Source organism: Amycolatopsis methanolica 239 (assembly GCF_000739085.1).
In the GTDB taxonomy this organism is placed as follows: domain Bacteria; phylum Actinomycetota; class Actinomycetes; order Mycobacteriales; family Pseudonocardiaceae; genus Amycolatopsis_E; species Amycolatopsis_E methanolica.
Genome location: NZ_CP009110.1, coordinates 5,671,963 through 5,726,560, shown reverse-complemented (window position 1 = coordinate 5,726,560; position 54,598 = coordinate 5,671,963). Strand labels below are relative to the sequence as shown.

The 54,598-nt window shown below is 71.9% G+C and carries 60 protein-coding genes and 4 pseudogenes (2 of these 64 running past the window's edge); 29 read left to right on the top strand and 35 right to left on the bottom strand.

The genetic code is table 11. The features are described 5' to 3' along the window. From AMETH_RS27850 to AMETH_RS27840, 3 genes are all read left to right on the top strand, one after another. Nucleotides 1-485, top strand: the 3' portion of a protein-coding gene (locus tag AMETH_RS27850; protein ID WP_026153436.1) for a DNA-3-methyladenine glycosylase family protein. Its footprint begins 460 nt before the window's first position; the window shows 485 of its 945 coding nt (coding positions 461-945); its start codon lies beyond the left edge, outside the window; the stop codon is at nt 483-485. Nucleotides 486-958: 473 nt separating this feature from the next. Then, nucleotides 959-1,687, top strand: a complete 729-nt coding sequence (locus AMETH_RS27845) for a M50 family metallopeptidase (RefSeq protein ID WP_017984487.1) — start codon at nt 959-961, stop codon at nt 1,685-1,687. A gap of 51 nt (nt 1,688-1,738) precedes the next feature. Beyond that, a complete protein-coding gene (locus AMETH_RS27840) occupies nt 1,739-2,977 on the top strand; it encodes an aldehyde dehydrogenase family protein (protein ID WP_017984486.1) in 1,239 nt (412 codons plus the stop codon). A 69-nt stretch (nt 2,978-3,046) separates the two neighbouring features. Here AMETH_RS27840 and AMETH_RS27835 read toward each other — a convergent pair whose 3' ends face one another. From AMETH_RS27835 to ccrA, 4 genes are all read right to left on the bottom strand, one after another. Further along, nucleotides 3,047-4,000, bottom strand: coding sequence for an adenylate/guanylate cyclase domain-containing protein (locus AMETH_RS27835; protein WP_017984485.1), 954 nt, complete (start codon nt 3,998-4,000; stop codon nt 3,047-3,049). 6 nt (nt 4,001-4,006) lie between these two features. After that, nucleotides 4,007-4,456 carry a universal stress protein gene (locus AMETH_RS27830; protein WP_017984484.1) on the bottom strand — a complete coding sequence of 150 codons (450 nt, stop codon included), beginning with the start codon at nt 4,454-4,456 and terminating at the stop codon, nt 4,007-4,009. A gap of 958 nt (nt 4,457-5,414) precedes the next feature. Next, nucleotides 5,415-6,476: a coiled-coil domain-containing protein gene (locus tag AMETH_RS27825; protein ID WP_017984483.1), complete on the bottom strand. Its 1,062-nt coding sequence runs from the start codon at nt 6,474-6,476 to the stop codon at nt 5,415-5,417. Nucleotides 6,477-6,490: 14 nt separating this feature from the next. Then, a complete protein-coding gene (ccrA, locus tag AMETH_RS27820; RefSeq protein ID WP_017984482.1) occupies nt 6,491-7,828 on the bottom strand; it encodes a crotonyl-CoA carboxylase/reductase in 1,338 nt (445 codons plus the stop codon). Nucleotides 7,829-8,039: 211 nt separating this feature from the next. Here ccrA and AMETH_RS27815 point away from each other — a divergent pair, with 211 nt between their 5' ends. Together AMETH_RS27815 and AMETH_RS27810 are read left to right on the top strand one after the other, a co-directional pair. Then, entirely contained in the window at nt 8,040-8,414 is a 375-nt protein-coding gene (locus AMETH_RS27815; protein ID WP_017984481.1) for an SPW repeat protein, read from the top strand. Between the two features lie 83 nt (nt 8,415-8,497). Next, complete coding sequence (locus AMETH_RS27810) at nt 8,498-9,088, top strand: TetR/AcrR family transcriptional regulator (protein ID WP_017984480.1); 591 nt, start codon at nt 8,498-8,500, stop codon at nt 9,086-9,088. Here AMETH_RS27810 and mce read toward each other — a convergent pair. Next, complete coding sequence (gene mce, locus AMETH_RS27805) at nt 9,085-9,528, bottom strand: methylmalonyl-CoA epimerase (RefSeq protein WP_017984479.1); 444 nt, start codon at nt 9,526-9,528, stop codon at nt 9,085-9,087. The genes AMETH_RS27810 and mce overlap by 4 nt on opposite strands. Before the next feature lie 118 nt (nt 9,529-9,646). Between mce and AMETH_RS27800 the strand changes: the two genes are divergently transcribed. Then, the gene (locus tag AMETH_RS27800) at nt 9,647-10,834 is read left to right on the top strand and encodes an acetyl-CoA C-acetyltransferase (protein WP_017984478.1); all 1,188 of its coding nucleotides are present in this window, start codon (nt 9,647-9,649) and stop codon (nt 10,832-10,834) included. Then, nucleotides 10,834-11,802 carry a methylmalonyl Co-A mutase-associated GTPase MeaB gene (meaB, locus tag AMETH_RS27795; RefSeq protein WP_020420201.1) on the top strand — a complete coding sequence of 323 codons (969 nt, stop codon included), beginning with the start codon at nt 10,834-10,836 and terminating at the stop codon, nt 11,800-11,802. The genes AMETH_RS27800 and meaB overlap by 1 nt, the downstream gene beginning before the upstream one ends. Before the next feature lies 1 nt (nt 11,803). On the opposite strand, the gene AMETH_RS42250 is transcribed toward meaB, so the two are convergent. From AMETH_RS42250 to AMETH_RS42235, 4 genes and pseudogenes are all read right to left on the bottom strand, one after another. After that, nucleotides 11,804-12,022, bottom strand: coding sequence for a hypothetical protein (locus tag AMETH_RS42250; protein WP_026153435.1), 219 nt, complete (start codon nt 12,020-12,022; stop codon nt 11,804-11,806). A 60-nt stretch (nt 12,023-12,082) separates the two neighbouring features. Then, nucleotides 12,083-12,445, bottom strand: a complete 363-nt coding sequence (locus AMETH_RS42245; RefSeq protein ID WP_026153434.1) for an aminotransferase-like domain-containing protein — start codon at nt 12,443-12,445, stop codon at nt 12,083-12,085. Then, complete coding sequence (locus AMETH_RS42240) at nt 12,442-12,753, bottom strand: aminotransferase class I/II-fold pyridoxal phosphate-dependent enzyme (protein WP_323806994.1); 312 nt, start codon at nt 12,751-12,753, stop codon at nt 12,442-12,444. The genes AMETH_RS42245 and AMETH_RS42240 overlap by 4 nt, the downstream gene beginning before the upstream one ends. Before the next feature lie 136 nt (nt 12,754-12,889). Then, a pseudogene (locus AMETH_RS42235) lies at nt 12,890-12,949 on the bottom strand (hypothetical protein); the annotation flags it as partial. A 125-nt stretch (nt 12,950-13,074) separates the two neighbouring features. Between AMETH_RS42235 and AMETH_RS27785 the strand changes: the two are divergent. Together AMETH_RS27785 and AMETH_RS27780 are read left to right on the top strand one after the other, a co-directional pair. Next, nucleotides 13,075-13,365 (top strand): carboxymuconolactone decarboxylase family protein, encoded by a 291-nt coding sequence (locus tag AMETH_RS27785; protein ID WP_038533514.1) that lies wholly within the window; start codon nt 13,075-13,077, stop codon nt 13,363-13,365. Next, a pseudogene (locus AMETH_RS27780) lies at nt 13,362-14,075 on the top strand (isocitrate lyase/PEP mutase family protein). Before AMETH_RS27785 ends, AMETH_RS27780 begins: the two are co-directional and overlap by 4 nt. Nucleotides 14,076-14,120: 45 nt before the next feature. On the opposite strand, the gene AMETH_RS27775 reads toward AMETH_RS27780, so the two are convergent. Genes AMETH_RS27775 through AMETH_RS27755 form a run of 5 tightly spaced genes read right to left on the bottom strand, consistent with a single transcriptional unit; the run spans nt 14,121 to nt 18,931 of the window. Then, nucleotides 14,121-15,095 (bottom strand): ABC transporter substrate-binding protein, encoded by a 975-nt coding sequence (locus AMETH_RS27775; RefSeq protein WP_017984473.1) that lies wholly within the window; start codon nt 15,093-15,095, stop codon nt 14,121-14,123. Nucleotides 15,096-15,127: 32 nt separating this feature from the next. Further along, the gene (locus AMETH_RS27770) at nt 15,128-16,162 is read right to left on the bottom strand and encodes an ABC transporter permease (protein ID WP_017984472.1); all 1,035 of its coding nucleotides are present in this window, start codon (nt 16,160-16,162) and stop codon (nt 15,128-15,130) included. Continuing rightward, nucleotides 16,159-16,926, bottom strand: coding sequence for an ATP-binding cassette domain-containing protein (locus tag AMETH_RS27765; protein ID WP_017984471.1), 768 nt, complete (start codon nt 16,924-16,926; stop codon nt 16,159-16,161). The genes AMETH_RS27770 and AMETH_RS27765 overlap by 4 nt, the downstream gene beginning before the upstream one ends. Next, on the bottom strand, nt 16,926-17,951 hold the full coding sequence (locus tag AMETH_RS27760; protein WP_017984470.1) for a class I mannose-6-phosphate isomerase: 1,026 nt from the start codon (nt 17,949-17,951) through the stop codon (nt 16,926-16,928). Before AMETH_RS27760 ends, AMETH_RS27765 begins: the two co-directional genes overlap by 1 nt. Next, nucleotides 17,948-18,931, bottom strand: coding sequence for a LacI family DNA-binding transcriptional regulator (locus AMETH_RS27755; RefSeq protein WP_017984469.1), 984 nt, complete (start codon nt 18,929-18,931; stop codon nt 17,948-17,950). Before AMETH_RS27755 ends, AMETH_RS27760 begins: the two co-directional genes overlap by 4 nt. A 284-nt stretch (nt 18,932-19,215) precedes the next feature. Here AMETH_RS27755 and AMETH_RS27750 point away from each other — a divergent pair, with 284 nt between their 5' ends. Continuing rightward, complete coding sequence (locus AMETH_RS27750; protein WP_017984468.1) at nt 19,216-19,578, top strand: DUF3817 domain-containing protein; 363 nt, start codon at nt 19,216-19,218, stop codon at nt 19,576-19,578. Between the two features lie 53 nt (nt 19,579-19,631). Here the strand turns inward: AMETH_RS27750 and AMETH_RS27745 are convergent, their stop codons facing one another. Next, a complete protein-coding gene (locus AMETH_RS27745) occupies nt 19,632-20,219 on the bottom strand; it encodes a LysR family transcriptional regulator (RefSeq protein ID WP_017984467.1) in 588 nt (195 codons plus the stop codon). A gap of 96 nt (nt 20,220-20,315) precedes the next feature. Between AMETH_RS27745 and AMETH_RS38245 the strand changes: the two genes are divergently transcribed. After that, nucleotides 20,316-20,750: an SDR family NAD(P)-dependent oxidoreductase gene (locus tag AMETH_RS38245; protein WP_410468218.1), complete on the top strand. Its 435-nt coding sequence runs from the start codon at nt 20,316-20,318 to the stop codon at nt 20,748-20,750. 45 nt (nt 20,751-20,795) lie between these two features. Here AMETH_RS38245 and AMETH_RS27735 read toward each other — a convergent pair whose 3' ends face one another. Further along, complete coding sequence (locus AMETH_RS27735; RefSeq protein WP_017984466.1) at nt 20,796-21,710, bottom strand: tetratricopeptide repeat protein; 915 nt, start codon at nt 21,708-21,710, stop codon at nt 20,796-20,798. A 70-nt stretch (nt 21,711-21,780) separates the two neighbouring features. Continuing rightward, nucleotides 21,781-22,080 (bottom strand): thiamine-binding protein, encoded by a 300-nt coding sequence (locus tag AMETH_RS27730; protein ID WP_017984465.1) that lies wholly within the window; start codon nt 22,078-22,080, stop codon nt 21,781-21,783. Between the two features lie 77 nt (nt 22,081-22,157). Here AMETH_RS27730 and AMETH_RS27725 point away from each other — a divergent pair, with 77 nt between their 5' ends. Then, on the top strand, nt 22,158-22,658 hold the full coding sequence (locus AMETH_RS27725; protein WP_017984464.1) for a MarR family winged helix-turn-helix transcriptional regulator: 501 nt from the start codon (nt 22,158-22,160) through the stop codon (nt 22,656-22,658). A 1-nt stretch (nt 22,659) separates the two neighbouring features. Here the strand turns inward: AMETH_RS27725 and AMETH_RS27720 are convergent, their stop codons facing one another. Next, on the bottom strand, nt 22,660-24,096 hold the full coding sequence (locus AMETH_RS27720; protein WP_017984463.1) for a neutral zinc metallopeptidase: 1,437 nt from the start codon (nt 24,094-24,096) through the stop codon (nt 22,660-22,662). A gap of 38 nt (nt 24,097-24,134) precedes the next feature. On the opposite strand from AMETH_RS27720, the gene glgP reads away from it, so the two are divergent. Then, on the top strand, nt 24,135-26,675 hold the full coding sequence (gene glgP, locus AMETH_RS27715) for an alpha-glucan family phosphorylase (protein WP_017984462.1): 2,541 nt from the start codon (nt 24,135-24,137) through the stop codon (nt 26,673-26,675). A 284-nt stretch (nt 26,676-26,959) separates the two neighbouring features. Here the strand turns inward: glgP and AMETH_RS39410 are convergent, their stop codons facing one another. The 3 genes and pseudogenes from AMETH_RS39410 to AMETH_RS40930 form a co-directional block, all read right to left on the bottom strand. Further along, the gene (locus AMETH_RS39410) at nt 26,960-27,121 is read right to left on the bottom strand and encodes a dihydrodipicolinate synthase family protein (RefSeq protein WP_017984461.1); all 162 of its coding nucleotides are present in this window, start codon (nt 27,119-27,121) and stop codon (nt 26,960-26,962) included. A gap of 29 nt (nt 27,122-27,150) precedes the next feature. Further along, nucleotides 27,151-27,564: an enolase C-terminal domain-like protein gene (locus AMETH_RS41745; protein WP_026153431.1), complete on the bottom strand. Its 414-nt coding sequence runs from the start codon at nt 27,562-27,564 to the stop codon at nt 27,151-27,153. 350 nt (nt 27,565-27,914) lie between these two features. Next, nucleotides 27,915-28,139, bottom strand: a pseudogene (locus AMETH_RS40930) (mandelate racemase/muconate lactonizing enzyme family protein); the annotation flags it as partial. A 145-nt stretch (nt 28,140-28,284) separates the two neighbouring features. Between AMETH_RS40930 and AMETH_RS27700 the strand changes: the two are divergent. The 5 genes and pseudogenes from AMETH_RS27700 (at nt 28,285) to AMETH_RS40920 (ending at nt 31,005) form a co-directional block, all read left to right on the top strand. Further along, nucleotides 28,285-28,866 carry an IclR family transcriptional regulator gene (locus AMETH_RS27700; protein WP_017984458.1) on the top strand — a complete coding sequence of 194 codons (582 nt, stop codon included), beginning with the start codon at nt 28,285-28,287 and terminating at the stop codon, nt 28,864-28,866. Between the two features lie 75 nt (nt 28,867-28,941). Further along, nucleotides 28,942-29,646 (top strand): NAD-dependent epimerase/dehydratase family protein, encoded by a 705-nt coding sequence (locus AMETH_RS27695; RefSeq protein WP_051079451.1) that lies wholly within the window; start codon nt 28,942-28,944, stop codon nt 29,644-29,646. Between the two features lie 54 nt (nt 29,647-29,700). Then, nucleotides 29,701-30,465, top strand: a complete 765-nt coding sequence (locus AMETH_RS39405; RefSeq protein WP_209436814.1) for an MFS transporter — start codon at nt 29,701-29,703, stop codon at nt 30,463-30,465. Beyond that, nucleotides 30,438-30,662: pseudogene (locus tag AMETH_RS42795) on the top strand (MFS transporter); the annotation flags it as partial. The gene AMETH_RS39405 and the pseudogene AMETH_RS42795, both read left to right, overlap by 28 nt. Before the next feature lie 67 nt (nt 30,663-30,729). Then, nucleotides 30,730-31,005, top strand: a complete 276-nt coding sequence (locus AMETH_RS40920; protein WP_223843300.1) for an MFS transporter — start codon at nt 30,730-30,732, stop codon at nt 31,003-31,005. Between the two features lie 311 nt (nt 31,006-31,316). Here AMETH_RS40920 and AMETH_RS27685 read toward each other — a convergent pair whose 3' ends face one another. Both AMETH_RS27685 and AMETH_RS27680 read right to left on the bottom strand, forming a co-directional pair. Beyond that, nucleotides 31,317-31,709: a rhodanese-like domain-containing protein gene (locus tag AMETH_RS27685; protein WP_017984456.1), complete on the bottom strand. Its 393-nt coding sequence runs from the start codon at nt 31,707-31,709 to the stop codon at nt 31,317-31,319. Further along, entirely contained in the window at nt 31,709-32,245 is a 537-nt protein-coding gene (locus tag AMETH_RS27680) for a cysteine dioxygenase (RefSeq protein WP_017984455.1), read from the bottom strand. Before AMETH_RS27680 ends, AMETH_RS27685 begins: the two co-directional genes overlap by 1 nt. A 299-nt stretch (nt 32,246-32,544) precedes the next feature. Between AMETH_RS27680 and AMETH_RS27675 the strand changes: the two genes are divergently transcribed. The 5 genes from AMETH_RS27675 to AMETH_RS27655 are packed head-to-tail and all read left to right on the top strand — an operon-like array spanning nt 32,545 to nt 37,030. Then, nucleotides 32,545-33,309: an ABC transporter ATP-binding protein gene (locus AMETH_RS27675; RefSeq protein ID WP_051079557.1), complete on the top strand. Its 765-nt coding sequence runs from the start codon at nt 32,545-32,547 to the stop codon at nt 33,307-33,309. A gap of 52 nt (nt 33,310-33,361) precedes the next feature. Further along, entirely contained in the window at nt 33,362-34,141 is a 780-nt protein-coding gene (locus AMETH_RS27670; protein ID WP_017984453.1) for an enoyl-CoA hydratase/isomerase family protein, read from the top strand. Nucleotide 34,142: 1 nt separating this feature from the next. After that, complete coding sequence (locus AMETH_RS27665) at nt 34,143-35,093, top strand: class I SAM-dependent methyltransferase (protein ID WP_017984452.1); 951 nt, start codon at nt 34,143-34,145, stop codon at nt 35,091-35,093. Then, complete coding sequence (locus tag AMETH_RS27660) at nt 35,094-36,239, top strand: THUMP-like domain-containing protein (RefSeq protein WP_017984451.1); 1,146 nt, start codon at nt 35,094-35,096, stop codon at nt 36,237-36,239. A 50-nt stretch (nt 36,240-36,289) separates the two neighbouring features. Beyond that, nucleotides 36,290-37,030, top strand: a complete 741-nt coding sequence (locus AMETH_RS27655) for an HAD family acid phosphatase (protein ID WP_017984450.1) — start codon at nt 36,290-36,292, stop codon at nt 37,028-37,030. Here the strand turns inward: AMETH_RS27655 and AMETH_RS27650 are convergent. Continuing rightward, a complete protein-coding gene (locus AMETH_RS27650; protein ID WP_017984449.1) occupies nt 37,018-38,238 on the bottom strand; it encodes a threonine synthase in 1,221 nt (406 codons plus the stop codon). The two genes, AMETH_RS27655 and AMETH_RS27650, sit on opposite strands and share 13 nt — an antisense overlap. A gap of 10 nt (nt 38,239-38,248) precedes the next feature. Continuing rightward, nucleotides 38,249-39,646, bottom strand: a complete 1,398-nt coding sequence (locus tag AMETH_RS27645) for a serine/threonine-protein kinase (RefSeq protein ID WP_017984448.1) — start codon at nt 39,644-39,646, stop codon at nt 38,249-38,251. 676 nt (nt 39,647-40,322) lie between these two features. Here AMETH_RS27645 and AMETH_RS36115 point away from each other — a divergent pair. Next, the gene (locus AMETH_RS36115) at nt 40,323-42,098 is read left to right on the top strand and encodes a DivIVA domain-containing protein (RefSeq protein WP_017984447.1); all 1,776 of its coding nucleotides are present in this window, start codon (nt 40,323-40,325) and stop codon (nt 42,096-42,098) included. Between the two features lie 690 nt (nt 42,099-42,788). Here the strand turns inward: AMETH_RS36115 and AMETH_RS27635 are convergent. Continuing rightward, nucleotides 42,789-43,397 (bottom strand): hypothetical protein, encoded by a 609-nt coding sequence (locus AMETH_RS27635; protein ID WP_017984446.1) that lies wholly within the window; start codon nt 43,395-43,397, stop codon nt 42,789-42,791. Between the two features lie 110 nt (nt 43,398-43,507). Between AMETH_RS27635 and AMETH_RS27630 the strand changes: the two genes are divergently transcribed. The 3 genes from AMETH_RS27630 (at nt 43,508) to AMETH_RS27620 (ending at nt 46,675) form a co-directional block, all read left to right on the top strand. Beyond that, nucleotides 43,508-43,945 (top strand): Hsp20/alpha crystallin family protein, encoded by a 438-nt coding sequence (locus tag AMETH_RS27630; protein ID WP_017984445.1) that lies wholly within the window; start codon nt 43,508-43,510, stop codon nt 43,943-43,945. A 97-nt stretch (nt 43,946-44,042) separates the two neighbouring features. Next, nucleotides 44,043-45,407, top strand: a complete 1,365-nt coding sequence (locus AMETH_RS27625; RefSeq protein ID WP_017984444.1) for an FAD-binding oxidoreductase — start codon at nt 44,043-44,045, stop codon at nt 45,405-45,407. Between the two features lie 5 nt (nt 45,408-45,412). Further along, nucleotides 45,413-46,675: an aminotransferase family protein gene (locus AMETH_RS27620; protein ID WP_017984443.1), complete on the top strand. Its 1,263-nt coding sequence runs from the start codon at nt 45,413-45,415 to the stop codon at nt 46,673-46,675. Nucleotides 46,676-47,098: 423 nt separating this feature from the next. Here the strand turns inward: AMETH_RS27620 and AMETH_RS27615 are convergent, their stop codons facing one another. From AMETH_RS27615 to AMETH_RS41735, 3 genes are all read right to left on the bottom strand, one after another. After that, complete coding sequence (locus AMETH_RS27615) at nt 47,099-47,665, bottom strand: NADPH-dependent FMN reductase (RefSeq protein ID WP_038532431.1); 567 nt, start codon at nt 47,663-47,665, stop codon at nt 47,099-47,101. A gap of 227 nt (nt 47,666-47,892) precedes the next feature. After that, on the bottom strand, nt 47,893-48,099 hold the full coding sequence (locus tag AMETH_RS41740) for an NAD(P)-dependent oxidoreductase (RefSeq protein ID WP_267283456.1): 207 nt from the start codon (nt 48,097-48,099) through the stop codon (nt 47,893-47,895). A 65-nt stretch (nt 48,100-48,164) separates the two neighbouring features. Continuing rightward, nucleotides 48,165-48,422 (bottom strand): NAD(P)-dependent oxidoreductase, encoded by a 258-nt coding sequence (locus tag AMETH_RS41735; RefSeq protein WP_267283455.1) that lies wholly within the window; start codon nt 48,420-48,422, stop codon nt 48,165-48,167. 56 nt (nt 48,423-48,478) lie between these two features. Between AMETH_RS41735 and AMETH_RS27605 the strand changes: the two genes are divergently transcribed. Then, nucleotides 48,479-48,859, top strand: coding sequence for a winged helix-turn-helix transcriptional regulator (locus AMETH_RS27605; RefSeq protein ID WP_017984441.1), 381 nt, complete (start codon nt 48,479-48,481; stop codon nt 48,857-48,859). A gap of 167 nt (nt 48,860-49,026) precedes the next feature. Here the strand turns inward: AMETH_RS27605 and AMETH_RS27600 are convergent, their stop codons facing one another. Further along, nucleotides 49,027-50,034, bottom strand: a complete 1,008-nt coding sequence (locus tag AMETH_RS27600; protein WP_038532428.1) for a Glu/Leu/Phe/Val dehydrogenase dimerization domain-containing protein — start codon at nt 50,032-50,034, stop codon at nt 49,027-49,029. A 79-nt stretch (nt 50,035-50,113) separates the two neighbouring features. On the opposite strand from AMETH_RS27600, the gene AMETH_RS27595 reads away from it, so the two are divergent. Next, nucleotides 50,114-50,575: an Lrp/AsnC family transcriptional regulator gene (locus tag AMETH_RS27595; RefSeq protein WP_017984439.1), complete on the top strand. Its 462-nt coding sequence runs from the start codon at nt 50,114-50,116 to the stop codon at nt 50,573-50,575. Here AMETH_RS27595 and AMETH_RS27590 read toward each other — a convergent pair. The 5 genes from AMETH_RS27590 to AMETH_RS27575 form a co-directional block, all read right to left on the bottom strand. Further along, on the bottom strand, nt 50,569-51,183 hold the full coding sequence (locus AMETH_RS27590) for an NAD(P)H-binding protein (protein WP_017984438.1): 615 nt from the start codon (nt 51,181-51,183) through the stop codon (nt 50,569-50,571). The two genes, AMETH_RS27595 and AMETH_RS27590, sit on opposite strands and share 7 nt — an antisense overlap. Continuing rightward, on the bottom strand, nt 51,180-51,617 hold the full coding sequence (locus AMETH_RS42960; protein ID WP_458645617.1) for a tetratricopeptide repeat protein: 438 nt from the start codon (nt 51,615-51,617) through the stop codon (nt 51,180-51,182). Before AMETH_RS42960 ends, AMETH_RS27590 begins: the two co-directional genes overlap by 4 nt. 236 nt (nt 51,618-51,853) lie before the next feature. After that, nucleotides 51,854-53,998, bottom strand: a complete 2,145-nt coding sequence (locus AMETH_RS27585; protein WP_435869766.1) for an AfsR/SARP family transcriptional regulator — start codon at nt 53,996-53,998, stop codon at nt 51,854-51,856. Nucleotides 53,999-54,085: 87 nt separating this feature from the next. Further along, nucleotides 54,086-54,529: a DUF6401 family natural product biosynthesis protein gene (locus AMETH_RS27580; protein ID WP_017984437.1), complete on the bottom strand. Its 444-nt coding sequence runs from the start codon at nt 54,527-54,529 to the stop codon at nt 54,086-54,088. A gap of 28 nt (nt 54,530-54,557) precedes the next feature. Continuing rightward, nucleotides 54,558-54,598 carry the 3' end of a Tex family protein gene (locus AMETH_RS27575; RefSeq protein ID WP_017984436.1) on the bottom strand. Its footprint extends 2,311 nt past the window's final position, so only the last 41 of its 2,352 coding nucleotides appear in the window; its start codon lies off the right edge, out of view; it ends in the stop codon at nt 54,558-54,560.

Sequence of the window (54,598 nt, the reverse complement as noted above, 5' to 3'; positions counted from 1 at the left end):
CCGAACTGCACGGCAGGCAGCTGGATGTCGACGGGCGTCGGTTGTGGTCGTTCCCGGCGCCGGCGGAGTTGCTGGAGATGCCCGCGCCGCCGTGGCTGCCGGAGATCAAAGTGGACCGTCTGCGTGTGGTCGCCGAGGCCGCGCTGACCGGCGTCCTCGACCCGGCCGCCCTGCGCGTCGCGGACCCCGAGGACGCCCTGGAGACGCTGCGCGCGCTGCCCGGCATCGGAGCGTTCTCGGCGCAGCTGATCCTGATCCGCGGCGCCGGTCACCCGGACGTGTTCCCCGCGAATGAGAGGTACCTGCTGGAGGAAATGCGCCACGCCTACAACCGCCCCGCCGCGACGCCCGCGGAACTCGCCTCGATCGCCGACGCGTGGGCCCCGTACCGCAGCTGGGCCGCCCTGCTGTTCCGCGTAGCCCGCGACCGCCGCCCGGGCCCCGCAGCGGCGGCGACGAAGGAGGCGCCGACGCAAGCCGCCTGAGCCCCGCAGCGGCGGCGACGAAGGAGGCACCAGCGCCAGCCGCCTGGGCCCCGCCGGCTCCCGGCGCCAGCCCACCCAGCCCGCCCAGCACCCGAACCCCGCTTGCGCGGCCCGGGGGGGCTGCCGCTGCCGCTGCCGCTGCCGCTGCCGCTGCCGCTGGCAGCATCGGTGCTGTCCTCCGGTGCGCTATCGGTGTGCTCCAACGCCCTGCGTCTGCCCGCCGTCCCGCCGGTCCGGCGACTGGGGCAGCCCGGCGCCCGCTTGCGAACCGCACATGCGAAACCGCCACGGTGGCGCGGCGGCATCCACTCGGCGGTCTTGCGGCTGGGCCACAGGGCCTCGCGACCACTCGACAGCCAGGCGCGGGAAGCCTGCACCGGCTCACCTCGCTCATCCCAACTACCAGTGGGGAGCTGTGAACGCGATGGGGGTGATAACAGGGAGCGCACTCGACATGTGGTGAGCTTCCGCGCGTGAACGAGGCGACGGCAGAGCTTGACGTGCTGGCGGGTCTCTTCGGGGCGCAGCCGGATCCGTCCATCCCGGTCCCGCTGGTGACCGGCGGTGTGGCGCTCCTGCTGGTGTTGTCCGGCGCGCCCTGGCGGATGGCCCGCAACGTGATCACCATCGTGCACGAGGCCGGCCACGCGTTGATCGCGGTGCTGGCCGGACGCCGGTTGCAGGGCATCAAACTGCACTCGGACACCTCGGGCGTCACGGTCTCGCGGGGCAAGCCCGAGGGGCCGGGCATGGTCCTGACCGCGCTCGCGGGCTACCCGGCCCCCGGGATCCTCGGCCTGGCCTTCGCGAGCCTGCTGGCCGCGGGACGCATCACTGTGCTGCTCGCGCTCGCCGCATTGCTGCTGCTCGGCGTGCTGGTCATGGTCCGCAACGCGTATGGCGTGCTGTCCGTGGTGCTCACGGCCGCCGGGCTGGCGGCGGTCGCGCTCGTCGCCGGTCCGCAGGTCCAGGCGTGGTTCATCTACCTGATCACCTGGTTCCTGCTGTTCGGCGGGCTCCGGCCGGTCATCGAGCTGCAGATCAAACGGCGACGCGGCGCGGCGCGGAACTCCGACGCGGACCAGCTCGCCCGGCTGACCGGTGTGCCGGCGGCGCTGTGGATGCTGATGCTCGGCGTGCTCGCGGTCACGTGTCTCTTCGTCGGCGGCGCGTGGCTGCTGGAACCCGCGCTACAGCCCTGACCTGCCCGTGCGGCACACTGGAGGCTCCCAGTTCCCAGCGTGGAGGTAGCGGTGTCCGACGAGGTGGCGAAGGCTGTTGAGGAGTGCGCGCGGGCGGCCAAGGCGGCGGCCCCGTCGTTGGCCACCGCGTCCGACCCGGCCGTCGACGCGGCCCTGACCGCCATGGCGAACCGGCTCCTCGACGCGCGTGAAACCGTGCTGGAGGCGAACCGGGCCGACGTGGCGCGGGCGCAGCAGGAAGGCATGAGCGCCGGACTGCTCGACCGCCTCACGATCACCGAGGAGCGGCTCACCGGCATGGCCGAGCAGCTGCGCCTGCTGGCCGGCTCGCCCCACGCGGAGCGGGAGATCCCGGTGAAGGCGCTGTCCGACGGCCTGCGGCTGGTCGAGCGGCGCCGTCCGGTCGGCGTGATCGGCGCGAACTACGAGGCCCGGCCCAACGTGACGGTCGACGTGGCGTCGCAGCTGGTCAAGTCCCGCAACGGCGGGGTGCTGCGCACCGGCTCGGCCGCGCTCGGCTCCGCGCAGCGGCTCCTGGAGGTCGTCATCGCCCCGGCCCTGTCCGACGCGGGCATCGATCCCGCCGTCGTGCAGCTGGTGCCGCGCGTCGAGCGGGAGGCCGCCGCCGCCCTGGTGCGGTTCCCTGATCTGGTGCCGCTCGTCATCCTGCGCGGCAGCGGCGAGAGCACCCGCGCGCTCGCGCTGGAGGCTGCCCAGCACGGCGTGCGCACGCTCGCCCACGCCGACGGTGGTGGCGTGCTGTACATCGACGAGGCCGCCGACGCCGGCAAGGTCCGCGACCTGGTGTTCAACAGCCTCGACCGGCTGGGTGTCTGCAACCGGCTCAACCTGCTGCTCATCCACTCCGCGGTGCACGACCGGCTGTGGCCGGTCATCTCCGAGGCGCTCGCCGAGCGGAAGGTGACGCCGTCGCTGCCGCCGCACGACCACGCCATCGGCTACGAGTGGGCGCTCGACTCCGACCACGAGGCCACGGTGACCGTCGCGCAGGTCGCCGACGTGACCGAGGCCGTGTCGATCGCGAACGAGCAGACCTCCGGCCTGGCGGCGGGCATCGCCACCGAGGACGCCGAAACCGCCTCGGCCTTCCTTGACGGCTACACCGGCACCGGCGTGTTCTGGAACGCGCCGACCCGCCTGCTGGACGGCTTCAAGCTGCTGGCCGTGCCGGAGACCGGCATCAACCTGGACAAGGTGCCGGGCCCCCGCGGGCCGGTCACCTACACGGACCTGTACGTGCGCCAGTACGCGGTCCTGCCCGCGAACTGAGCCTGGCTGACCGATGCGGTCGCCGGGTACCCGCCCCGGTGACCGCATCGATTTCCGCGCGGCAGCCTGCTAATCCCGTCTGAGCACGTATGGGTGCAAGCGCGCGTAGCCGCGGACCGTCGCCGGGCGGCGGGATCGCACGGTGAAACCCGGCAGCTCCGCCAGCTCACCCGCCAGTTCGCGGTCGATCAGCACCGTGCCGGGGCGCGCCACCGAGGTCAGGCGTGCGGCCATATTCACCACCGACCCGTACACGTCGCCGAAGCGGCTCAGGATCCGGCCCGCCGCCAGACCCGCCCGGACGTTCGGCAAATCCGCGTCCGCTGCTGTGCGTTCGGTCAGCGTCAGCGCTATCTCGGCCGCGTCGGCGGGCGTGTCGGCGACGAACAGCACCTCGTCGCCGATCATCTTCACCACCCGGCCGTGGTGGTCGGCGATCACCTCGGTCGCGAGCAGCTCGAAGCCCTCCAGCACGGCACTGAGCTCGCTCTCGTCGAGGCGGCGGGTCAGCCGCGTGTAGCCGACCATGTCGACGAACCCGACGACCTCGGTCCGGGCCTCCAGGTCCTCCTCCGGCGAGGCCAGTGCCCGGCCCGCGAACGCCGCCAGGTGCCGCCGCCACACGAAGTCCTGCACGCGCTGCAACTCCGGCAGCAGGCGCTCGACCAGCGTCACGACCTGCGAATCGTCCTGGCCGAGGTGCTCGTTCTCGGTGATCAGCGTCGACAGCATCCGCACCTGCCACTCCGCCAGCCGGGACAGGTGCAGGCCCAGCGTGCGCGCCACCGGCGCCTCCAGGCTCTGGTCAAGCAGGCCGGAGGAGATCAGCTGGTCGGTGGTGCGGACGGCATCGACGTCGGCGTCGGTGAAGACGACCTCGTCGTCGCCGACCGTGGCGAACCCCAGCGCCCGCCACAGGCGGGTGGCCCGTTCGATGGGCACACCCGCCTTCTCGGCCACCTCGAGCCGCGTGTAGCGGCGCTTGCCGCCGAGCAGGATGCTCTCGAGGCCCTCGGCGTCCACGGCGGCCTACGTGGTGTGCACGATCAGGACGTCGACGCCCGACTTGCGCGCCGCCTCCGACGGCACCGACCCGAGCAGCCGCCCGGTGAGGGTGTTCAGGCCCCGGTTGCCGACGACCAGCAGGTCGGCCGACTTGTCGGAGACGACCTTGCGCAAGGCTTCGACCGGCTCCCCGACCACGGCGATCGTTTCGGTCGACCCCGCGCCGGCCTTGAGGGCGCGGTCGCGGGCGCTGCGGAGCGTGTCCTCGGCCGGCGCCGAACCGACCACCTGGTAGGCCTCCTCGCCGAGAACGTCCTGGGCCTTCTCCACGTCCTGCCTGCTCGCCGGGTAGTAGGCGCACACGATGACGAGCGTGGCGCCGGAGTCCGCGGCCACGGCCGCCGCCCGGTCGACCGCGCGGAACGATGAATCAGACCCGTCCGTACCGACAACCACGGTCCGGTATGCAGCCATCCCAATACCTCCGGCAAGGGTGCGCGCCTGTGCGCTTTCGCAAGTGGCGCCCTAGGTTACTCGCCAGTCGGTTTCTGCGCAGCCCCACCACCGGTGACGGCCCCACGGTCTTCGACGGGCCGTGGCAGCTGCTCGGACACCCCTGCGCCAGCGCGACAACTGCCCAGGTCGGGCGGCGTGGCGGCGAACTGGCCCGAAGATCGTGGCTGATGGCTCGGAGGCGCCCAGCGTGGCCTGCGAGCGGCCGCTGGCGGCGATCGATATGGGCCGCGCGCTGAGGGGGCACCGCAGAAACGACCGGTCCGGGTTGCTCGTCACGGCGGGTTGGGTGCGGCCGCGCTGCCGCTCGGCGCGGTGGGACGCCCATGAAGACCCGAGCGTGCTCAGCTGAGCTGCCACGGCAAGTCCGGTTGGTGGGATCGAACTCGCCCGGTCGGCAGGGCAGAGACCCGACCGAACCGAGTCTGCCGGGCCTGCCGAGGTTAGCTTGCCGAGCCTGTCCGGTGGGTGGGACCGAACCCACCCGGTCGGCGACACAAAGTCTGCCCGGTCAGCGGGCCGGGCACGCGACACCGAACTTGCCGACCTGCCGGACCTGCGGAGGCGCGTGCCGGATGTGCCGAATCTGCTGCGGAGGCGTGTGCCGGACCCTGCCGGATCTGCCGAGGCGCGCTTGCCGAGCCGACTCGGCAGGTTCCGCCCCGCCGGGGCGCCACCGGGCTTCCGCCCCGCTCGGCCCTTCGCCCTGCAGGCTCTGCTGGCTGCGCGGCTCCGCCCAGAGTCCGCCCCGTCGGCTTCACCGGGCTCCTCCCCGCTCGCCGCGGCTCCGCCGCTTCGCCCGGCTCGGCCGCGGCCCCGCCGGCCCCGCCGCGCTTTCGCCGGGCCCCGCGGGCTCCGCGGGCTCCGCCCGGCCCCGCGGGCTCCGCCGCTCCGCCCGGCTCGGCAACCCCCGCCGCCGCTACTGGCCTCCGGAGGGCTTGCCCGCTGGCGCGCTCTCCCGTTCCTCGGGCAACGGCTCGATCACCGGTTCGGCCTCGCCGAGTACCGAATTGGCCTCTAGCAGCACTTCGCGCGCGGCCTTGACCTGTTCGGCGATTCCCGCGCGCAGTTTGCGCAGCGCCTCCACCCGGTCGGCGGCCGCGTTGATGCGGCGGTTCGACTCCTCCGTGGCTTCGCGCACGCGGCGCGCCGCCTCGTCGGATGCTTCCGCCACCCGGGCGTTCGCTTCGGTGATCGACTCCGTCTTGCGGCGGTTGGCGTCCTCGATGGACTCGCGGCGGCGGCGTTCGATCTCGGCTTTCGCGGCGGCCTCCTCCTCGGCGACCTTCTTGCGGATCGCCGCAGCCTCGTCCGTCGCTTCGCGGACGCGGCGCTCGGCTTCCGCCTTGCTGGTCGCCTCCTGCTCCGCCAGCACCCGCATCGCCTCGGTGCGCCGCGCCGCCATCGCGATCTCGAAGTCCTCTTCGACCTGCGTGCGGCGCTGCTCGGCCTCGCGGTCCAGCCGGTCCCGCTCCTCCTTGGCCTTGTTCGTGATGGACTCGGCCTCGGCGCGGGCGGTCTCCAGCACCTTGCGGTGCTCGGCCTCCATCTCCTTGCGCCGCGCGTCCAGCTCGGACAGCAGCTGCTCGTAGCGGGCGCGCATGGCGCTGGCGTCCGACTCGGCCTTCGCCCGGATGTGCCCGGCCTCGGCCTCCGCGCGGGCCCGCGTGTCGGCGGCCTCCTCCTGCGCCAGCCGTAGCATGCGCTGCAACCGCTCGGACAGGCCCTCGACCGTCGTCGGCGGCTGGCCGAGCCGCTCCACCTGGCCGCGCAGGTTCTCGATCTCGCCGCGAGCCTGCTCCAGCTGCCGGGCGAGGTCGCCGGCCTGCGAGATGGCGGCATCCCGGTCGGCGGCGAGCATTTTCAGGTCGCTGTCCAGCCGTTCGAGGTGCTCGTCGACCTGGTGGCGGTCGTAACCACGCTTGGCCAGGTCGAAACCCGCGCCGAGCGGTACAAGCTCTCGTTCGTCGCCAAGGCTCATGCGGCCCAGACTACTTAGGCGCCGCGGAACAAATTGATCCGGTCGATGTGCTTGGACCGCTTCTCCACATCGCGCACGCCCAAACCCTCCTCCGGGGCGAGACACAACACACCGACCTTGCCCTGGTGGGCGTTGCGGTGCACGTCCAGCGCCGCCTGCCCGGTCTCTGTCATCGAGTAGGTCCGGGACAGCGTCGGGTGGATCAGGCCTTTCGCGATCAACCGGTTGGCCTCCCACGACTCGCGGTAATTCGCGAAATGCGAGCCGATGATCCGTTTCAGGTTCATCCACAGGTACCGGTTGTCGTACTGGTGCAGGTATCCGGAGGTGGATGCGCAGGTGACGATCGTGCCGCCCTTGCGCGCCGCGTAGACCGACGCGCCGAACGTTTCCCGGCCGGGGTGCTCGAACACGATGTCCGGGTCCTCACCGCCGGTCAACTCTCGGATGCGCGCGCCGAAGCGCTGCCACTCCTTCGGGTCCTGTGTGTTCTCGTCCTTCCAGAACCGGTAACCCTCCGCATTGCGGTCGATCACCAGTTCGGCACCCATCCGGCGGACGATCTCCGCCTTCTCCGGGCTGGACACCACGCACACCGGGATCGCGCCGCCGTTAAGCGCGAATTGCGTCGCGTACGACCCGAGCCCGCCCGAGGCGCCCCAGATCAGCACGACGTCGCCCTGCTTCATGTTCGCGCCGTTGGTGGTCACCAGCTGCCGGTAGGCGGTGGAGTTGACCAGCCCGGGGCAGGCGGCCTCCTCCCAGGTCAGGTGGTCCGGCTTGGGCATCAGCTGGTTGGCCTTGACCAGCGCCAGCTCCGCGAGCCCGCCGAAGTTCGTCTCGAAGCCCCAGATCCGCTGGTCGGAGTCGAGCATCGTGTCGTTGTGCCCGTCCGGGCCCTCCAGCTCGACGTTGAGGCAGTGCGCGACGATCTCGTCGCCCGGCTTCCACCGGTGCACGCCCGGCCCGGTGCGCAGCACGACGCCGGCCGCGTCCGAACCGACCACGTGGTAGGGCTGGTCGTGGCGCTTGGCCAGCGGCGACAGCTTCCCGTAGCGCTGCAGGAACTTGAACGTGGGGATCGGCTCGAAGATCGACGTCCACACGGTGTTGTAGTTGATCGCGCTGGCCATCACGGCGATCAGCGCCTCGCCGGGCCCCGGCTCGGGGGTGGGCACCTCGTCGACGTGCAGCGACTTGCGCGGGTCCTTGTCCCGGGAGGGGATGCCGTCGAACATGCCGGCCTCGTCGGCGTGGACCGTCACGCCGCGGTAGGCCTCCGGCACCGGCAGAGCGCCCACTTCGGCGGTCTCGCCGGTGAGGATCGCATCCCGGATGTCCGTGATCGTCATGTCCGCCTCCCTGCGCTGGGTTGAGTGGCCTGACATTACTGGCCAGTAACGTCATCCGCCACTGTCCGGGAGGAGGGCTACCTCACCCGTCCGTTCTGCCGGGTTGGCCGTGATCCGGACGTGATTGACCGGCCGGCCAATCAAGGCGCACCATGGCAGTGTGGAAACCGCGCCGAGCGGTTTCCCGGATCGGGTTCGGAGGTGATCACGAATGGCTGAGAGTTCGACGCGGGCGTGGACCCGTCCGCACGACTGGGCCGAGGTCGTGCTCGGGGTGGTGGCGGTCCTGACGCCCCTGTGGGCCGACACCGACACCACCACCATGTGGACGATGATCGTTCTGGGCGCCCTCATCGCGCTGGACGGCCTGCTTTCGCTGTCCATGCCGGGACTCGTCTACGGCGAGGGGGTCCAGGTCGTGCTCGGGGCGCTGTTGTTCGTCGCGCCGTGGGTGATGACGTACACGGCACTGGACGTGGCGGCGTGGTCCTCGTGGATCATCGGAGCCCTCACCGCGATCGCCGGGCTGGCGGCCCTGCCCGTCGCGAACGCGGTGCACCGCGGTGGGATGACGACGGCGCACTGAGCCGTCGCGCCCGGGGTCGGCCCACGACGCGCCGGTTTTCGGTTAGCGTTGTGGGCTGGCGAGCTGTACGAAAGGCGGGCGGAGTGGCGCGCACCGAACACGGGGACGACCTGCCGGCCAAGGAGCGGATCCTCCGCGCGGCCGAGGACCTGTTCGCGGAAAGCGGTTTCGACGCCACTCCGACCTCTCGGATCGCCGAGCGCGCCGGCGTCCCCAAGGGTCTCGTGCACTACTACTTCCGCCGCAAGGCAGACCTGCTCACCGCGCTCATCAAGCGCCTGCCGGACGAGCAGATCGACGCCGCGCGGGTCGTGGTGCCCGGCGACATCGCGGAGAGCCTGCGGCGGCTAGTGTCCGAACTCGACGCGCGGCTCGCCAGGTCGCGGATGCTGTCCCACCTGCTGTGGCGGGAGGCCGACACCCACCGGGCGGTGCGGGACGCGCTGCACGACCGGTTCCAGCAGCTGGTCCGGCAGGTCCGCACGGTGATCATCGCCGCGGGCGAGGGCGACCTCGCGGTGGCCGACGTGGACAGCGCGGCCGGGCTGCTGGCGCTCGCGGTGAGCTACCGGCACTCGGTGGCACGGCACGCCGGGGACGACCCGCCGGACCTGATGGAGCGGGAGCTGAACTTCGTCGCCGACGCGCTGATGGCCCGGCCGGCGCCGGGTTAGTGCGACGCGGCGGGCTCGACCAGTTCGACGAGCACCCCGCCGGCGTCCTTCGGGTGCACGAAGTTGACCTTGCTGTTCGCGGTGCCGCGCTTGGCCTTGTCGTACAGCAGGCGCAGCCCCTTGGCGCGCAGCGCCTCGGCCGCGGCCTCGACGTCGGTGACCCGGTAGGCGACCTGCTGCAGGCCGGGGCCCTTGGTGTCGAGGAACTTCCCGATCGTCGAGTCCGGGCGCAGCGGCGCGAGCAGCTGGATGGCGGGGCCGGACTCGTCGCCCGGCGCGTGCAGCATCGCCTCGCGCACGCCCTGCTCCTCGTTGACCTCGGAGTGCGTGGCGATCATGCCGAAGTTCTCCGCGTAGAAGTCGATCGCGGCGTCGAGATCGGCGACGGCGATGCCGACGTGGTCGATGGTCGTCACGAACGGCTTCAGCGCGTCATTCATAGTGGTGAGGATAAAGCCCGGCACCCGGGTGCGTGGGTGCCACGGCTCACACCTGTACTGGACGGCCGCTCCGGGTATCGTCGGATCGACCGCCGTCGTTCGTCTGTTGGAGGCTGCTGTGTCCGGTTCCGTCATCCTGGGTGCCGCGCGTACCCCGATCGGGCGTCTGCTCGGTTCACTGAAGGACTTCACCGGCGCGCAACTCGGAGGGATCGCCATCAAGGCCGCGCTGGAGCAGGCCGGGGTGTCCCCGGACAAGGTGCAGTACACGATCATGGGCCAGGTGCTCACCGCGGGCGCGGGCCAGATCCCGGCCCGTCAGGCCGCGGTCGCCGCGGGCATCCCGATGGACGTGCCCGCGCTGACCATCAACAAGGTGTGCCTGTCCGGCCTGGACGCCATCGCGCTGGCCGACCAGCTCATCCGCGCAGGCGAATTCGACCTCGTGGTGGCCGGCGGCCAGGAGTCGATGACCCAGGCGCCGCACCTGCTGCCGAAGTCGCGGTCCGGCTTCAAGTACGGCGACACCGCATTGCTCGACCACATGGCCTACGACGGCTTGTTCTGCGCGTTCGACCAGTGCGCGATGGGCGCGTCCACGGAGAAGTACAACTCCCGCTACGGCATCACGCGCGAGGACCAGGACGCCTTCTCGGCCCGCTCGCACCAGCGCGCGGTCGCGGCCGCCGAAGCCGGCCGGTTCAAGGCCGAGCTGGCGCCGGTGTCCATCCCGCAGCGCAAGGGCGACCCGGTCGTGTTCGACACCGACGAGGGCGTGCGCGCCGACACCACCGCGGAGAGCCTGGCCAAGCTGCGTCCGGCGTTCGCCTCGGACGGCACCATCACCGCGGGCTCGGCATCGCAGATCTCCGACGGCGCCGCCGCGGTCGTCGTCGCCAGCCGGGCCAAGGCCGAGGAGCTCGGCCTGGAGCCGCTCGCCGAGATCGGCGCCCACGGTGTCGTCGCCGGCCCGGACGCGAGCCTGCACGAGCAGCCGTCCAACGCGATCAAGGCCGCGCTGGCGAAGGCGAAGCTGGACGCGAGCGCGCTGGACCTGGTCGAGATCAACGAGGCGTTCGCCGCGGTCGGCCTGGTGTCGACCAAGGCGCTGGGCATCGACCCGGAGATCGTGAACGTCGACGGCGGTGCCATCGCGCTCGGCCACCCGATCGGCGCGTCCGGTGCCCGCCTGGCCGTGCACCTGGTGCACGAGCTGCGCCGCCGCGGCGGCGGCCTCGGCGCGGCCGGGCTGTGCGGTGGCGGTGGCCAGGGCGACGCGTTGCTGATCAAGGTGCCCGCGCTGTAGTGCCATTGGACGTCGGGGAGCTCGTCGACCGCGCGCGGGAGGGACAGCCGCGCGCGGTCGCCAGGCTGATCTCGCTGGTCGAGGACGCGCACCCGCGCCTGCGTGAGGTCGCCGCGGCGCTCACGCCGCACACCGGCCGGGCGCGGGTGATCGGCCTGACCGGGCCGCCCGGGGTCGGCAAGTCGACTTCGACGTCCATGCTGCTGTCCGCGTTGCGCGCGGAGGGCAAGCGGGTCGGGGTCCTCGCGATCGACCCGTCGTCACCGTTCTCGGGCGGGGCGCTGCTCGGCGACCGGATCCGGATGACCGAGCACGCCACCGATCCGGGGGTGTTCATCCGCTCGATGGCCACCCGCGGGCACCTGGGCGGCCTGTCCTGGGCGACGCCGCAGGCCGTGCGGGTGCTCGACGCCGCCGGGTTCGACGTCGTCCTGATCGAGACCGTCGGGGTCGGTCAGTCCGAAGTGGACGTCGTGAAGCTGGCCGACACCACGGTGGTGCTGCTCGCGCCCGGGCTCGGCGACGGGATCCAGGCGGCCAAGGCCGGGGTGCTGGAGATCGCCGACGTGTTCGTGGTGAACAAGGCCGACCGCGACGGCGCGGAGACCGTGGTGCGCGACCTGAAGCAGATGATCGCCTACGCGCGGCGGGAGATCCGCGGCGAGAGCTGGCGGCAGCCGATCGTGCGGACGGTCGCCGCGCGCGGCGAAGGCGCGCAGGACCTGGTCAAGGCGCTGTCCGAGCACCACGACTGGCTGGTTTCGCACGGGGAGCTGGAGCGCCGCCGCGCCGAGCGAGCCGCGGACGAGGTGGCGGCCATCGCGCTGCGCGAGCTGCAGGCGCGGCTGACCGACCTGCACGGCGGCGGGCACCTGCCCGCGGTGGCGAAGAAGGTCGTCGAGCGCGAGCTGGACCCGTACGCCGCGGCCGACGAGCTGCTCGCGGCACTGCGCGCCGGCCGCGGGTGACTCAGGCGCGCAGGCCGTCCACCAGCGCCTCCACCGCCGGGCCGAACGCGTGCTCGGCCGGGGTCGCGTAGCCGATCACCAGTCCGCCGGGTCCGGTGCCCGTCCAGTAGCGGCTCAGGTAGTCCACCGCCACCGATCGCGCGCGCAGCGCCCGCAGCACGGCGGCTTCGTCGGGCACGCGCAGCACCAGGTGCAGTCCCGCGGAGATGCCTTCCGGCACGAACCCCGGCGGTAGCGCGGCGATCAGCCGGTCGCGGCGGCGGCGGTAGGCGACCCGGCGCTACCGGACATGCCGGTCGTACGCGCTGGAGTTCAGCAGGTCCGCCAGTGCCAGGTGGTCGATCACCGGGGCGCGCCAGCCCAGCGCCGTCATCGTGTCGAGCACCGGCCCGACCAGGCGCCGCGGCAGGACCAGCCAGCCGATCCGCAGCGACGGCGCGAGCGTCTTGCTGACCCCGCCCGCGTAGATGATCCGCTCCGGCGCGAGCGACTGCACCGCACCGACCGGCTGGCGGTCGAACCGGAACTCGCCGTCGTAGTCGTCCTCGATCACCAGGCCACCCGCGGCCGCCCAGCACGCCAGCGCTGACCGGCGTTCCGGGGCGAGCGTGATCCCGAGCGGGTATCGGTGCGCCGAGGTCACGACGGCACCGGACTGTCCAGTTCGGACACCCGGATGCCGCGTTCGTCCACCGCGACCGCGCCGCCCTTGGCCGCGCCGTCGCGGAACTCCGGCAGCGACGGGTCTTCGAAGGCGATCTCGTGGAACAGGTGCCCGAGCACGCTGATCGCGTGGGAGTAGCCGCCGCACACCAGGATCCGGTCCGGATCGGCCAGCACGCCCCGGCTGCGTGCGAGGTACCGGGCCAGGGCTTCGCGCAGCACGGCGGGCCCGGCCGGGTCGCCGTAGTCGAACGACCCGGCGGGCAGCGATTGCAGGACCCGGCGCATGGCGGACGCCCACGCCGTGCGGGGGAACGACGACAGGTCGGGCCGGCCGGGGAACAGGTCCCAGCGCGCGTCCTGGAACCAGGCGGACGTGGGCGGCCCGGACTTCTCGCGGGGTTCCGCGGACGGCCGCGAGCGCACGCGTCGAGGGCAGCGCCGTGCCAGGCGCGAGGCGGCCTTCGCGGATGGCATGGCGCAACGCGTCCGCCAGCCCGCGCCTGCCCGCGGACGGCGACCAGTCGAGGTTGCAGGTCGGAACTGGACCACGAACGCGCCCCAGAACTGGACCATACCCGTGTGCCAGCGGCGGACAGCGTGGTCGTCATGACCAAGCGAATCCAGTTGTCCGCCGCGCTGCCCGAGGCCTACAAGTCGATCCTCCACCTGCACACCGTCGACCTCTACACCGAGCTGGAACGGGCCGCGCTCGCGCTGACCGACGCGATGACCCGGCTGCCGCAGAACCAGGACGTGCCCGACGACGTCTACCAGCAGGCGACCAGCGTGTTCACCGAAGACCAGTACGTCGCGGTCGCGTGGGTGGCGACGGTGATCAACGCGTTCAACCGGCTCGGCGTCACCAGCCACAAGCCGCTCCCGGCGGACCCCAAGTGACCGCCGAGGCGCTGCGGGCGCTGCACGTCCCGGGTAAACCGCTGCTCCTGCCGAACGCGTGGGACGCCGACACCGCGCGGCTGGTCGAGGAGGCCGGCTTCCCGGTGGTGGCCACGTCGTCGGTGGTCGTCGCCGCCGCGCTGGGCTACCCGGGCGGGGAGGCCGCGCCCGCCGAGGAGATGTTCGCCGCCGCCACACGCATCGCGCGGGCGGTGTCGGTGCCGGTGACGGTGGACGCCGAGAGCGGCTACGGGCTGCCCGGACCGGAGTTCGCCGAGCGGCTGCTGGGCCACCGGCGCGGTCGGCTGCAACTACGAGGACACCGACCACGCGGGCGGCGGTGTGCGGCCGGTCGAGGAGCAGGCGGCACGGCTGGCGGCGGTGCGCGAGGCCGCGGGGCGGGACCTGGTGATCAACGCCCGCATCGACGTGTTCCTGCGCGCTCCGGACCCGCGTGCGGTGCTGCCGGCGGCGATCGAGCGCGCACGGGCGTACCTGGACGCCGGTGCGGACTGCGTGTACCCGATCCTGCTGCGCGACCGCGAAGGTGCTGGCCGAGTTTCGTGCGGGCGGTGAGCCCGGCCGCGGTCAACGCCAACGGTCCCGTCGCCGAGCTGGCCGAGCTGGGCGTCGCGCGGGTCTCGCTCGGCGCCGGCTTGTGGCGGGCCGCCCGCGGGTGGCTGGCCGAGCACCTGAAGACGCTGCGGTGAAACCGGGGAGGTGTGCATCCCCAGGGGCGCACCTCCCCGGCCCCCTCAGCAGGACTGCTTGTAGAAGTACTGGCTGTTGGCGTCCATGTTCGCCTTCGTGATGGAGTGCAGCGGCGCCGTCAGGTTGCGCGTCACCGGCTTGCCCTCCAGCGCGGCGACCGCCTGCTGCACGCCCTGCTGCCCGATCATCGCTGGGTCCTGTGCGATCAGCGCCTGGTACTCGCCGTTGCGCAGACCCTCCACTTCGGACGGACTGGCGTCGAAACCGACCAGCTGGACCTGGCCCACCTTGCCGGCGTTGCGCAGGCCCGTCGCCGCGCCCTCGCCGGTGTTCAGGTTCGTCGCGAAGATGCCCACCAGGTCCGGGGTCGACGCGAGCGCCGCGGTCACCTTCGACGCGGCCTGGTCCGGCTCGTTCTGCGTGAACTGGATGCCGACCGACTTGAGGTTCGGGTACTTCTTCAGCTGCTCCTCGAACCCGGCCGCGCGTGCGTTCGTGGTCGAGGTGCCCGCGATGGTGTCCAGGACCAGCACCGAACCGGACTGCCCGCCTGCCAGCTGCGCCAGCGTGTCCGCCGCGAGCTGACCGCCCGCCGTGTTGTCCGAGGAGATCGACGACTGCGCCACGCTGGTGTCCTTCAGCGACGTGTCGACCTCGACGATCTTCACCCCGCGCGAGGCGACCTGCTGGATCGGCGCGAGCATCGCCGTGTCGTCGGTCGGCGCGATGAGCAGCGCGGCGGGCGGGTTCGAGCCCAGCGCGTTGACCTTCTCCGTCTGCAGCGCCGCGTCGAACTTCTGCGGCGCCGAGGTGTCCAGCGTGTAGCCGAGTTTCTGCGCCTCGGCCTGCGCGCCGCAGTGCATCGAGATGTAGAACGGCTCGGCCTGCACACCCGGGATGAGCGTGAGCCGCTTGCTGTTCTCGGCCGGCGTGCCCCCGGAGCCGCCGACCTGGCCCGACCCGCAGGCCGCCAGCAGCACCGCGGTCGCCGCCAGTCCGGCGATCTGCACCAACTTCATCCGATCCCTCTCCCTACCTCGTCGTACGGGTTTCAGCGGGAATTGCGCGCCCGGCGGCGCCGTTGGTCGAACCACACCGCGGCCACCAGCACCGCGCCGACCGCGATCATCTGCCAGAAATCCTGGACGTGCGTGATGTTGAAGCCCTTCTTCAGCACCGCCGGGATGAACACCCCGATCACGGTGCCGAGCACCGATCCGACGCCGCCGAACAGGCTCGTCCCGCCCATCACGGTCGCCGCGATCGCGTTGAGATTGTCGTTGGTGTGCGCGGTGATCGTGGTCGAGGCGTAGTAGGCCAGCGACAGGAAACCCGCCACCCCGGCCAGGAACCCGGTCAGCAGGTACACCTTGAGCAGGTGCGCGGTCACCCCGATCCCGGCCCGGCGCGCGGCCTCGGCGTTCGAGCCGACCGCGTAGGTGTAGCGGCCGAAGCGGGTGGTGTGCAGCAGCCAGGCGCCGATCAACGTGATCACCGCGGCCACCAGCACCAGGTTCGGGACTCCGCCGAACGAGGTGCCGTAACCGAGCGTGCGGTTGAGCGTGGCCGGCACGCTGCGCACGTCGGAGCCGCCGTTGAGCAGGTAGGCCGCCCCCAGCGCGGCGCCCATCGAGCCGAGCGTGACGATCAGCGGCGGGATCTTCGCGACCGCGATGAGGAACCCGTTGATCAGCCCCCACGCCGTCCCGGCCAGCAGCGCCGCGACCAGTCCGACGGTGATCACACCCCACCCGGCCGTGCTCGCGTTGCCGCCGGAGAGCGCCTCCATCGTCTTGCCGCACACCATGCCGGCGAAGATCAGCACCGAGCCGACGGACAGGTCGATGCCGGAGGTGATGATCACGAACGTCATGCCGACCGAGAGCACCAGCAGCACCGACGTCTCGATCAGCAGCGTCTGGAACGTGAACACGGTGGCGAACTCGTTGGGCGCCAGCACCGTGAACACGGCGATCAGCGCGAGCAGCACCAGCGCGATCCAGAACGTGTTGGCGCCGATCAGCCGCTGTCCCAGGGACCGCTTGCCGATCTCGCCGCTCACCTCGGTCCGGACCGCCGTGCTCACGCCGCCTCCTCGTGGGTCAGTGCGCCGGTCATCGCCGCCACCAGGTCCTCGAGCTTGGTCTCCGACGCTACGAACCGGGCCACGCGCGTGCCCAGCCGCAGCACCTCCACCCGGTCGGCCACCGACAGCACCTCGGGCATGTTGTGGCTGATGAGCACCACCGCGATCCCTTCGTCGCGGACCCGCCGGATGACGTCCAGCACCCGCTCGCGTTGCACCACGCCGAGCGCGGCGGTCGGCTCGTCCATGAACACGACCTTCGACGCCCACACCACCGAGCGCGCCACCGCGACGCTCTGCCGCTGCCCGCCGGACAGCGAGCCGATCGGCACGTCCGTGCTCTGCAGCGTCACGCCCAGCCGGTCGAACTCCTCGACCGCGCGCCGCCGCATCTCGGCCTTGTCGAGCATGCCGAGCCTGCCGAGGATCCCCTTGCGGCGGATTTCCCGGCCGAGGAACAGGTTCGCCGCCGGATCGAGCTCCGGGGCGACCGCGAGGTCCTGGTACACCGTCTCGATGCCGAGGCGCCGCGCGGTCACCGGCGAGTCGAGCGACACCGTCCTGCCGTCCAGCCGGATCTCGCCGGAGGTCGGCTGCTCTGCACCGGACAGGCACTTGACGAGGGTGGACTTCCCCGCGCCGTTGTCCCCGATCAGTGCGGTCACCTCACCCGCGCGGGCCTGGAACGAGGCGCCGCGCAGGGCCTCCACCGAGCCGTAGTGCTTGACCAGGTTCCGCGCGTCGAGCAGGACGGTGTCGTTCATCAGCGCGCTCCGGGGGCCGGGGGACGGCAGCGGATGACGGTCAGGTCGCCTGCCAGTTCGAGCTGCCCGGCGGCGTGCGGGACGACCAGCGTCTCGCCCTTGGCCACGGCGATCTCGCCGCCGTGCTCGGTGCGCAGCGTGCCCTGCCCGTCGAGCGCCACGAACACGGCGAACGCCGGGTCGAGCGCGAGCGCGGGGGACGGGCGCAGCTGGTCGGCGCGGAAGAACTCCGCCGAGCCCGCCGCCAGCAGGTCCACAGTGGACCCAGGCTCGTCCGCGGTGTGCTTGACGATGCCCGCCAGCCGCTCGTCGTCCCAGCCGGAGGTGTCCAGCGCCTGCAGCGCGGTGTCGAACCCGAGGCCGAGGTGCCCCTTGTCCGGATCGTCCAGGAAGTTGCGCCACTCGATTGTCAGCGAGAAGTCGGTGGGCTGCTGCAGCTCGACGACGAACACGCCCGCGCCGATCGCGTGCGGCAGGCCGGCCGGGATGTAGACCGTGTCGCCGGGGCGGACCGGGACGCTGTTCAGCGCGCAGAGCATCGCGTCGGTGTCCTGCTCGCGCACCCAGCCGTCGACGGTCGCGGGGCTGACCGTCTCGCGGAAGCCGGGGTAGACGCGCGGGTCGTCGCCGCTGGTGCCGACCACGATCCAGGCCTCGGTCTTGCCGAAGTGCGAGTCGAAGTGCTTGCGCGCGAAGGCGTCGGTGGGGTGGAAGTGCACCGGCAGCCGCTGGCCGGCGTCGAGCAGCTTGACCAGCAGCGCGGTGGAGTCGCGGAACGCCGCGACGTGCTCGGCGCCGAGCCAGGACTCCGGGTCGTCGCGGACGGCGTCACGTAGCCAGCGGCCGTCGGGCAGCCGGGTCAGCCCGGACTCCTCCTGGCCGAAGCGCGTCGTGGTCGAGGCGACCCAGTCCTCCGGGCCGAACGCGGAGTCCTGTTCGGACACTCCGCGCAGCGCGGCGATCGCCGCGCCGCCGCGGTAGAACTGGGCGGGCTGGTTGGCCGGGAGCTTGATCGGGGCGGTCACGGGGCCACCTCACCGGAGCCGCGGGGGACGAGGTGCACGGGCAGGACAACCTTTCTCGGTGCGGAGGCATCGCCGTTGATGCGGGCGAACAACAGCTCGGCCGCCGCCGACCCGAGACGGCTCACGTCGTGCGCGACGACGGTCACCGGCGGGTCGAGCAGGTCGGCGAGTTCGAAGTCGTCGAAACCGACGACGGCGGGGCGCGGCGTGACGTGGGCCAGCGCCCGCAGCAGGTGGACGGTGACGCGGTTGTTGCCCGCGATGATCGCGGTGGCCGGATCCGGCCCGGCGAGCAGGCGGGCGACCGCGTCCGCGACGCTCTGCCTGGTGGGCGGGCGCAGGATGGCGAGGCGCTCGTCGAAGCGGACCCCGGCGCGGGCGCACCCCTCGCGGTAGCCGCGCAGGCGCTCGGCGGCGGTGTAGATGTCGGGGCGGTCGCCGAGGAACGCGATCCGGCGGTGCCCCTGCCGGGCCAGGTGGGCGACCGCTTCCACGGTGCCGCCCAGGTTGTCGACCAGCACGGTGTCGGCGGCGATGTCCCCGGCCGGGCGGTCGACGAACACCACCGGCGTGCCGGCGTGCATCTCCGGCAGCAGGTAGCCGTGCTGGGTGCCGGCCGGGACGATGAGCAGCCCGTCGACCCGGCGGGCGCAGAATTCGAGGGCCAGTTCGCGTTCGCGGTCGGAGTCCTCCTCCGACGAGCCGGACAGCACATGCCTGCCGAACGCGGTGGCGACCTTCTCGGCGGCGCGGGTGAGCTCGGAGTAGAACGGGTTGCCCACGTCCTCGACGACCAGGCCGATCGTGCCGGTGGTCGAGCCGCGGCGCAGGTTGCGGGCGCCGAGGTTGCGCCGGAAGCCGAGCTCGTCGATGGCGGCCAGGACGCGTTCCGCGGTCTCCGGGTGCACCGCGGGCTCGTTGTTGACCACCCGCGAGACCGTCTTGATGCTCACCCCGGCCAGACGGGCGACGTCGTTCATCGTCGCGCGCCGCGACGCCTTCCCCGGACCGGGCGACAACGTTGTCATAGCGGGTGGATTTCACACCACCCGGCGGCGGTGTGTCAACCGCCGCCCGGCGACGGGTCGTGATCGCGGGGCTACCCCGATTCCCTGTGGACGGCGGCTCGTGATGATGATCACGACCCCCGAGGTACCCGTGAGGACCATCACGCCTCACACTGGGTACTGAAACGTCCGACAGCGTGGTTGACGTAGACCGGAGTCGGACGTTTTCTCATGTGCTTCTCACAAGGAGGAAAGCAGTGACCAGCAAGGCCGCTCTCGTGTTCCGCGTGGCCGCCGTCGCCGAGGCGCTGTCCTGGGCGGGTTTGCTGATCGGGATGTTCCTGAAGTACGTCGTCGACGCCCCGAACGAGGGCGGCGTGCCGGTGCTCGGCATGGTGCACGGCGTCGTCTTCGTCGTGTACCTGGTCGTCACCCTGGCCGTGTTCAAGCCGCTCGGCTGGCGTCCGAAGACCGTGGTGACCGCGCTGCTGGCGAGCATCCCGCCGCTGTTCACCTGGTGGTTCGAGACCTGGGCCCTGCGCACCGGCAAGCTGGACGGCCCGGAGCGCCTCACCCACGGCGGCACCGGCCTGATCGTCCGCGACACCGTCTCCGCCTGATCTTCACCCCGAAGCGCCGCCGCCACGACCTGTGGCGGCGGCGCTTCGTGCTGTCACGGGTTTTTGTATAGCCCGGCCGCCGAGCGGACGAGCGCGGCGACTGCGGGTGACCGGCTGCTCGCCGGCCAGCCGAGCACGGTCGTGACTTCCGGCGCGATCGGCAGGTCCGGGACGTCGCTGACTTCAGCGAGCGTGAGTTGTTCGCGGGCCGCGAGCGGGTGCGCCGCGGGGAGGATCGCGACCTGGCCTTCGACGACGAGGTCCTCGGTGTCGAAGCCGGCGAGATCGTCGAACGGGCGGTGCATGATCGCCACGTCGGCCTGCCCGTCGCGCGGCAACCCGGCCTGCTCGCCCACTTCGCACAGGAGGACGTCGACCGGCGGTGCGCCCGGTTCGGCCGCGGCGGCGGTGACCGCGTCGAGGGCCACCTTGGCCTCGCGCAGCAGCACCCGGCCGGGTTCGGTCAGCGCCACTCCGCGGCGGTCACGGTCGAGCAGCCGGACGCCGAGCCGCTGTTCCAGCTGCCGGATGGCGCGGGAGAGCGGCGGCTGCGCGATCCCGAGCCGCTTGGCGGCGCGCCCGAAGTGCAGCTCCTCCGCGACGGTGACGAAGTACCGGAGCTCGCGGGGTTTCCAGATCACGCACGGTTTCGAGCCTACGCGGTGATATCTCCCGAGTATCACAGCATAGCGAGCTGATCTTGGACAGCGCGTTCCCGCGAGCCGAGCATGGGCCGCGTGAACTACACGAAGATCGCGCTGGTCACCGGCGCGAACAAGGGAATCGGTTACGCCATCGCGCAGGGGCTCGGCGCGATCGGCTACACGGTCGCCGTCGGGGCGCGCGACGACGCCCGAGGCGAGGAGGCTGTCGAGCGGCTGCGCGCCACGGGTGCCGACGCGGTCGGGGTGGCCCTCGACGTCACCTCCGACGACAGCGTCGCCGCGGCCGCGGCGACGATCGATCGCAGAGCCGGACGGCTCGACGTCGTGGTCAACAACGTGGGCATCGGCGGCCGGACCGACGGCGGCGCGCAGGATCCGACCACACTGGACCTCGACGTCGTTCGGAGCGTACGCGCCGTCGAAGTCGATGCTCAACAGCATCACCGTGCAGTACGCCCGCGCGCTCGCCGACACGAACGTCGACGACGACGGCGTCATCCCTGGTGAGGCGGGCTTCTCCGCGCCGCACCTGGCGGCGCGGAGAACGCCCTCTCAGAACAGGGCCGACGCGAGGTTCCGCCGGGCCGCCGCGACGCGCTCGTCGGCCGGGTCGAACAGGTCGAACAGGCCGACCAGGTGCTCGCGGACGCGGTTGCGGTCCGGGCCCGCCGTGCGGCGCACGGCATCGATGAGCCGGGAGAACCCGTCCTCCACCTTGCCCGTCGCCACCTCGTAGTCGGCAGCCGCGAACTGGGCGTCCAGGTCGTCCGGGGACGCGTCGGCACGCGTGACGGCCGACGGGTCGGCCTCGGCGGCGCGGGCGGCGAACCGGACCTGCGCCAGACCAGCCTTGGCCAGCTCGTTGGCCGGCTCGACGTCCAGGATCCGCTGGTAGGCGGCCTCGGCGGCGGCGAAGTCACCGCGCTCGAAGGCGGCCTCGGCCTCGGTGAAGCGCGGGTCCTCGGGCTCCTCCGCGCCGTCCGCGCCGGACGGCGGGATGCCCGGCAGCTTGCCCTTCAGCGCCTCCAGCAGCTGGTCCAGCCACTGCCGGATCTCCGGCTCCGGCAGCGCGCCGGAGAACGCGTTGACCGGCTGCCCGCCGGCGATCGCGACGACCGTCGGGATCGACTGGACCCCGAAGACCTGCGCGATGCGCGGGTTGGCGTCGACGTCGACCTTCGCCAGCACCCAGGCGCCGCCGGACTGCTCGGCCAGGCGCTCCAGCACCGGGCTCAGTTGCTTGCACGGCCCGCACCAGTCGGCCCACAGGTCCACCACGACGAGCTGTTGCAGCGACCGCTCGACGACCTCGGCCTGGAACGTGGCCTCGGTGACGTCGATGACCGCGGCGCTCGCGCCGCCGCCCCCGGCCGGTGCGCCGCTCGACGGCGGCGGGGCGTTGCGTTGGGCCTCGGCCCTGGCCTTGAGCGCGGACAGATCCACCGCGCCGGACAGCGCGGCGGACATGGCGGCTGACTTCGCTGCTGATGCGCGTGGATTTGTCACGCTTCCATCCTGGCATGTACTGTCCGGCGTTTCACCGGAGGTGCTCCTCCAACCGCTCCACTTTCGCCTCCAGCTGACCGCTGTCGAAGCCCGGCCGGATGTCGGCCTTGAGCACGAGCGACACCCGGGCGGCGCCTTCGCCCGCCGCTTCCACCGCCCGCTTCACCACGTCCATGACCTCGTCCCAGGACCCCTCGACGTTGGTGAACATCGCGTTCGTGGAGTTCGGCAGGCCCGAGTCGCGGACGACCCGCACCGCCCTGGCGACCGCTTCGCTGACTCCGCCGTCCGGGTCACCGCCGGACGGGCTCACGCTGAAGGCGACGATCATCGGCTCTCCTCACACTTGCGACACTTTGCGCACTACCCTGCCCCCTCGGTCAAGAACCCGCTGGTAGCTTCCCTGCCATGAACCGCCCGCTGCCTTTCGACCCGATCGCCCGCGCCGCGCAGCTGTGGGAGGACCGGATCGGGCCGTCCGCGACGATGGCGGCGGTCACCGGCGTGATGCGCGTGCAGCAGATCGTCCAGTCGGCCGTCGACGGCGCGCTCAAACCGCACGGTCTCACCTTCGCGCGGTACGAGGCGCTCGTGCTGCTGTCGTTCGCGCGCCGCGGGGCGCTGCCGATGCGGGTCATGGGCGAGCGCCTCCAGCTGCACCCGACCAGCGTGACCAACATCGTCGACCGGCTGGAGAAGGACGGGCTGGTCAAGCGGGTGCCGCACCCGACCGACCGGCGCACCACGCTGGTGGAGATCACCGACGACGGTCACGCCCGGCTGGAGGAGGCGACGAAGGCGGTCACCTCGATCGACTTCGGGCTCGTCGGTCTCACGCCGAAGCAGACCGAGCAGCTGTCCGAGCTGCTCACCAAGGTCCGTAAGGCGACCGGCGACTTCATGGGCTGACTTAGCCGTATTGGGTGCTGCAGGGGCCGGAACCCTGCAGGTAGCCGGTGCGCATGGCCTCGACGCGGTTGAACCCGCTGGCGGCGGGCTTGCCGTCCACGTCGGCCGCGACCAACGAGTCCGGCCGCAGCAGGTCCGAGATCGCCTCGTCCAGGTCGCCGGCCGACAGCCGCATCTGCTGCCCCTCCTGCGCGGCCACCGCCGCCCACGCGCCGACCAGGCACGCTGTCCGCAAGCCGGCGTTCGCGTTGTCCAGCGAAGCGCCGACGCCCTTCTGGATGCCCATCGCATACCGGGACGCGACCTCGGAGAACGCCGCGAAGTCGCCGTGCCCGCCGCTGCTGGACCCGGTGAACTCGCCCTCCTGGTCCACCGGCTGACCCAGCTCGGCCAGCGCGGTGAGGTCGATCCGCACCGTGTTGTCGCTCGTGCAGTAGGTGGCGGGCGGGGTGGCCGAGCCGTTCGGGCAGGACGCGCCGTCGTCGACGATCTCCGGCGCCTGCACCTTGGCGCCAGCGAACGCCTGGTCGAGGCTGTCCTTCAGCAGGCCGATCGCCTCCTGGTCGACCTCGATGTCGCCGTCCCGGTCGCCGGAGTCGAAGGGCCGCTCGGTGAGCCGCGGCTGGATGCTGTCCAGGGTCATCGCCGCGCACTCCGTCGGCCCCTGCTCGAACCCGATCTGGAAGGCATAGGTGCGGTCGAACCCGGTGCCGTGCGCGGACCGGTCGGTTGCCGAGGTGCCCGCGCTGTCCCGCACCAGGAAGAGCGACGACAGCGCGGAGTTCAGCCCGTCGGAGGTGGACACGGCGAAGTACTTGCTCTTGCCCTCCGCGACCCAGCGGTAGTAGGCGCCGGTGAAGCAGTCGGCCTGCTGCTCCTTCACGATCGTGGGCGTGTTGCGGCTGATGCCCGCCTTGTCGCCGAGCCGGTACTGCACCGCGTGGCCGAACTCGTGCGCCAGCACCGTGACCACCGACAGCGGGCCGAACTGGTCCATCATGGTCGGCAGCAGCACGCCGCGGTCCCACGCCACGGAGTCGTCGACGTTGCAGTAGAAGGCGTTCGCGTTGCCCTTCGTGTCGCCGCAGCCGTTCTCCTGGTTCTCGCCGTCGGAGTCGTAGGACAGCAGCGACTTCACCGGCTCGAACTTGACGTCGAAGTTGCCCGGCAGCGCGTCGGACCAGTAGTCCTCGACGTCGGCGATGGTGGCGACGGCTACCCGGTCCGCCTCGTCGCTGCTGACGTTGGTCACGTCGAGGTCCGGCTCGGGCGCGGCCGGCTTGAGACCGCTCTCGAAGTGGCTGATCGGCAGCCCGGCGACGTCACCCTCGGACACCGGGGCGGACCTCCCGTCGCTGCAACCGGCCAGTCCCAGCGCCAGCACCCCGCTCAGCGCCACCAGCGATCGCCGCACCCCGGCCCCCTCGATGTTCGTCACGCTTGTCGCAGCGCACTTTACCGATATCGTCGATCCCCATGAGAGCAATCCGCCGGTTCACCGTCCGCGCGAGCCTGCCCGAGCCGCTGGCCGGGTTGCGCGCGCTGGCCACCAACCTGCGCTGGACGTGGCACCCGCCGACCCGTGACCTGTTCGCGTCGATGGACGACGAGCTGTTCCGGCGCGTGCGGGACCCGCTCCGGATGCTCACCGCGGTGTCGCCGGCGCGGTTGACGGAGCTGGCCGGTGACGAGGACTTCCTCGCCAGGGTCCACGCGATGAGCGACGACCTGGAGCGCTACCTGACCGAGGACCGGTGGTACCAGCAGCGCCCGCAGGGGGAGCGGGCGCCGGCCGCGATCGCGTACTTCTCGATGGAGTTCGGGGTGCACGAGGCGCTGCCGAACTACTCGGGCGGCCTCGGCGTCCTCGCCGGCGACCACCTCAAGGCGGCGTCCGACCTGGGGGTGCCGCTGATCGGGGTCGGCCCGCTCTACCGGTCGGGGTACTTCCGGCAGTCGCTGTCGCTGGACGGCTGGCAGGTCGAGCACTACCCGGTGATCGAGCCGAGCGCGCTGCCGCTGGAGCTGTTGACCGGTGAGGACTCCGAGCCGGTGCTGGTGCACGTCGCGATGCCCGGCGGGCGCGACCTGTACGCGCAGGTGTGGCAGGCGCAGGTCGGGCGCGTGCCGTTGCTGCTGCTGGACACCGACGTCGAGGCCAACGACGAGGACCTGCGCCGCGTCACCGACCGGCTCTACGGTGGCGACGCCGACCACCGCATCCGCCAGGAGATCCTGGCAGGCATCGGCGGCATGCGCGCGGTGCGGCGCTACTGCGAGCTGACCGGTCACCCGCAGCCGGAGGTGTTCCACACCAACGAGGGGCACGCCGGGTTCCTCGGCCTGGAGCGCGCCCGCGAGGTGATCGACGAGCACGGCCTGGCGTTCGACGAGGCGCTGTCCGCGGTGCGCGCCGGCACCGTGTTCACCACGCACACCCCGGTGCCGGCGGGCATCGACCGGTTCCCGGTAGACCTGGTGCAGCACTACTTCGGCGACGGGCGGCTGCTGCCGGGGCTGGAGCTGCAGCGGATCCTCGCGCTGGGTGCCGAGGACAACCCGGGCATGTTCAACATGGCGCACATGGGCCTGCGGCTGGCGCAGCGGTCCAACGGCGTGTCCCAGTTGCACGGGCGCGTGTCGCGGCGCATGTTCGCGCGGCTGTGGCCGGGCTTCGACGACGCCGAGGTGCCGATTTCCTCGGTCACCAACGGCGTGCACGGGCCGACCTGGGTGGCGCGTGAGCTGACCGCGCTGCTCGGCGGCAAGCACAAGGCGTGGGGGCACGACGGCAAACTGCCCAGCCAGATGGGTGTCTCCGACGAGGAACTGTGGGCGCTGCGGCGGGACCTGCGGCAGAAGCTCGTGCTCGAAGTGCGGCGGCGGGTGCGCAACGCGTGGCTGCAGCGCGGCGCGTCGGCGCTGGAGCTGGGCTGGGTGAACCAGGTGTTCGACCCGGACGTGCTGACAGTCGGGTTCGCCCGTCGCGTGCCGACGTACAAGCGGTTGACACTGATGCTGCGCGACCCGGAACGGCTGCGTGCGCTGCTGCTGGACGAGGAACGTCCGATGCAGATCGTCGTCGCGGGCAAGTCGCACCCGGCCGACGAGGGCGGGAAGGCGCTGATCCAGCAGGTCGTGCGGTTCGTGGACGACCCCGCGGTGCGGCGGCGCATGGTGTTCCTGCCCGACTACGACATGTCGATGGCGCGCTACCTCTACCGCGGCTGCGACGTGTGGCTGAACAACCCGACGCGGCCGCTGGAGGCGTGCGGCACGTCGGGCATGAAGTCGGCGCTCAACGGCGGGCTCAACCTGTCCATCAAGGACGGTTGGTGGGACGAGTGCTACGACGGCAGCAACGGCTGGGCCATCCCGACCGCGGACGGCGTGACCGACCCGCTGCGCCGGGACGAGCTGGAGTCGGCCGCGTTGTACGACCTGCTGGGCCAGCAGGTGGCGCCGCTGTTCTACGAGCGGGACGACGCGGGCGTGCCGCGCGGGTGGATGTCGATGGTGTGGCACACGCTCGACGAGCTGGGGCCGCGGGTGCAGGCGTCGCGGATGGTGCGCGAGTACGTGGAGACGGCCTACCACCCGGCGGCGGTGACCAGCGCGGCGGCGAGCGCGGACGGCTACGCGGGCGCGCGGTCGCTGGCGGAGTACCGACGGCGGGTCGACGCGGTGTGGCGTCAGGTGCGGGTGCTGGACACGGAGCTGACGGTGGAGGCGCAGGAGCGTCTGGTGGTCGGCGACGAGGTCCGCGTGCGGGCGAAGGTGGACCTGGCCGGGCTGGCGCCGTCCGAAGTGGAGGTCCAGACGGTGGTCGGCCGCGTCGGTGACACCGACGAGCTGGCGGAGCCGATGACGGTGCGGATGGAGCCGTCCCAGGAGGGCGAGTACACCGCGACGCTGCGGCTGCCCCGGGCCGGCTCCCTGGGCTACACGGTGCGGATCCTGCCGCGGCACGACCTCTTGGCGACGCCTGCTGAGCTGGGCAAAGTGGTGCTGGCCTAGAGGAACCGGGCGCGCAGGTCCGGGCGGAGGAAGGCGGCGGGCGAGGCGATCGACAGCCCGTGTCGACCGGGAGCACCACGCCGGTGACGAACGACGCCTGCGGGGAGGCACAGGAACGCCGGCCAGGAACGGCGGCAGCACCATGACCTGGTCCGCCCCGCCGTCACCCGCGGCGCGGACCTGTTCCAGCGCGGTCACCGTGCTGGTGCCGTTGACCCCGGCGACGTCCGGCAGCGACGTCATCGCCCGCACCTCGCGCAGGATGACCTCGCGCTCGGCCGCGGTCAGCGCGAGCCCTCGCTGGCCATGCCGAACACGGCGAGCCCTTCGACGCCGCAGGACAGCTGGAACTCCACCAGCGACCGCAGCGAGGGCAGGTCCAGCTCGCCGTCCGCGGTGAACGGCGTGGCCAGGATGGGGATGAGACCGGTGGGTGTGTCCGGCACGGGTCAGTTCTCCTTCGCGAGTTCGGTGATCACGTCGGCGTCGACGTCGATGCCCATCCCGGGCCCGGTCGGCACGGCGAACCCCGTGGGCCCGGCGGCCAGCGGGGTGCGCAGGATGCTCTGCGCGACCGGGATGGTGTCCGGCTGGTACTCGAAGAACGGGTGTCCGCGCAGGCCGAGGACACGTGGATCCCGGCGGCGAGCGCGATGCCCAGGCCGACCGAGTGGTGGCAGGCGACCGGCACGTGGTGGGCCGACGCGAGTTCCGCGATCGACATCGCCTCGGTGATGCCGGTGCGGGCCACGTCCGGCTGCGCCAGGCGCAGGGCGCGGCGGCCGAGCCAGTCGGCGAACTCGTAGCGGTTGCGCATGGCCTCGCCGACCGCGACCGGCGTGCGGATCCGGCGGGCCAGCTCGGCGTGCCCGCCGACGTCCTCGGGCACCAGCGGGGCCTCGAAGAACAGCGCGACTTGCGCCGGTCCAGTTCCTGGCCCAGCTCGACGGCCTCGCCGATCCGGTACGCCCAGTGCGCGTCGACCGCGATCCGCATCGACGGCGCGGCTTCGGCGACCGCGTCGAACGTGGCCAGGTCCGCCTCGATTCCCTTGCCCAGCGCCAGTTTGACCTGGGTCGCCCCCTTGGGGACCCAGTCCGCGGCCAGCGCGGCGCGCTCGGCGTCGGCGGAACGGGCGAGGCCGGAGATGTAGGCCGGGACGTGCGTGCGCACCGCCCCGCCGAGCAGGTCGGCCGCCGAAAGTCCGGTCAGCTTGCCGTAGAGGTCCCACAGTGCGATGTCGACCGCGGCCAGCGCGTCGGCCTGGTGCCCGACCAGGTGCCCACGCTCACGCATCAGGTCCCGCAGGCCGAGCCACAGTGGGCGGACGCCGGTGATCTCGCGGCCGGTCAGCCGGCCGGCGAGCATCCGGTCGACGATCGCGGCCGGCACCTCCGGGCCCACCGGCGCCAGCGCCTCGCCCCAGCCAGTGGTGCCGTCCTCGGAGGTGACACGGACGAGCATCGTCTCGAACCGGCCGGAGTAGAGGCTGCGCCACGGCTCACGCACGACGTAACCGTGGTCCTCGCTGCGGGTCTCCGACGTCGCGGCGGAGGTCGGGCTGGGCATCTCCACCACGTCCCGGGAGCTCGGCCCGGCGGTACTGACGATGGCAGGCATCGCGCTCAACAACGACCCGATCTACCGGCACGCCCGTCCGGTCGCGCAGCGGCTGGCGTGGGAACTGGGTCTCGGCGCGAACGTCGCGGTGCGCCGCGGCGCCGAGCTGTTCTACCTGCTCAACGTCGAAGGCCAGCTGGCGCAGAAGTCGTTTTCGCTGATGGGGCAGCGCAACCCGCTGCACGCCACCGCGATGGGCAAGGGCCTGCTGCTGGGCCTCGCGCCGGAGCAGCGCCGGGAACTGCTGGGCCCGGAGCCGTTGCACGGCTTCACCGCGCACACCATCACGACGTTCGAGGCACTGGACGCCGACCTCGCGCGGATCGCGAGCCGCGGCTACTCGACCGAGATCGAGGAGCTGGCGCTGGGCCGCGCGTGCATCGCCGCGCCGGTGCGGGACCACACCGGCGCGGTCGTCGCCGCGATCTCGCTGTCCGGTGCGCTGTCCGCGATCGCGCTCGACGAGCGGGAGGCCGACCTGGGGCGCACCATCGTGGAGGCGGCCGACAGCGTGAGCATCGGCCTCGGCTACCTCGGCCCGGTGCACACCCCGGTGCGGGAGGTCCGGTGAGGATCGCCGTCACCGGGGCCGCGGGACGGCTCGGGCCGCACGCTGACCGGACGGCTCGAAGAACGCGGCCACACTGTGGTGCCGATCGACGTCGCGCCGCCGGTCAGCCTGCCACTGTCCGATCGGGACGGTCTGATTTCGGTTTGCGCAGGGGCGGACGTGGTGGTGCATCTGGCTGCCCGGATGTCGTGGCAGCGGACCGACGACGCGGCGCTGTTCGAGACCAACGTGCTCGGCACCGCGAACGTGGCCGAAGCGGCGGCTCTGGCGGGCGCGAAGCTCGTCCTCGCCAGCACGGGCGAGGTCTACCCCGAGGGCCAACCCGTCTACCAGCCGCTCGACGAGGACCACCCGCGCGCGCCGACGAGCGCGTACGGGCTGACGAAGAAGCTCGCCGAGGACACTGTGGACTTCTACCGCCGCACCCGCGGGCTGGAGGCGGTGGTGCTGCGGTTCTCCCACTTCCAAGGACGCCGCCGAACTGCTCGACCGCAACAGCTTCTTCTCGGGGCCGCGGTTCTTCCCGCACCGCAAGACACCCGCGACCTGACGGCCGGTGTGGTCGCCGCTGTCGAAACCCCCGGCCTCGACGGCGAGGTGATCGGTCTCGGCGCGGACGACTCGGCCGACTTCGACTGGCTGGTCCCGGAACTGGCGCGCCGTGCTGGACTGGACTATGTGGACTTATCCCTGCCCGGTCCCGCGGTGCATTACACGACTTCCAACGCGAAGGCCCGCAACTGCTCGGCTTCACCGTTGAATTCCCCGTCTCCCGCATGATCGCGGAAGCGGAACTCCGCTGATCCCCACTCCGACACGGACAACGAGGTCGTCATGTCTGAACAGGTCGCTGTGCCCGAAACCGTGAGCACCGGCCAGGTGCCCAGCCGGAAAGTGCTGCTCGCCGCAGGCGCCGGTCACTTCGTGGAATGGTTCGACATGGGTATCTACGGCACCCTGTCGACCGTCATCGCCGCGAACTTCTTCGCCGCGGGCGCCCCAACGGCGGCCCGGATGTCGACGTTCGCGGTGTTCGCCGCCGGGTTCGTGATCCGCCCGCTGGGCGGGTTGTTCTTCGGGCCGCTGGCCGACCGGATCGGGCGCCAGCGGGTGCTCGCGATCGTCGTGCTCACCACGTCGCTGGCCACCTTCGCGATCGGTGTGCTGCCGACCTACCACGCGGTCGGCGCGCTCGCGCCGTTGCTGCTCGTCGTCGCGCGGCTGGTGCAGGGGTTCGCGGCGGGCGGCGAGACGTCCAGCGCGGTGCCGGTGCTGTACGAGTACGCGCCGCCGAACCGGCGCGGGTTCTTCTCCAGCTTCGCCGACACGTTCGGGTTCGCCGCGTTCGTCTTCGGCTCGGGGCTGGCGTTGCTGCTGACCGCGTCGTTCGGGGACGCGACGATGACCTCGTGGGCGTGGCGGCTGCCGTTCCTGCTGGCGTTGCCGCTCGGCCTGGCCGGTCTCTACCTGCGGCTCAAGCTGCAGGACACGCCGGAGTTCCGCGAGCTGGAGGCCAGGGGTGAGGTCACCGAGAGCCGGTGCGCGAGACCTTCCGCACCGGTGGCAAGGCGATGCTGGTGCTGGCCGGGCTGGTCGTGATCAAGGGAGTGGCGCACTGGACGCTGCAGACGTTCATGCCCAGCTACCTGCAGACCACGCTGCACTTCACGAAGGTGCAGTCGTTCGTCGCGTCCACGGTGTGCCTGGCCGTGGTCGCGGTGGCGGTGCCGTTCGCCGGTGCGCTGTCCGACCGGATCGGCCGCCGCCCGCTGCTGATCGCGGGCACCGCCGGGTTGATCCTGCTGACCTGGCCGTCGCTGCTGCTGATGTCGCTGGGCAACGAGTTCCTGGCCATCCTCGGGGATGGTCGTGCTGGGCCTGCTGATCGCCGCCTACGACGGCGCGGTGTCGGCGACGATGGCCGAGTTGTTCCCGCCGCGCATCCGCTCGGGCGCGATCGCCATCCCGTACAACATCGCGGTGTCACTGTTCGGCGGCACGGCGCCCTACATCGCGACGTGGCTGATCCCGGCCAGCGGCTACCGGCTCTCGCCGGCGTTCTACGTGATGCTCACGGCCGCGATCACGCTGGTCACCGTCCTGCGGGTCGTGCGGGAGACGGCAGGCCCCAGGGCCTGAAGTCCCCACCGGTCCAGGAGAAGTCACGACCCCCGCCCGCTCCGGCTACACGCTGGTCTTCAGCGACTCCTCGCGGGGTAGGCGAGCAGGCGTGCCCCGGCGGATAGGCGAGTGGGCATGCCGGTCGAGGTGACCGGCACGCCTTCGTGAACCGCCGCTCCGCGGCTTGTTTTCGGCGCGCCGCCCGCGTCCGCGGCTCCCGTCAGGGAACCGCCGGCGTTCTGGTTGGGCGCACCGGCAGCCCTGTCGCTCACGCGCCCGCCCACCGCAGCCACGCATCGCACCCCACCGCGACCCAGAAACAACTCCCCTCAGGGAACCGCCGGCGTGCCCCCCGGCTGGACCGGCAGCCCGGCGGCGCGCCAGGCCCGGAAGCCGCCCACCAGGTCCGTCGCCAGGGACAGGCCCAGCCGGCGCAGGTCGGCCGCCGCCAGGCTGGACGCGTAGCCCTCGTTGCACACCACGACCACCGGCCGGTCCGCGCGCACCCCGGGCAGCCGGTGGTCGCTCGCCGGGTCGAGGCGCCACTCCAGGTGGATCCGCTCGACCGGCACCGCGCCGGGGATCTCGCCCTCGGCCTCGCGGTAGCCGATCGGCCGGATGTCCACGATCAGCGCGCCCTCGGCCTGCAGCCGCCACGCGTCGGCGGGCTCGGCCCGCTTCAGGGTGGCGCGGGCGGAGGCCAGCATCTCGTCGATGTTCATCACCGCAGGATGCCCGGCAGCGGCGGGATCTCGGCGGGCACGTCAGCCAGACTGGCGTATTCGCGTGTCGGCACGAGCGGCGGCGAGTAGGCGTGGATGCTCGCCGCGGCCTCGGTGCCCGCGCCGGTCACCTGGTGCGCCCGCCCGGCGCCGAACCCGATTCCGTCGCCCGTCACGTGGGTGCGCTGCCGGATCGGGCCGCCGGGGTAGCGGTACTCCTCGGACAGCTCGCCGCGCAGCACCGTGAACGACCCGGCCGCGCCGCCGTGGTCGTGCGGCTTGGTGCCCTGCCCGGGCAGCCAGGTCAGCACCCACAGCTCGATCCCCTCGGTCAGGGCGAGCCGCGCCCACCACCGCTGGTCGGCGTCGAAGTGCAGGAACTCCGAGATCCGCGCGCCGAGTTCCAGCGTGACGGTGCGGGTCAGGCCGGCGAGCTGGGTGGGCGTCCACAGCAGCCGCTCGGGGTGCAGCAGCTCCTCGAGCGCGGTACCGGTCAGGCGCGGGTGGATCTCGGACGAACGCAGGACAGAAGTCACAGGGGTCTCCCAGTAAGGTCGCGTGAAATCGGGATGAGGCGAGGCGCGGCAGGTCAGCGACCGTGCCGCGTCGGGCTACACCCGCAGGACGCGACCAGCACCAGATCGACGGCACGGTTGCGCCAGAAGCGGCGCCGCGGGTACCGGGAGGTGCTCACGAAGCGCATCGTGCCACGAGATCCGGCTACCCGCTGTGACGTCCCACCAAGTGGTACGGGGGCGGCGGGACTCCGGCGGCGCCCGGCGGCCACAATGGGCCCGTGAGCGAGCCGAACGACCTTGACGATCTCGTGGTGCGGATGGCCGGGGTGGGGGTCCGCCGCGGCAAGAACGACCTGCTGGCCGGCCTCGACTGGTCGGTCGAGCTGGACGAGCGCTGGGTGGTGCTGGGCCCGAACGGCGCAGGCAAGACCACCCTGCTCCGACTCGCGGCCGCCGAACTGCACCCCACCACCGGGTCGCTGCACCTGCTCGGCGAGCAGATCGGCCGCACCAACATCTTCGACCTGCGCCCGCGCATCGGCTTCACCTCGGCGGCGATCGCCTCGCGCGTGCCGGGGGACGAGAAGGTCGTCGACGTCGTGGTCAGCGCCGGGTACGCGGTGATCGGCCGCTGGCGCGAGCAGTACGACACGATGGACACCGGCCGCGCCGAGGAGCTGCTGGGCGCACTGGGCATCCGGCACCTGGCCGACCGCGAGTACGGCACGCTGTCCGAGGGCGAGCGCAAGCGCACGCTGATCGCCCGCTCCCTGATGACCGACCCCGAGCTGCTGCTGCTCGACGAGCCCGCCGCTGGTCTCGACCTCGGCGGCCGGGAAGACCTGGTCGCCCGGCTGTCCGAGCTGGCGCTGGACCCGGACGCCCCGGCCATGGTGCTCGTCACACACCACGTCGAGGAAATTCCGCCAGGCTTCACCCACGCGCTGCTGCTGCGGGAAGGCCGTGCCGTGGTCGCGGGCCTGGTCGACGACGTGCTCACCGCCGAGAACCTGTCGAAGACGTTCGACCAGGACCTCGTCCTCGAACGCTCGGGTGACCGCTTCTTCGCGCGTCGCCGGTAAGGTCACTCCTACCGGCCGGTAGGAGCACCGCAAGATCAAGGAGGATGCCAGCGTGGGCGAGTTCGTACGGCTCGAGGTGGACGGTGGGATCGGCACGATCCGGCTGGAGCGGCCCCCGGTCAACGCGATCAACGGCCAGGTCACGGCCGAGCTGGCGGTGGCCGCGCAGGAGGCGGCCGAGCGGTCCGACGTGCGCGCGGTGATCCTCTACGGCGGGGAGAAGACCTTCTGCGGCGGCGCGGACGTCAAGGAGATGGTCACCCGCTCCTACGTCGAGATGCGGTCCTTCGGCGCGAAGCTGCAGAACACAGTGGCCGCGGTCGCCGCGATCCCGAAGCCGGTCGTCGCGGCGATCACCGGGTACGCGCTGGGCGGCGGGCTCGAACTGGCGATGGGCGCGGACTACCGGATCGCCGGCGACAACGTGAAGGTCGGCCAGCCGGAGATCCTGCTCGGCATCATCCCCGGCGCGGGCGGCACGCAGCGGCTCGCGCGCCTGATCGGCCCGAGCAAGGCCAAGGACCTGGTGTTCACCGGCCGGTTCGTCAAGGCCGAGGAGGCCCTGTCGCTGGGCCTGGTCGACCAGCTTGTGGCGCCGGACGACGTCTACTCGGCCGCGCAGAAGTGGGCGGGTCAGTTCGTGAACGGCCCGGCCGTCGCGCTCGCGCAGGCCAAGGCCGCGATCGACGGCGGTCTCGACATGGATCTGGCCAGCGGCCTCAAGCTGGAGACGCAGCTGTTCACGTCGCTGTGGGCGACCGAGGACCAGACCACGGGCATGACCTCCTTCGTGGAGAACGGCCCCGGCAAGGCCACCTTCGAAGGGAAGTGACGTGACCGACCCCGCCCCGAACCCCCACGCGACCGAGGAAGAGGTCAAGGCGGCGTATTCGGATCCCAAGCTGGCCAACATCCTCTACCACGACTGGGAGGCAGGCACCTACGACGAGAAGTGGTCGATCTCGTACGACGAGCGCTGCATCTCCTACGCCACCGACGTGTTCAACGCCGTGGCGGGCGAGGAGGGCCAGCCCTACCCGACCGCGATGGAGCTGGGCAGCGGCACCGGATTCTTCCTGCTCAACCTGATGCAGGGCGGGGTGATCAAGAAGGGTTCGGTCACCGACCTCTCGCCGGGCATGGTGCAGGTCGCGCTGCGCAACGCCGAGAACCTGGGCCTGGACGTGGACGGCCGGGTGGCCGACGCGGAGCGCATCCCGTACCCGGACAACAGCTTCGACCTGGTGGTCGGGCACGCGGTGCTGCACCACATCCCGGACGTGCCGGGTGCGCTGCGCGAGGTGCTGCGGGTGCTCAAACCGGGCGGCCGGTTCGTCTTCGCCGGTGAGCCGACGAAGATCGGCAACTTCTACGCGCGCAAGCTCGGCCAGCTGACCTGGTGGCTGACCACCAACGTCACCAAGGTCCCGGCGCTGAGCGGCTGGCGGCGCCCGCAGGAGGAGCTGGACGAGTCCTCGCGCGCGGCGGCGCTGGAGGCCGTGGTCGACATCCACACGTTCGACCCGTCCGAGCTGGAGCGCATGGCCCTGGGCGCGGGCGCGGTCGACGTCCGCGCGGTCACCGAGGAGTTCAGCGCGGCGCTGGCCGGCTGGCCGATCCGCACGTTCGAGGCGGCGGTGCCGCAGGAGAAGCTCACGGTGCGGTGGCGGATGTTCGCCTACCACCTGTGGCTGCGGCTGTCCGCGCTGGACAAGAAGGTGCTGTCCAAGGTGCTGCCGCGCGAGCTGTTCTACAACGTGATGATCACCGGTATCAAACCGTAAGTGCCCTACGCGTTCACCCTCGACGACGTCGCCTTCCTCCGCTCGGAGGAAGGCGCGCGTGCGCTGGCCCAGGTCGGCGAGCTGCCGTTGACCGACCGGATCGCGGACGTCGCGGCGGTGCGCAAGCTGGCCGGCGAGCGGTTCGCCGCGGTGCTGGAGACCGTGCTGCTGCGGCGCAAGGGCAAGCTCGACCCGTCCTGGCTCTACACCGGCGACGCGCTGCAGCAGGCCAGCGTGCCGCCGGTGGCGCGGCACCGCGCGGAGCGGCTGACCGGTCGCGACGTGCACGACGTGACCTGTTCGATCGGCGCCGACCTCGCCGAGCTGGCCCGGGTTGCCCGCCGGTGCCTCGGCTCCGACCTGGACCCGGTGCGGCTGGCGATGGCGCGGCACAACTGCCCCGGCGTTGCGGTGGTCCAGGCCGACGCGCTGCGGCCGGTCAGCCGGGGCGCGGTGGTCGTGGCCGATCCGGCCCGCCGTGACTCGGCGGGCCGCCGGACCTGGCGCCCGTCCGATTTCGCGCCACCGCTGGACCAGCTCGCCGAGGTCTACGCGGGCCGCGACCTCGCGGTGAAGTGCGCCCCCGGTATGGACCCGGCGGCCGTGCCGTGGGCGGCGGAGATCGAGCTGGTGTCGCTCGACGGCCAGGTGCGGGAGGCGTGCGTGTGGAGCGCCGGCCTGGCCATCGCTTCACGGCGAGCGACCGTACTGCGCTCGGACGGTACACAGTGGACGATCACCGACCGGGACCCGTCGGACGTCGGCGCGGCCGGGCCGGGAGAGTGGATCGTGGACCCGGACGGCGCGGTCGTGCGGGCGGGCCTGGTCAAGCACTACGCGGCCCGGCACGGGCTGTGGCAGCTCGACGAGCGGATCGCCTACCTGACCGGTGACGTGCCACCGCCCGGCGTGCGCGCCTTCCGCGTCCTTGAGCACGGCCACTACCAGGAGAAATCGCTGCGTTCGCTGCTGCGGGCCCGCGGCGTCGGGAGGCTGGAGATTCTGGTCCGCGGCCTGGACGTCGACCCGGACGCGCTGCGCAAGCGGCTCAAGCTCGGGGGCGACCAGGAGGCCAGCGTGGTGCTCACGCGGATCGGCCGCGCACCCCACTTCTTCCTCTGTCGCGCGGAGCGGATCCCGGGGTAGGTTCTCGGGTCGTCGACCGTTCACGAGGAGGCCCGGTGTTGCGTGAGAGAATGTCCGGTTTGGTCAAATTGGCCGCCGCTGCCGCGATCGGCGCCACCGTCGCCGGGGGCGCCACGGCCGTCGCCACCTCGGGCGGCAGCCACGAGCCGGACAACCTCGGCCAGGTCAAGCTCGACGTCAAGGCCTACTACGGCGACCAGGTGGACGCGGACGGCAAGCACCACGAGTCCGACCGCAGCCAGTGGGCCGCTGACGTCCGACGCCAGGTCGAGGGAGCCGAGCGCTACCTCGCGATCCGCCTCCAGCAGGGCGTGCGCAACCCGGCGATCGTGCTCGACATCGACGACACCTCCGAGGTCACCTACGGCTGGGAAGCCGACAGCGACTTCGGCTTCGACCCGGCCAAGCAGGAGAAGGCCATCAACGACGGCGCCTTCCCGGCGATCAAGCCGACCCTGGAGCTGGCGAACTGGGCCGCGCAGCACGGCGTGGACGTCTACTTCCTGACCGGCCGCAAGGAGCACCAGGGCCCGGCGTCGCTGAAGAACCTGGCGAACGAGGGCTACCCGGCGCCCGCGGCGGCGTTCTTCAAGCCGGAGACCACCGCGCCGGACTACCTGCCGTGCGGCCTGACCTGCGACACCGTGCAGTACAAGTCCGGCACGCGGGCGCACATCGAAGCCACCGGCGCGACGATCGTGCTCAACCTCGGCGACCAGTACAGCGACCTCGAAGGCGGCCACGCGGAGCGGCCGGTCAAGCTGCCGAACCCGATGTACTACCTGCCCTGACGCGGGATCGCGCCGTCCTTGGCCAGCACCGGCGCCGACACCTCGACCGTCTCCGGGTACTTTACGCCCGCGCCGGTGTTGAGGACGACGACCTCGTCGTCCGCGGAGAGCCAGCCCGATCCGCGGAGTTTGCGGACCGCGGCGAAGCACGCGGCGCCCTCGGGGCAGACGAACGTGCCCTCGAGCCGCGCGAGGTTGCCCTGCTCGGCCAGCAGTTCCTCGTCGCTGACGGCGATCGCGGCGCCCCCGGTGGAGTAGACGGCGTCCAGCACGAGGAAGTCGCCCAGCGCCTTGGGCACCGTGATCCCGAAGGCGATCGTGTGCGCGCCGACGGCCGGTTCGGACTCGCGGGCGCCGCGCTCGAACGCGTCCACGATCGGCGCGCACCCGGTGGCTTGGACCGCGACCAGCCGCGGCAGCTCGCCGTCCGGGATCCAGCCCAGCTCGCGCATCTCCAGCAGCGCCTTGTGGATGCCGATGATGCCGACCCCGCCTCCGGTCGGGTACACGATCACGTCCGGCACGCGCCAGCCGAGCTGCTCGGCGATCTCGTACCCCATCGTCTTCTTGCCCTCGATGCGGTACGGCTCCTTGAGCGTCGAGACGTCCTGGTAGCCGCCGCGCTCGGCGACGGCATCGCGGATCAGCTTCCCGGCGTCCGAGATCAGGCCGTCGACCAGGTACAGCTCGGCGCCGCTGACCTGGCACTCCGCCCTGGTGATGGCCGGCGCGCCGACCGGCATCGCGATCAGGCTGCGCAGGCCGGCGCGCGCGGCGTAGAGGGCCCAGGCCGCGCCGGCGTTGCCGTTGGTGGGCATCGCGATGCCGGTGACGCCCAGCTCGGCGGCTTTCGACACCCCCACCGCCGCGCCGCGCGCCTTGAACGACCCGGTCGGGACCAGGCCCTCGTCCTTCATCAGCAGGCCGGGCACGCCGACCTGCTCGCCGTAGGTGGGCAGCGGCAGCAGCGGCGTCATGCCCTCGCCGAGGGTGACCACGTTCGCGGCCGACCGGACCGGCAGGACCTCGTGGTAGCGCCACAGGGTCGGCTCGCGCCCGGCGATCTCGTCCCGGGTGACCGTCGTGGCGGCCAGGTCGTAGCGGGCGAGCAGCGGCGAGCCGCAGGTGCAGAGGCCCTGCACGCGGTCCGCGTCGTGGGTCAGGTGGCAGCGGGGGCAGTCCAGGTGGGAGAGCGCGGAATAGGCCACGCCTCCCGTTCTACCGGACCAGGGTGTCGGTGTTGATCAGCCACTTGCCGTCGCGCTGGATCATGCCCAGGTGGTGCCGCTCGCGGAAGTGCGAGCCGCCCTTCACGAAGTCGACCGTGACCTCGACGGTGCCGGCGTCGACCTGGCGCGGGCCGCTGACGATGCTCACCGAGCTGATGGTCGACCACCAGCCGACGTAGCTGGACTTGCCCTGTGCCTGCAGCACGGGGCCGAGCCGCTCCCAGCCGGCGTCGGTGTTGCCCGGCATCATCGCGTAGTACTCGCTGACCGCCTGCACCGCCGAGGTGGTGGCGGGGGTCGGGCTGCTGGTCGCCGTCCTGGTCACGGTGGTGACGCTGGTCGACGGCGGCGCCGGGCTGCTCGTCGCGGAAGTGGGGGAGGGCGCGGCCGAGGCCTGGTCGGCGGGCACGTCGTTGTCCCCGGTCGAGGCGGGCAGCAGGACGACGAGCGCCACGACCAGGGCGGCGACCACGGCCAGCGCGGCGCCGGCGTAGACGAATCTTCGCCGCGACGGTCTCCGCGGCGGCACCGGATCGACCTTGGTCGTGGCCGTCATCATGGCGAGTTTGCCCAGCTCAGCGGCCAGTTCGGCCATCGTGGGGCGGGCCTTGGGGTCGACGTCGAGCATCCGGGTGAGCACGCCGGTGAGCGGCCCGGCGTGCTCCGGTGGGGCGACGTGGCCCGCGGCGGCCGCGTAGAGCAGCGCCATCTGGTTGTCGGTGTCGCCGTAGGGCATGCGGCCCTCGACGGCGGCGTAGAGGGTGGCGCCGAGGGAGTAGACGTCGGACTCCGGGCCGGGCGTCTCGCCGCGCGCGGCCTCGGGGGAGAGGAACGCGGGGGTGCCCGCGAAGCGGCCGCTACCGGTCAGGGTGCCGTCGTCGGCGGCCTTGGAGATGCCGAAGTCGGTGATCTTCGCGATGCCGTCCTCGCCGAGCAGGATGTTGCCGGGCTTGACGTCGCGGTGCACGATGCCGGCCGCGTGCGCCGCGGCCAGTGCGGACGCCGCGTGCGCGCCGATGCGGGCGACCTCGCCGGGCGGGAGGCTGCCGCGCTCGGCGAGCACCTCGGCCAGGCTGTGCGACGGCAGGTACTCCATTACCAGCACGGGCTTGCCGTCGTCGTCGGCCACGTCGAACACGGTGATGGCGTGCGGGTGCTGGAGGCGGGCGGCGAGGCGGGCCTCGCGGAAGGAACGCTTGCGGGCCTGCTCGGCCTCTTCCGGGGTGAGCCGTGGCGGTAGCAGAAGTTGTTTCACCGCAACGGTCCGGTCGAGTAGCTGATCGTTCGCTTCCCAGACGACGCCCATCGCGCCCCCGCCGATGTGACGCTGCAGCCGGTACCGGCCGGCGATCACGCGCGGGTTGTCCTGCCCCTCGGTCTCCGTCACCCGGCAAGGCTACGGTGTCGGCTCCCCGCGCCGCGCGGCAAACACCTCGAAACGGTCCACGCCGCCGGTGTGGGGCGGTTTCGAACTGCCCGAACCCGCTGGCGCGGACCAATCCACACCACTGTGACCTGCACCGATACCGCCCCGCTCGCCCCGCGCCCACACGCGCGCCGACCGCGAAGCCGGTGACGTGCGGAACCCGGCCAACCGCCAGGCATCCGGGAATCACGCCGGCCGCCCGGCCGCCACCCGGCCGTCCGGCGTCCAGGCTGTTCCGGTGTCGGGAGCTCGATGGCGGCTCGTGGTGGCGGCCCGGTCGTCGTTTCGCGTCCGCTTTTGGCTCGACCGGGACTTGAAGGTTCATTGTTTTTTCCGGAACCCGCAATCGCGCACGGTGATCACGGGCGCGAACGCGAAGCATCCGAACGTCGACCCTGGCACCACGTGCAGGTGAATCGGTCGCTGATGCCGTTGCCGTGCAGGCGTTCCGCCGGTGCGGTCGTGCAGCCATCCGGGTTGCGGAGGCGGACCCGAAGGGGAATGCGAGGGCGTCACACCGGAAATTCGAAACGCACGGCCCCTGCGGGTGGACGCCGGGCGCGGATGAGAGGATGCTGGACAGCGGCAGGCTTTCAGCAGCTTTGTCCATTCAGGACAGTCTCTTCGGGAGGTGCGGATGACGGCCGTGGACGCTCGCGAGGACCTGGTGCCACTGCGGACCGATTTCGACCGCTCGTGGCGTGGCTACGACGCACGTCAGGTGCAGGCGTACGTCCGCGCCGTGGAGACCGACCTGCGGATGGTGATCGCCGACCGGGACGCGGCCGCCGCCGCGCTCGAGCGGCTCGCCGCGCAGATGGAGGACCTGCGCTCGGAGAACGACGCTCTGCGCGAGAAGATCGACCGGATCAGCCGGACGCCCATCGAGGCGGAGGGGCTGACCGAGCGGTTGCTGCGGATGGTGGAGCTGGCCGAGGACGAGGCCGCGGAGGTCACCGAGCGGGCGCGGCTGGCGGCCGAACGGAGTTGGGCCGCGGCCGAGCAAGCGGCCGGCCGTCTGCGCGAGCGGCACGAGCGCCTGGTCGCCGAGCTGGACTTCCGGCGCAGGGAGATGGCCGAGGAGCAGGCCGAGCTGATGCGCCGCACCGAGGCCGAGGTCGATTTGATGACCCGCCAGGCCGCGCAGAGCAGGCGCAAGCTGGACGAACAGGCAGCGCGCCGCCGAGCCGAGATCGAGCGGGACTTCGAGGAGGCGATGTCCGTCCGGCGAGCCACGTCGATGCGAGCGCTGGCCGAACGCGAAGCCGAGGCCACCGCAAAGGCCGACGAGCTGGTCAAGAACGCCCAATCCAAGGCCGACGACCTGCTACGAGCCGCCCGAGAAGAGGCCGAGTCCACGCTGACGTCGGCCCGCACTGAGGCCGAGGAGACGCTCACTTCAGCCCGCGCCGAGGCTGAGTCGACGCTGACCTCTGCCCGCGCCGAGGCTGAGTCGACGCTGACTTCAGCTCGCACCGAAGCTGACCGCCTCCTGACCTCGGCGCGGGACGAGGCGGACGAAACCCTCGCATCCGCCCGCGCCGAAGCCGAGGAAACCCTGACCTCCGCCCGCACGGAAGCGGACGAAACGCTTGCGTCCGCCCGCGCCGAGGCCGAAACCACGGTGACCTCGGCCCGCGCCGAAGCCGACAGCCTGGCCGCATCCGCCCGCGCCCAAGCGGATGACCTGCTCTCCTCGGCCCGCGCGGAAGCCGACCAGACCCTGGCCGCAGCGCGCGCCGAAGCCGAATCCCTCCAGGCGAAGGCCACCAAGCAGGAGGCCGACGCCCAGGCCAGGGCCGACGAGCTGGTCACCACCGCCACCGCCCAGGCGGAAAAGCTCACCGCCGACGCCCAGGCCAAAGCCGAAACCCTCGTCGCCGACGCCACCGCGCAGGCCGACGCGAAGCTCGCCGACGCGACCTCTCGCGCCGACGCCCTCCTGGCCGACGCGACCATGCGCGCGGACGCAATGGTCGCGGAGGCCACTGACCGGGCGAGCGCGATGATCGCCTCGGCGACCGCCCGCGCCGAGGACAAGGTCACCAGGGCCAGCACCCAAGCCGAGAAACTGCTGGCCGAAGCCACGGCCGAAGCGCGCCGCCGCACCGACGAGGCGGCCGCCAAGGTCGCCCAGCTGGACAAGATCCGCGTGGACATGACCGACCGCCTCCGCGCGGTCAACTCCCTCCTGGCCGAGGCGACCCCCCTCCTGGCCGAGACAGCCGCAGCCGAGCCCCCAACGCACGCCGATAGGTCACCGGCACCCCCTGTGACCAGCGGAGAACCCCTCGACGAGCCCACGCCGGCCCAAGCCTCCAACGGCAAGCCCCCGTCGGTCCCGCGCGTCGAGATCGCCGTCCCGGAGCAGATCTCGGCCACGGAGAAGGCCCCGGTCGAAGTCACCCCCTGACCCCCGCCACCCGATCGGCTCGCCCACGCGGCGGGCCAGCCCCGGCACGTCACCCGCCCGGCAGCGCTCAAGGCTGGTGCTTAGGCGCACCGGGAGGTCGCCCTCGATTGGGCTCCCTACAAACGCGCCGCACGACCCTCCGACTGGTCCCGCCCTCGAGGCGCCGCAGACGCTGCCGGCCGGACCACCCAACCCGGCCGCGCACCCAGTTGCGGCTGGTGGCAGCCGCTCCTTCAGCTTCGCGACCGGATCACCCCAACGCGCCGCAGGGTCCGGAACAGTCGAACAACCTCCGCGAACGCCTGGTCCAAGGCACGCTGAAGCCGCGCCTCCGGCTCGTTCAGCAGCCAGTTCGCGGAAGCTGCGCCTCCGGCTCGTTCAGCAGCCAGCTCGACTCAGTTGGCTGCTCCAGGCAGAACGTTCGCCACCCCCGGGCCGACCCTCGGCGGAAGCCGGGGCAAGCAGCGTCACTCGTCGTTGGTGGAAACGCGTCCCGAGGCGCTCGGGTCAGTTGTCGCTGTGGCCGCGGACGCGGCCACAGCGACGAGGTGCCGGCACGGCAGCCGCGCAACGCCACTCGCGTAGCCCGTCGCCGCAGCGTGGGCGAACCATGATCGGCGCTGATCAACACTCCCGCGGAACCCACCGCAGCCCTCGTGCTCCCTTCGGCCAGCTCGTAGCGGTGAAGTGTCAGGAGCTGCTGCCCGCTCGGGACGACTGCCTCCTTTCCTGGGTCTCCCGGCGGACCCGGTCCATGTGGTCGCGGACGAGCGAGACCTCGACCGCCAGCTGGGGGTAGGTCTGGTCGAGGTGCTGGATCACCCCGCTCAGCGGCGTCAGTAGCGCTGCCGCGTCGTCTTCGGCCAGTGCTCGCCGCACCTTTCCCACACCGGGCACGTCCTTCAGCGCGCTGATCTGCCCAGCCAGCCGGCGCAGCGAGGCCGAGTTCTCGCGCGCCCACTGCATGACCGCCTTCTCCTCGGCGCGGCGGTCTCGCGTCTTCTGCACCCGTTCGTCAGCCGTGTGGTCGCTGCCCACGGCATCCCGGAGCCGTAGGTAGCGACGCTCGGCCGCTTGCCTGCTGGCGACGCCGAGCGCCGGTGCCAGCTCCGCCCAGCTGACGCCCGCTTCGCGCGCGGCTTCGATGAGCTGCGGCTCCCAGACCGTCAGCGTGTCCCGCAGCGCCCGCAGCACCTCGAGTGCGGCGAGCACCCTCCTCGGGTCGTAGTCGGCGGTGGCTTCGCCGAGTACTCCCTCTACCAGTTCCAGCGCGTCGTGCAAGTTGTCGTAGGGCGGCACAACGTCATCATGCCGATGACGCGACAAGTTGTCAACGGAACGACGACGCGCTATAACTGTGGTGTGCGACGTCAACGTCCGAGGTGAACGAGACCGAAGGAGGTGGCGAGATGTTGATGCGCACCGATCCCTTCCGCGAACTCGACCGCCTGACCCAGCAGGTGTTCGGCCAGGGGTCGGGAACGTGGTCGCGCCCCGCGATGATGCCGATGGACGCCTATCGCGCGGGCGACGAGTTCGTGGTCGTGTTCGACCTGCCCGGCGTGAGCCCGGACGCCATCGAGCTGGACATCGAACGCAACGTGCTGACCGTGAAGGCGGAGCGTCGTCCGTCCACGGCCGGCGACAACGTCGAGATGCAGGTGGCCGAGCGGCCGCTCGGCGTGTTCTCCCGGCAGCTCTTCCTGGGCGACACGCTCGACACCGACAACATCAAGGCGAACTACGAGAGCGGCGTGCTGACGCTGAGGATCCCGGTGGCCGAGGCCGCAAAGCCGCGCAAGATCGCTATCGAGAGTGGTGAGAGCCGCAAGGAGATCACCGCCTGAGACCACTCCAGAAGGGGGGTGATGCCCGGATGTCCGCGGGCGAGCGCCCGGGCATCACCCGGTTCTCTCGCCTACCTTCGCCCGATACGGTGAGTTCGTGGGACTCATCGCCGAGCTCGAAGCCGATTTCGTCACGACCGACCCGGACGTACTTGCCGGTTACCGCTTCGACCAAGCCGGGTTCGGCACTGCCGGCGTGCCGATGGCGCTGGCGCGGCCGACCGAGACCGAAGAAGTCGTAAGAATCATGCGTGTCGCTTCCCGGCACCGGATCCCTGTCGTCCCGCAGGGCGCCCGGACGGGACTGTCAGGTGGAGCGAACGCTGTGGACGGGGCGATCCTGCTCTCCCTGGAGCGGATGACCCGCATCCTGGACATCGACGAAATCAACCACACGGCGACCGTGCAGCCGGGGGTCGTGAACGCGGTCCTGTCCCGAGCGGTCGAGGACAAGGGCCTGTTCTACCCGCCCGACCCCGGCTCGTGGGAATCGTCGACGATCGGCGGCAACGTCGCCACCAACGCCGGTGGGCTGTGCTGCGTGAAGTACGGCGTCACCAGTGACTTCGTTCGGGAACTCGAAGTGGTGCTCGCCGACGGGCGGGTGCTGCGGACGGGCCGCCGCACCGCCAAGGGCGTCGCCGGGTACGACCTGGTGCGGCTGTTCACCGGCTCGGAGGGAACGCTCGGCGTGATCACCGAGGTCACCGTGGCGTTGCGGCCGGTTGCGGAGGCGCCGTTGACGGCGGTCGCGTTCTTCGCGGCGCCGCCCACGGCGTGCCGGACGGTCACGGAGTACCTGAGCAGCGGGCAGCGTCCGTCGGTGCTCGAGCTGATGGACAAGCCGACAATCGACGCGGTCGCGGCGTACCGGGACCTGGGTTTCCCGGACGACGTCGAGGCCGTGCTGATCGCCCAGTCCGATCGCGGTCCGGCGGCACCGCACGACCTCGAGGCGTTCGCGAAGGTCGCGCGGTCCTGCGGGGCGACCGAAGTGCTGGTGGCGAGCGACCGCGCTGAGGCGGACATGCTCATCGCGGCACGGCGGCTGGCCGGGGTCGCGATGGAGCAGCTCGGTGATCGGCTGGTGGACGACGTGTGCGTGCCCCGCTCGCGGCTGGCGGAGTTCTTCGAGGGGGTGACAGCCATCTCCCGCGAGCACGACGTGCTGATCCCGACGTGCGGGCACGCGGGGGACGGCAACATGCACCCGAACGTGGTCTTCGACGCCGCAGACCCGGACTCGGTGCGGCGCGGGCAGGCCGCGTTCGACGCGATCATGGCGCTCGGTCTCCGGCTGGGCGGCACGATCACCGGCGAGCACGGCGTGGGCATGCTGAAACGGGACTGGTTGGAGACAGAACTGGGAGAGGTGGGCGTGTCCGTCCACCAAGCGGTCAAACAGGCCTTCGACCCGCTGGGAATCCTCAACCCCGGCAAGGTCGTCCGCCCGCTACCGTGAGGGGCATGGACACAGCACTGTGGCATCCGTTCTCGGACATGGCGGTCGTCCGGGAAGACGAGTTCGTCCTCGAGCGCGGCGAAGACGTGTGGGTCTACGACGCGGCAGGTAACCGTTACCTGGATGCCACGGCCAGCCTCTGGTACGCCAACGTGGGCCACGGCCGGGCGGAGATCGCCGACGCCGCCGCCGAGCAGATGCGCAAGCTCGCCGGCTACTCGATCTTCGGCGACTTCACCAACGAACCGGCCCGCGCGCTGGCGGGGCGGCTCGCCGGGCTCGCGCCGATGCCGGACGCCAAGGTCTTCCTCACCACCGGCGGTGGGGAGGCGATCGACAGTGCCGTCAAGATCGCGCGCCGCTACCACGTGGTGCGGGGGCAGCCCGAGCGGGTGCACGTCATCAGCCGGACGAACTCCTACCACGGCACCAACGGCATCGGCACCGGCGTGGCCGGCATCGAAGCCAACCGAACCGGGTTCGGCGAGATCCTGCCGTCCTCGTCGCGCGTCGCCTACGACTCGGTCGACGCGCTGCGTGACGAAATCCGGCGGGTGGGACCGGAGCGCGTCGCGGCGTTCCTGTTCGAGCCGGTCATCGGCGCGGGTGGTGTGCTCGCGCCGCCGGAGGGCTACGTGCAGGCGGTGGTCGATGTGTGCCGGGAGTACGGCGTCCTGGTCATCGCCGACGCGGTGATCTGCGGCTTCGGCCGGCTCGGCACCTGGTTCGGGGTCGAGCGGTGGGGTGTGGAGCCCGACCTGATCACCTTCGCCAAGGGGGTGACCAGCGGGTACCTGCCACTGGGCGGGGTCGTCGTGCACGGGCGCGTCGCCGAGCCGTTCTGGGCGGAATCGGGCACGACCCTGCGGCACGGCGCCACCTACTCCGGCCACCCAGCCTGCTGCGCCGCTGCGCTGGCGAACATCGACATCATCGAGCGGGACAACCTGTTGCAGCGGGGACAGCTGCTCGAAGGTGAGCTCGCCGCCGCGCTGCAGCCGCTGGCCGCGCACCCCCTCGTCCGTGAGGTTCGGGCAGGGGTCGGGCTGCTCGCTGCTGTCGAACTGCAGCCCGACCTGTTCGAGCGTCTGCCGTCGGCCGTGGCCGACCTCAGCCTGCTCATCCGTCAGCGTGGTGTGCTGACTCGCACGCTGGCCAAGGCGCTCGCCGTTTCGCCGCCGTTGACCATCCAGCGGCCGGAGATCAACGAGATCGCGCAGGCGTTCGCCGCGGGACTCGACGAACTGGCGCTGAAGGCCGGGAGCTGACCCAGCGGGACCGGCACGCGGCGATCTCGGTGGCGGGCCGGCGCGCGGTGTTTCTGGGGGCGAGTCCGGCGTGCGGTGCTTCTGGGGGCGGGTCCGGTGCAGGGTGATTTCTGTGGTGGGTGGGTTTCGCGGTGATTCCAGTGGCGGGGCCTGCACGGTAATCCTATTGGCGGGCTGGGCGCGCGCGGTGGTCCCGGTGGTGCGGCGGGCGCGGTGGCCCTGTGCAGGAGCTGCTCGGAAGCGGGGTCGGGACCTGCTTGCGCGGGGAGATCAGGCGGCCGAGGTTCGAGCGGACGAAAGCGGGGCGCCGGCGATCTCCGGCGAGATGGGGGCGGCGCGTGCCGGAGGCCTGTCCGGCTGAGGTGGTTCCTGTGAGCGTGACGGGGGCGACCCCCAGCCGCCCCCGTCACGACTCGGCCCTGCTCAGCTCGCGTATGGGCGGACGCGCCGCGCGTCTCGCAGCGAGTGTGCCCACCATGCGAGCTGGTCGAGCAGCGTCTTGGCCGCTGCCGCCGGACCGTCGGGGTTGATCAGCTGGCCCTGGTCGTCGAACTGGCTCCAGGCGCCGTGGAAGCTCACCGTCTCCCGGATGGTCACCGCGTGCAGCTCGGCGAAGACCGGGCGCAGGTGCTCCACCGCGCGCAACCCACCGGACAACCCGCCGTACGACACGAACGCCACCGGCTTCGCCTGCCACTGCGTGCCGTGCCAGTCCAGCAGCGTCTTCAGCGACGCCGGGTAGCTGTGGTTGTACTCCGGCGTCACCACGACGAACGCGTCCGCCTTCTCCAGGCGCTCGCTGGCCGCTGTCACCTCGGGAGTCGGCCGGCCGGACAGGGCAGCGGGGAGGTTCGCGTCCGCCAGGTCGATCACGTCGACCCGGAACTCGCCGTGCTCGGCCGTCTGCCTGGCGAACCACTTCGCCACCACTGGGCCAAACCGGCCGTCCCGGGTGCTTCCGACGATCACCGCAACATCAAGAGGTTTCATGCGGATCAGGATGTAACCTCGACATTGCTAGAGGTCAAGAGCTTCTGATCAGCGGTTATGTGTGGTGAGAAGTTCGTGGGGTGGTGGCACCGTGGGCTGCCGAGGCGGCGGTCGGCGACGACAGCGTGCTTGACCACACCGGCACGTGGCCGCGAGGGTGTTGGGTCAGGCGCAGGTGCTCGGCAGGCGCTCGACCGTACCGGCCCCTGCCTTCGAGGATTGTTCCGTCAGCCGCTGGTGATCAGCAGGTGTTTGCGCCGGTTCCGGGGGCTCGACGCCTCGTCGGCCAGCGCGATCGCGAAGTCCGCGTACGACACGCGCGCCTCGGGGTCGGCGGAGGCCGCCACCTGGTATCTGCCGGTGCGGTCGCCGTCGTGGTCGAAGTCTCCTGCGGGGCTCACGTACAGCCAGTCCAGATCGCTGGCGCGCAACACGTCCAGTCCGGCCGCGTGCGCGGCGGTGAACGGGCGGAACTCCGCCGGGAAACCGGGCGCATCCCTCAGGAGCCGAACGCGTGCGGGTCAGTGCTCGCCCCGTAGACCGCGGCCGCTGAGATCACCGCGTCCTGGTCCTTCACCAGCGCCGCCACCGAAACCGTGTCCGTGACATCACCGGCCACTAACTCAACCCCGTCGAGCGCCCGGTGCTTCGCCGGGTCGCGCACGACCGCTGTCACCTCGTGCCCGCGCCGCGCGGCCTCCGCGACCGCCTGCCGTCCCGCGCGCCCGCCGGCGCCGAAAACCACGATTTTGCTCATGCCGCGACCGTAGCCAGCATCCCGGTTTCCTCCCGGATACCGATTACCGTGGCAGTGTGCGCGAACCCCTGCCACCGGACATGTTCGACGAGATCTGCCCGTCGGGCCTGACGCCGATCCGTTTCGGCGACAAGTGGGCCCCGCTGGTGATCGCCTGCCTCGAGCACGGTCCACGGCGCTTCTCCGAACTGCGGGTGCCCCTGCGGCGGGTCACCCCGAAGGGACTGACCAAATCACTGCGCGGCCTCGAACGCGACGGGCTCGTCCGCCGCACCAGCCACCCCGGCGCACCGCCGCGCGTGGAGTACGAGCTCACGGCCCTCGGCCGCAGCATGCTGGAACCCATGAAGGTTGTGTGCGCCTGGGTCGGCGAGCACTGGGAGGAGCTGCTCGACGCGCGCGAGGCCTACGACGATCGGCTTCGCGAGGCGCGCTGACTGTCCGTTGTGGACCAGCAGGTGGGCAGGGGCTTGATTTCGGGGGCAGGACCGCCGCCGGCGCTGTGATGAATGGAACGGCCAGCGGTCAGATTCCGGGCGAGCAACACGAGCGAGTGGGGCGGCGCTGATCTGCCACCAACCGTGACCGATCGGCGCCGCCGTGCTCAGCTGAGCCTGGCCGCCACCCGGGCGCGTGCTTCCCGCAGCGGGGTGGTTCCCTTGTCGCGCGCGGCATCCAGCACCGCGGACACCGTGGCGCCGATCGCCTCCACGCGGGCGTTCGCCTCCTCATGCGGCACGCCCTCCACCTCGCGCAGCAGCGTGTACACCGCGCCGCCCGCGCTGGCGATGAAGTCCGGCACCCACACGATCCCCCGCGCGGCCAGCTCGTCCGCGACCGCCTCGGACGTGAGCTGGTTGTTCGCCGGGCCGACGACCAGCGGCGCGGACAGCTCAGGCACCAGCTCCGCGGACAGCACGCCACCCACCGCCGCCGGCACCACGATGTCCGCGGGCGTGCGCAGCGCCTTCTCCGGATCCACCCACTCGTAACCGGACGCGCGCTTTGCCGGGTCCACATCGGACACCACCACCCGCGCGCCCGCCGCTGCCACGTGCTGCGCCACCAGCGCGCCCACCGAACCCAGCCCGCTGACGACGACCGTGCGGCCGGTCAGCTCCGCGCTGCCGAACACGTGCCGCGCCCCGGCCCGCAGCGCGGCGAACACCCCCAGCGCGGTCGGGATGCTCGACGAACCTGTCCCGCCGTGCTCCGGCGGCAGGCAGAACACCCGCGACGTCGCGCGCCGCACCACCACCATGTCGGCCGGGCCCGTCCCGACGTCCGGACCGCCGAAGTACGTGCCCCCGAACGACTCGATCAGCTCGCCCACGTCGAGCAGCGCCGCCTCCCGCAGCGACGGCGTCAGCTCGGTCCCCGGCCCGAGTGCGATCACCGTCTTCCCGCCGCCGAAGTCCAGCCCGGCGGCGGCGTTCTTCGCGGTCATCGCCTCCGACAGGCGCAGCGCGTCGACCAGGCCGTCCCGCCAGTCCGGGTACCGGCGCAGCCGGATGCCGCCGGCCGCGGGGCCGAGCGCACGGGAGTGGATCGCGACGACGACCGGCAGCCCCGAGCGGGGACCGCGCCGGACTTTCACCTCTTCATGCTCCATGCGCGAAAAGCTAGGCTGATGCACAACCACGAAGCGCCGCCGCCGAACGATATTCGGCAAGACCATCGGAGCTGCGAACATGGACGAACTTGATTCGGCGATCGTGCGGCTTCTGCAGGAGGATGCGCGGCAGTCGAACCGGGACATCGCGCGCAAGGTCGGCGTCGCGCCGTCCACCTGCCTGGAACGAATCCGCCTGCTGCGCAAGCGCGGCGTGATCCGCGGCTACCACGCGGACATCGACCTCGGCGCCCTCAACCGCGGCGTGCAGGCGATCGTCGCGGCGCAGATCCGGCCGCTGACGCGCGACGTGGTGGACGCGTTCGAACGCTCGCTCGCCCAGCTGCCGGAGGTCATCTCGGTCTTCACGATCGCGGGCAGCGACGACTTCCTCGTGCACGTCACCGCGCAGGACATCGACCACCTGCACGCGTTCCTGCTCGAACGGTTCACCAGCCGCAGGGAGATGGTCACGTTCCGGACGTCGATCATCTACCAGCACCACAGCAAGCAGGTGCTGGACCCGCTACCCGGTCACTGATCGGGGTGCAGCGCGGCGAACACCGACGGCCAATCCGGCCGGGGCGAGTCCTCGTCGTCGTACAGCTCGAACGTCTTGCCGGACGCCGACGGGTCGAACAACGCGGCCACGACGGCGTCGGCCACCGCGTCGCGGGAGACCCGGCCTTCGCCGGTGTCGCCCTGCTCGACGCGCACCCCGCCGGCTGGCAGGTCGTGCAGCCAGCTCGGCCGGACGATCGTGTACTGCGCGCCGCTCTCCCGCAACGCCTGCTCGCCCCGCGCGCGAGCGTCGATGCGCGCGCTCATCTCCGGGTGCTCCGCCGGCCGGGTCAGGTAGATCTGGGACACCAGCACCACCGGGATGTCCTCGCGCGCCGCGATTTCCGCGATCGCCGCGACACCGCCGTGCATCGCGGCCTCCGCCGCGTCCGGCTCCTTCGGCGGCTCCGCGACGATCACCACGCCCTCGGTGCCCACGAAGAGCGCCGGGTCCGGTTTCGCCGTCAGGTCCAGCGGAGGCTCCGTACTCCGGCCGGCCACCACCACCCGGTGCCCGCCGCTCGCGAGCCGTTCGGTGATCCGGCGGCCGGTCCGCCCGGCGCCGCCGACCACGACGAAGGTGCTCATGGCTCTCTCCCGGCTCTCTCGGACGGATTCAGGATGGACCCGCCTGCGATCATGGTCAACGGGTGGTGACTCAACCGTTCCCGCAGCGCGGCCGCCGCTTCTTCGGCGCCGAGCTCCGACCAGATCTCCAGTGAGCGCCGGAACAGGCCGTGGGCCTCGCGGACCTGACCGAGACGTTCGTGCAACTCGCCGAGCAGCTGTCCAGCCTCGGCCTCGGACCGCCGGTCGCCGTCGCCCCGGTGCACCGACAGCGAGTTCACCAGGAGGAGCTTCGCGTGCGCGAGGTCGCCGCTGCGCAGGCACAGCTCCCCGAGGCTCTGGTGTGCGTAGCCGACGCAGTGGTCGTCGCCGAGCTCGCGGAAGATCGCGATCGCCCGGTCCAGCTCCTCGCGGGCCCGTCCGAGTTGGCCGCGTTGCTGGTGCAGCAACGCCATCCGGTGCCGGGCGTGCGCCTCGCGGTGCCGGTCGCCGATCTCGGCGCACGCCTCGCGCGCGTCGGTGAACCCGCGCTCGGCCGTCGCGTGGCAGCCGCGCGCCAGCCACACCGACCCGATCGCGATCCGCACCACCGCTTCGCCGTGCCGGTCGCCGCTGCGGACGAACAGTTCCAGCGCGTCGTGGCAGTGCGAAAGTGCCATCTCGTGCTCGCCCGCGACGCGCCGGATCGTGCTCAACCCGGCCAGCGCGACGGCCGCGCCCTGGTCGTCGCCGATGCTCCGGAACAACGCCAGCGACCGCTCGAACGCCTCGCGCGCGGCGGCGTAATCGTCCTGGTAGACCTCGAGCTGCCCGAGGTTGCGCAGCACCAGCGCCTGCCCGCGTGGATCGCCTGCCCGCTCGGCCGCGCCCAGCGCCAGTTCGTGCGTGCGCCGCCAGGCCTCGTGGTGCCCGCGCAGGTCGAAGCAAGGGGTGAACGCCGCCGCCAGCCGCCATGCCAGCCCGTCGAGACCGTGGTCCACCGCAAGTTCGACGAGCGGCACTCGCCCGCGAACCACGCAACCGGATCGTCGAGCCGGTCCGGGCACCACAGGTCCGCCGGCCTCGGCTCCGGCGCGGCGCCGAAGAAGCGGACCGGCATCCGCTCCGCCGTGGCGAGCGAGAGGTACCCCTCGACCACGCGGCGGACGCCGTCCGGATCCGGCTCCCCGAGTTCCCGCGCGTAGCAGCGCACCAGGTGCAGCCGGTACCGCGGCTGGTCGCCCACCAGCTCGACCAGGTGCGCGTCGACCAGCACGTCCAGCACATCGTCCGCGTGCTCCCGCCCGAGCAGCGCCGCGACCACCCAGCCGGGGAACGGCAGCGGCCCGAGCCCACCCAGCGCGCGGAACGCCCGCGCGCAGCTCCTCGGCAGCTGGTCGTGGCTCAACGCGAGGCTCGCCCGCACCGCGAGGTCACCGACGCGCAGCTCGTCCAGACGACGGCGCTCGCCGGCCAACCGGACGGCGAGCGTGCGGAGTGTCCACTCGCGACGGTGCGAAAGCCGTGCGCCGGCGATGCGGATCGCCAGCGGCAACCGCCCGCACGCCGCGACGATCCTGACCGCCGCCTCGGGTTCGGCCGCCACCCGGTCTGCCCCGGCGATCCGGGCCAGCAGCTCCATGGCCTCCGCGGCGGTCAGCACGCCGACGTCGACGTGCCGGGCGACGGTGAGGTCGGGAAGCCTGCCCCGGCTGGTCACCAGCACCGCGGCCGCGCCCGCGCCGGGCAGCAGCGGCCGCACCTGCGCGGCGCTGCCCGCGTCGTCGAGCACCACGCACACCCGCCGCCCGGCCAGGCGCGACCGCACCAACGCGGCCCGTTCGTCGAGCCCGCGCGGAATCCCGGCGTCCGGCACGCCGAGCGCGTGCAGCAGTTCGGCCAGCACGTCCAGCGGCCGCCGCGGCGAGTCCGAAGTGCCGCGCAGGTCCACGTACAGCTGGCCGTCGGGGTAGCGGTCGCGCACGGCGTGGGCGGCGTGCACGGCCAGCGCCGACTTGCCCGCGCCGGGCGGCCCGGACAGCACCACGACGGCGGGGTGTTCGCCGTCCAGCAACCCGGTCAGCTCCGCGAGCCCGGTCTTGCGGCCGGTGAAGTCGGGTAGATCCAAGGGCAGCTGGCACACCGGCGCCGGTGCGTCCAGTTCGGCCACCGCCTGCCGCAGGCGGACGCCCGGCTCGGTGTCCAGCTCCGTGCGCAGCACGCGCTCGGCTTCGGCGTACGCGGCCAGCGCTTCGCCCTGCCGCCCGCTCGCGCCCAGCGCGACGACGAGCAGCCGCCACAGCTCCTCCCGCAACGGCTGCTCGGCCAGCAGGCCACGCAGTTCCACGATCGCCTCGGCGTGCCGCCCGGCAGACACGTGGAACCGCAACCGTTCCGCCTGTACTGACAACCGCAGCTCGCTCAGCCGCGAGACGGCCGACGTCCAGGTGTGGTGGTGCGGCAGGTCTTCCAGCACCTCGCCGCGCCACAGCGCGGCCGCCTGGTCGAGCAGCGCCGGCGCCTCTTCGGCGCGCGCCCGCGCCACGAGCCGCTCGGCGAGCGTCGCGTCCAGCTCGTCTGGCCCGGCGTGCAGCTGGTACCCGCCTGCGCCGCTTTCGATGCGGTCGCCGAGCACGCGACGCAGGCCGTGCACGTAGGTGCGCAGGTTCGCGGCGGCCGACCGCGGCGCGCGCCCCGGCCACAGCACGTCGGTCAGTGCGTCGGCGGACACCACGACTCCGGGCTGGAGCAGCAGGGCGGCCAGCAGCAGGCGTGGTTTCGGGCCGCCGAGGGGCACGCGACGGCCCCCGGCCTCCGCTTCGAGCGGTCCCAGGATGCGGAAGAACACCAACGGCATCGCCTCCGACCGGAAAAAAAGGAAATCCGGTCCTAGGCAAGCCCGTCAATGATTCACCAGTGCCGTTGGGCGGCTTCTTCCCGAATTTCAGCGGAAGTATTCGCGCCGATTGTTCACTTGTTCACCGGTTCCGGCAGGCCGCGCGCGGGTGAATTCCGCGGCGGCGGGCAGCTTCGGGCCGTGCGGCTCGTCGGCCGCGAGGCGGAGGCAGGCGAGCAGGCGCAGCCCCGTCCACTCCCGGTCGGTCCAGTCGCCCGGATCCGCGGGCGGCTGCCAGTCCAGCTCCGCCGCCTCGGTCCACACGTCGTGCGCGTGACCGGCCAGCAGGACGAGCCTGCTCACCGGCTCCTGACGCGGGACCATGTCCCGCTCGCACCGCACCGCGTCGTCGACAGCGGCCAGGTGCCTGCCGAACGCCCGCCACAACGAGGGGTCTCCGGCCAGCGCCTGCCAGCCGGAGTCGAGCCGCTCGGCGATCCCGCGCAGCCACCGCCGCGCGGATCGATCTGCCAGCGAATCGGCCCAATGCACCCCTCGATGATGAACCCCGGACGGCTTTTTAGCGACCGTAGCCGGCCTTCCGGAGGGCGTCGGCCATCG

Coding starts and splice junctions, on each gene's coding strand:
- AMETH_RS27830 (WP_017984484.1), bottom strand. CDS start 4,456: ATGGCTGCATACCGGACCGTGGTTGTCGGTACGGACGGGTCTGATTCA.
- AMETH_RS27825 (WP_017984483.1), bottom strand. CDS start 6,476: ATGAGCCTTGGCGACGAACGAGAGCTTGTACCGCTCGGCGCGGGTTTC.
- ccrA (WP_017984482.1), bottom strand. CDS start 7,828: ATGACGATCACGGACATCCGGGATGCGATCCTCACCGGCGAGACCGCC.
- AMETH_RS27815 (WP_017984481.1), top strand. CDS start 8,040: ATGGCTGAGAGTTCGACGCGGGCGTGGACCCGTCCGCACGACTGGGCC.
- mce (WP_017984479.1), bottom strand. CDS start 9,528: ATGAATGACGCGCTGAAGCCGTTCGTGACGACCATCGACCACGTCGGC.
- AMETH_RS42240 (WP_323806994.1), bottom strand. CDS start 12,753: ATGCGCCGGGTCCTGCAATCGCTGCCCGCCGGGTCGTTCGACTACGGC.
- AMETH_RS27785 (WP_038533514.1), top strand. CDS start 13,075: ATGACCAAGCGAATCCAGTTGTCCGCCGCGCTGCCCGAGGCCTACAAG.
- AMETH_RS27775 (WP_017984473.1), bottom strand. CDS start 15,095: ATGAAGTTGGTGCAGATCGCCGGACTGGCGGCGACCGCGGTGCTGCTG.
- AMETH_RS27765 (WP_017984471.1), bottom strand. CDS start 16,926: ATGAACGACACCGTCCTGCTCGACGCGCGGAACCTGGTCAAGCACTAC.
- AMETH_RS27755 (WP_017984469.1), bottom strand. CDS start 18,931: ATGAACGACGTCGCCCGTCTGGCCGGGGTGAGCATCAAGACGGTCTCG.
- AMETH_RS27735 (WP_017984466.1), bottom strand. CDS start 21,710: ATGTCCGCCGCGCTGTCCGGCGCGGTGGATCTGTCCGCGCTCAAGGCC.
- AMETH_RS27730 (WP_017984465.1), bottom strand. CDS start 22,080: ATGATCGTCGCCTTCAGCGTGAGCCCGTCCGGCGGTGACCCGGACGGC.
- AMETH_RS27725 (WP_017984464.1), top strand. CDS start 22,158: ATGAACCGCCCGCTGCCTTTCGACCCGATCGCCCGCGCCGCGCAGCTG.
- glgP (WP_017984462.1), top strand. CDS start 24,135: ATGAGAGCAATCCGCCGGTTCACCGTCCGCGCGAGCCTGCCCGAGCCG.
- AMETH_RS27700 (WP_017984458.1), top strand. CDS start 28,285: ATGGCAGGCATCGCGCTCAACAACGACCCGATCTACCGGCACGCCCGT.
- AMETH_RS39405 (WP_209436814.1), top strand. CDS start 29,701: ATGTCTGAACAGGTCGCTGTGCCCGAAACCGTGAGCACCGGCCAGGTG.
- AMETH_RS40920 (WP_223843300.1), top strand. CDS start 30,730: ATGGTCGTGCTGGGCCTGCTGATCGCCGCCTACGACGGCGCGGTGTCG.
- AMETH_RS27685 (WP_017984456.1), bottom strand. CDS start 31,709: ATGAACATCGACGAGATGCTGGCCTCCGCCCGCGCCACCCTGAAGCGG.
- AMETH_RS27675 (WP_051079557.1), top strand. CDS start 32,545: ATGGCCGGGGTGGGGGTCCGCCGCGGCAAGAACGACCTGCTGGCCGGC.
- AMETH_RS27655 (WP_017984450.1), top strand. CDS start 36,290: ATGTCCGGTTTGGTCAAATTGGCCGCCGCTGCCGCGATCGGCGCCACC.
- AMETH_RS36115 (WP_017984447.1), top strand. CDS start 40,323: ATGACGGCCGTGGACGCTCGCGAGGACCTGGTGCCACTGCGGACCGAT.
- AMETH_RS27630 (WP_017984445.1), top strand. CDS start 43,508: ATGTTGATGCGCACCGATCCCTTCCGCGAACTCGACCGCCTGACCCAG.
- AMETH_RS27620 (WP_017984443.1), top strand. CDS start 45,413: ATGGACACAGCACTGTGGCATCCGTTCTCGGACATGGCGGTCGTCCGG.
- AMETH_RS27615 (WP_038532431.1), bottom strand. CDS start 47,665: ATGAAACCTCTTGATGTTGCGGTGATCGTCGGAAGCACCCGGGACGGC.
- AMETH_RS41735 (WP_267283455.1), bottom strand. CDS start 48,422: ATGAGCAAAATCGTGGTTTTCGGCGCCGGCGGGCGCGCGGGACGGCAG.
- AMETH_RS27600 (WP_038532428.1), bottom strand. CDS start 50,034: ATGGAGCATGAAGAGGTGAAAGTCCGGCGCGGTCCCCGCTCGGGGCTG.
- AMETH_RS27595 (WP_017984439.1), top strand. CDS start 50,114: ATGGACGAACTTGATTCGGCGATCGTGCGGCTTCTGCAGGAGGATGCG.
- AMETH_RS27590 (WP_017984438.1), bottom strand. CDS start 51,183: ATGAGCACCTTCGTCGTGGTCGGCGGCGCCGGGCGGACCGGCCGCCGG.
- AMETH_RS42960 (WP_458645617.1), bottom strand. CDS start 51,617: ATGGCGTTGCTGCACCAGCAACGCGGCCAACTCGGACGGGCCCGCGAG.
- AMETH_RS27585 (WP_435869766.1), bottom strand. CDS start 53,998: ATGCCGTTGGTGTTCTTCCGCATCCTGGGACCGCTCGAAGCGGAGGCC.